62 protein-coding genes and 1 other annotated feature (2 of these 63 cut by a window edge) are annotated in these 57,671 nt (G+C 36.9%); of the genes, 42 read left to right on the top strand and 20 right to left on the bottom strand.

All coding sequences use genetic code 11. The features are described from left to right. The 4 genes in view from BLV40_RS05655 to acuA are tightly spaced (at most 53 nt apart) and all read right to left on the bottom strand, a layout consistent with a single transcriptional unit that may run on beyond the window. A protein-coding gene (locus BLV40_RS05655; RefSeq protein ID WP_026593698.1) for an alpha/beta fold hydrolase crosses the window boundary here: on the bottom strand, window positions 1–5 show its 5' end (the start). It extends 853 nt beyond the left edge of the window; only the first 5 of its 858 coding nucleotides appear in the window; the start codon lies at window positions 3–5; the stop codon falls past the left edge of the window. 53 nt (window positions 6–58) lie between these two features. Beyond that, the gene (locus tag BLV40_RS05650) at window positions 59–1,225 is read right to left on the bottom strand and encodes an acetoin utilization protein AcuC (protein WP_090687937.1); all 1,167 of its coding nucleotides are present in this window, start codon (window positions 1,223–1,225) and stop codon (window positions 59–61) included. Further along, complete coding sequence (locus BLV40_RS05645; RefSeq protein ID WP_026593696.1) at window positions 1,222–1,866, bottom strand: acetoin utilization AcuB family protein; 645 nt, start codon at window positions 1,864–1,866, stop codon at window positions 1,222–1,224. The genes BLV40_RS05650 and BLV40_RS05645 overlap by 4 nt, the downstream gene beginning before the upstream one ends. Before the next feature lie 17 nt (window positions 1,867–1,883). Then, window positions 1,884–2,516 carry an acetoin utilization protein acetyltransferase AcuA gene (acuA, locus tag BLV40_RS05640; protein WP_026593695.1) on the bottom strand — a complete coding sequence of 211 codons (633 nt, stop codon included), beginning with the start codon at window positions 2,514–2,516 and terminating at the stop codon, window positions 1,884–1,886. Window positions 2,517–2,693: 177 nt separating this feature from the next. Between acuA and acsA the strand changes: the two genes are divergently transcribed. The 4 genes from acsA (at window position 2,694) to BLV40_RS05615 (ending at window position 7,070) form a co-directional block, all read left to right on the top strand. Next, entirely contained in the window at window positions 2,694–4,412 is a 1,719-nt protein-coding gene (gene acsA, locus BLV40_RS05635) for an acetate--CoA ligase (RefSeq protein WP_090687934.1), read from the top strand. A gap of 97 nt (window positions 4,413–4,509) precedes the next feature. Then, window positions 4,510–5,067 (top strand): maltose acetyltransferase domain-containing protein, encoded by a 558-nt coding sequence (locus BLV40_RS05630; RefSeq protein WP_026593693.1) that lies wholly within the window; start codon window positions 4,510–4,512, stop codon window positions 5,065–5,067. A gap of 193 nt (window positions 5,068–5,260) precedes the next feature. After that, window positions 5,261–5,486, top strand: a binding site (T-box leader). Between the two features lie 67 nt (window positions 5,487–5,553). Continuing rightward, complete coding sequence (gene tyrS / locus BLV40_RS05620; RefSeq protein WP_090687932.1) at window positions 5,554–6,810, top strand: tyrosine--tRNA ligase; 1,257 nt, start codon at window positions 5,554–5,556, stop codon at window positions 6,808–6,810. 128 nt (window positions 6,811–6,938) lie between these two features. Then, window positions 6,939–7,070, top strand: coding sequence for a hypothetical protein (locus BLV40_RS05615; RefSeq protein WP_026593691.1), 132 nt, complete (start codon window positions 6,939–6,941; stop codon window positions 7,068–7,070). A 124-nt stretch (window positions 7,071–7,194) separates the two neighbouring features. Here BLV40_RS05615 and rpsD read toward each other — a convergent pair whose 3' ends face one another. Continuing rightward, a complete protein-coding gene (gene rpsD, locus BLV40_RS05610; protein ID WP_090687929.1) occupies window positions 7,195–7,797 on the bottom strand; it encodes a 30S ribosomal protein S4 in 603 nt (200 codons plus the stop codon). A 349-nt stretch (window positions 7,798–8,146) separates the two neighbouring features. Here rpsD and megL point away from each other — a divergent pair, with 349 nt between their 5' ends. Next, a complete protein-coding gene (gene megL / locus BLV40_RS05600; protein ID WP_090687926.1) occupies window positions 8,147–9,337 on the top strand; it encodes a methionine gamma-lyase in 1,191 nt (396 codons plus the stop codon). A 41-nt stretch (window positions 9,338–9,378) separates the two neighbouring features. Here megL and BLV40_RS05595 read toward each other — a convergent pair whose 3' ends face one another. Beyond that, window positions 9,379–9,858 carry a GAF domain-containing protein gene (locus BLV40_RS05595; RefSeq protein WP_090687923.1) on the bottom strand — a complete coding sequence of 160 codons (480 nt, stop codon included), beginning with the start codon at window positions 9,856–9,858 and terminating at the stop codon, window positions 9,379–9,381. A 149-nt stretch (window positions 9,859–10,007) separates the two neighbouring features. On the opposite strand from BLV40_RS05595, the gene refZ reads away from it, so the two are divergent. Then, the gene (gene refZ / locus BLV40_RS05590) at window positions 10,008–10,646 is read left to right on the top strand and encodes a forespore capture DNA-binding protein RefZ (protein WP_026593687.1); all 639 of its coding nucleotides are present in this window, start codon (window positions 10,008–10,010) and stop codon (window positions 10,644–10,646) included. Window positions 10,647–10,692: 46 nt separating this feature from the next. On the opposite strand, the gene BLV40_RS05585 is transcribed toward refZ, so the two are convergent. Beyond that, complete coding sequence (locus BLV40_RS05585) at window positions 10,693–11,637, bottom strand: DMT family transporter (RefSeq protein ID WP_090687920.1); 945 nt, start codon at window positions 11,635–11,637, stop codon at window positions 10,693–10,695. Window positions 11,638–11,775: 138 nt separating this feature from the next. Here BLV40_RS05585 and BLV40_RS05580 point away from each other — a divergent pair, with 138 nt between their 5' ends. The 8 genes from BLV40_RS05580 (at window position 11,776) to BLV40_RS05545 (ending at window position 21,480) form a co-directional block, all read left to right on the top strand. Then, window positions 11,776–12,603 (top strand): LysR family transcriptional regulator, encoded by an 828-nt coding sequence (locus tag BLV40_RS05580; protein ID WP_090687917.1) that lies wholly within the window; start codon window positions 11,776–11,778, stop codon window positions 12,601–12,603. 223 nt (window positions 12,604–12,826) lie between these two features. Continuing rightward, on the top strand, window positions 12,827–14,536 hold the full coding sequence (ezrA, locus tag BLV40_RS05575) for a septation ring formation regulator EzrA (RefSeq protein ID WP_090687914.1): 1,710 nt from the start codon (window positions 12,827–12,829) through the stop codon (window positions 14,534–14,536). A gap of 210 nt (window positions 14,537–14,746) precedes the next feature. After that, window positions 14,747–15,889, top strand: a complete 1,143-nt coding sequence (locus BLV40_RS05570) for a cysteine desulfurase family protein (RefSeq protein ID WP_090687912.1) — start codon at window positions 14,747–14,749, stop codon at window positions 15,887–15,889. A 6-nt stretch (window positions 15,890–15,895) separates the two neighbouring features. Then, window positions 15,896–17,107 carry a tRNA uracil 4-sulfurtransferase ThiI gene (gene thiI, locus BLV40_RS05565; protein ID WP_026593682.1) on the top strand — a complete coding sequence of 404 codons (1,212 nt, stop codon included), beginning with the start codon at window positions 15,896–15,898 and terminating at the stop codon, window positions 17,105–17,107. A gap of 238 nt (window positions 17,108–17,345) precedes the next feature. Beyond that, on the top strand, window positions 17,346–17,543 hold the full coding sequence (locus BLV40_RS05560; protein WP_017153881.1) for an alpha/beta-type small acid-soluble spore protein: 198 nt from the start codon (window positions 17,346–17,348) through the stop codon (window positions 17,541–17,543). 152 nt (window positions 17,544–17,695) lie between these two features. Continuing rightward, a complete protein-coding gene (locus BLV40_RS05555) occupies window positions 17,696–19,282 on the top strand; it encodes an acyl-CoA synthetase MbcS (protein ID WP_026593681.1) in 1,587 nt (528 codons plus the stop codon). A gap of 119 nt (window positions 19,283–19,401) precedes the next feature. Further along, window positions 19,402–19,827, top strand: coding sequence for a VOC family protein (locus BLV40_RS05550; protein ID WP_026593680.1), 426 nt, complete (start codon window positions 19,402–19,404; stop codon window positions 19,825–19,827). 90 nt (window positions 19,828–19,917) lie between these two features. After that, window positions 19,918–21,480 (top strand): amidohydrolase, encoded by a 1,563-nt coding sequence (locus BLV40_RS05545; protein ID WP_090687909.1) that lies wholly within the window; start codon window positions 19,918–19,920, stop codon window positions 21,478–21,480. Between the two features lie 69 nt (window positions 21,481–21,549). Here BLV40_RS05545 and BLV40_RS05540 read toward each other — a convergent pair whose 3' ends face one another. Next, the gene (locus BLV40_RS05540; RefSeq protein ID WP_026593678.1) at window positions 21,550–22,353 is read right to left on the bottom strand and encodes an NAD kinase; all 804 of its coding nucleotides are present in this window, start codon (window positions 22,351–22,353) and stop codon (window positions 21,550–21,552) included. 193 nt (window positions 22,354–22,546) lie between these two features. Here BLV40_RS05540 and BLV40_RS05535 point away from each other — a divergent pair, with 193 nt between their 5' ends. The 5 genes from BLV40_RS05535 to BLV40_RS05515 all read left to right on the top strand — a co-directional run bounded on the left by BLV40_RS05535 (window position 22,547) and on the right by BLV40_RS05515 (window position 26,965). Further along, window positions 22,547–23,185, top strand: a complete 639-nt coding sequence (locus BLV40_RS05535) for a DUF2953 domain-containing protein (protein ID WP_090687907.1) — start codon at window positions 22,547–22,549, stop codon at window positions 23,183–23,185. 9 nt (window positions 23,186–23,194) lie between these two features. Continuing rightward, window positions 23,195–23,590, top strand: coding sequence for a GerW family sporulation protein (gene ytfJ, locus BLV40_RS05530; RefSeq protein ID WP_090687904.1), 396 nt, complete (start codon window positions 23,195–23,197; stop codon window positions 23,588–23,590). Window positions 23,591–23,770: 180 nt separating this feature from the next. Next, window positions 23,771–24,271, top strand: coding sequence for a thiol peroxidase (tpx, locus tag BLV40_RS05525; protein ID WP_026593675.1), 501 nt, complete (start codon window positions 23,771–23,773; stop codon window positions 24,269–24,271). Window positions 24,272–24,488: 217 nt separating this feature from the next. Next, window positions 24,489–25,475 (top strand): class I SAM-dependent methyltransferase, encoded by a 987-nt coding sequence (locus tag BLV40_RS05520; RefSeq protein ID WP_139265469.1) that lies wholly within the window; start codon window positions 24,489–24,491, stop codon window positions 25,473–25,475. Between the two features lie 296 nt (window positions 25,476–25,771). Continuing rightward, window positions 25,772–26,965 (top strand): acetate kinase, encoded by a 1,194-nt coding sequence (locus BLV40_RS05515; RefSeq protein WP_090687899.1) that lies wholly within the window; start codon window positions 25,772–25,774, stop codon window positions 26,963–26,965. Window positions 26,966–26,987: 22 nt separating this feature from the next. On the opposite strand, the gene BLV40_RS05510 is transcribed toward BLV40_RS05515, so the two are convergent. Next, window positions 26,988–27,425, bottom strand: coding sequence for an NUDIX hydrolase (locus BLV40_RS05510; RefSeq protein WP_026593672.1), 438 nt, complete (start codon window positions 27,423–27,425; stop codon window positions 26,988–26,990). A 109-nt stretch (window positions 27,426–27,534) separates the two neighbouring features. On the opposite strand from BLV40_RS05510, the gene BLV40_RS05505 reads away from it, so the two are divergent. Continuing rightward, complete coding sequence (locus tag BLV40_RS05505) at window positions 27,535–28,368, top strand: EcsC family protein (protein ID WP_026593671.1); 834 nt, start codon at window positions 27,535–27,537, stop codon at window positions 28,366–28,368. A 29-nt stretch (window positions 28,369–28,397) separates the two neighbouring features. Here BLV40_RS05505 and BLV40_RS05500 read toward each other — a convergent pair whose 3' ends face one another. Then, entirely contained in the window at window positions 28,398–29,048 is a 651-nt protein-coding gene (locus BLV40_RS05500) for a YitT family protein (RefSeq protein WP_026593670.1), read from the bottom strand. An 867-nt stretch (window positions 29,049–29,915) separates the two neighbouring features. Between BLV40_RS05500 and BLV40_RS05490 the strand changes: the two genes are divergently transcribed. After that, window positions 29,916–30,122 carry a hypothetical protein gene (locus BLV40_RS05490; RefSeq protein ID WP_090687896.1) on the top strand — a complete coding sequence of 69 codons (207 nt, stop codon included), beginning with the start codon at window positions 29,916–29,918 and terminating at the stop codon, window positions 30,120–30,122. A 13-nt stretch (window positions 30,123–30,135) separates the two neighbouring features. Here the strand turns inward: BLV40_RS05490 and BLV40_RS05485 are convergent, their stop codons facing one another. Continuing rightward, window positions 30,136–30,453: a radical SAM protein gene (locus BLV40_RS05485; RefSeq protein WP_090687893.1), complete on the bottom strand. Its 318-nt coding sequence runs from the start codon at window positions 30,451–30,453 to the stop codon at window positions 30,136–30,138. A 166-nt stretch (window positions 30,454–30,619) separates the two neighbouring features. Between BLV40_RS05485 and BLV40_RS05480 the strand changes: the two genes are divergently transcribed. The 3 genes from BLV40_RS05480 to BLV40_RS05470 all read left to right on the top strand — a co-directional run bounded on the left by BLV40_RS05480 (window position 30,620) and on the right by BLV40_RS05470 (window position 35,009). Next, a complete protein-coding gene (locus BLV40_RS05480) occupies window positions 30,620–31,825 on the top strand; it encodes an argininosuccinate synthase (RefSeq protein WP_090687891.1) in 1,206 nt (401 codons plus the stop codon). Further along, window positions 31,822–33,210 (top strand): argininosuccinate lyase, encoded by a 1,389-nt coding sequence (gene argH / locus BLV40_RS05475; protein WP_090687889.1) that lies wholly within the window; start codon window positions 31,822–31,824, stop codon window positions 33,208–33,210. Before BLV40_RS05480 ends, argH begins: the two co-directional genes overlap by 4 nt. Before the next feature lie 215 nt (window positions 33,211–33,425). Next, the gene (locus BLV40_RS05470) at window positions 33,426–35,009 is read left to right on the top strand and encodes a serine hydrolase domain-containing protein (protein WP_090687886.1); all 1,584 of its coding nucleotides are present in this window, start codon (window positions 33,426–33,428) and stop codon (window positions 35,007–35,009) included. 44 nt (window positions 35,010–35,053) lie between these two features. Here the strand turns inward: BLV40_RS05470 and BLV40_RS05465 are convergent, their stop codons facing one another. Then, window positions 35,054–35,623 carry a DinB family protein gene (locus BLV40_RS05465; RefSeq protein WP_090687884.1) on the bottom strand — a complete coding sequence of 190 codons (570 nt, stop codon included), beginning with the start codon at window positions 35,621–35,623 and terminating at the stop codon, window positions 35,054–35,056. A gap of 346 nt (window positions 35,624–35,969) precedes the next feature. Here BLV40_RS05465 and BLV40_RS05460 point away from each other — a divergent pair, with 346 nt between their 5' ends. Continuing rightward, complete coding sequence (locus BLV40_RS05460) at window positions 35,970–36,311, top strand: zinc ribbon domain-containing protein YjdM (protein WP_026593663.1); 342 nt, start codon at window positions 35,970–35,972, stop codon at window positions 36,309–36,311. Between the two features lie 70 nt (window positions 36,312–36,381). On the opposite strand, the gene BLV40_RS05455 is transcribed toward BLV40_RS05460, so the two are convergent. After that, entirely contained in the window at window positions 36,382–36,561 is a 180-nt protein-coding gene (locus tag BLV40_RS05455) for a hypothetical protein (protein WP_026593662.1), read from the bottom strand. A 169-nt stretch (window positions 36,562–36,730) separates the two neighbouring features. After that, a complete protein-coding gene (locus tag BLV40_RS05450; RefSeq protein WP_026593661.1) occupies window positions 36,731–37,189 on the bottom strand; it encodes a universal stress protein in 459 nt (152 codons plus the stop codon). 149 nt (window positions 37,190–37,338) lie between these two features. Between BLV40_RS05450 and BLV40_RS05445 the strand changes: the two genes are divergently transcribed. The 8 genes from BLV40_RS05445 to BLV40_RS05410 all read left to right on the top strand — a co-directional run bounded on the left by BLV40_RS05445 (window position 37,339) and on the right by BLV40_RS05410 (window position 43,269). Continuing rightward, entirely contained in the window at window positions 37,339–38,130 is a 792-nt protein-coding gene (locus tag BLV40_RS05445) for an SDR family oxidoreductase (protein ID WP_090688319.1), read from the top strand. Window positions 38,131–38,265: 135 nt separating this feature from the next. Further along, entirely contained in the window at window positions 38,266–39,399 is a 1,134-nt protein-coding gene (gene ald / locus BLV40_RS05440) for an alanine dehydrogenase (RefSeq protein WP_090687881.1), read from the top strand. Between the two features lie 244 nt (window positions 39,400–39,643). Further along, window positions 39,644–40,078, top strand: a complete 435-nt coding sequence (locus BLV40_RS05435; RefSeq protein WP_090687878.1) for a hypothetical protein — start codon at window positions 39,644–39,646, stop codon at window positions 40,076–40,078. A gap of 373 nt (window positions 40,079–40,451) precedes the next feature. Then, window positions 40,452–40,886 (top strand): hypothetical protein, encoded by a 435-nt coding sequence (locus tag BLV40_RS05430; protein ID WP_090687876.1) that lies wholly within the window; start codon window positions 40,452–40,454, stop codon window positions 40,884–40,886. Window positions 40,887–41,209: 323 nt separating this feature from the next. Then, the gene (locus tag BLV40_RS05425) at window positions 41,210–41,542 is read left to right on the top strand and encodes a cupin domain-containing protein (protein WP_090688316.1); all 333 of its coding nucleotides are present in this window, start codon (window positions 41,210–41,212) and stop codon (window positions 41,540–41,542) included. Continuing rightward, entirely contained in the window at window positions 41,539–42,333 is a 795-nt protein-coding gene (locus tag BLV40_RS05420; RefSeq protein ID WP_090687874.1) for a GNAT family N-acetyltransferase, read from the top strand. The genes BLV40_RS05425 and BLV40_RS05420 overlap by 4 nt, the downstream gene beginning before the upstream one ends. A gap of 2 nt (window positions 42,334–42,335) precedes the next feature. After that, complete coding sequence (locus BLV40_RS05415; protein ID WP_090687872.1) at window positions 42,336–42,680, top strand: DUF6176 family protein; 345 nt, start codon at window positions 42,336–42,338, stop codon at window positions 42,678–42,680. Between the two features lie 382 nt (window positions 42,681–43,062). Beyond that, the gene (locus tag BLV40_RS05410; RefSeq protein ID WP_026593653.1) at window positions 43,063–43,269 is read left to right on the top strand and encodes a hypothetical protein; all 207 of its coding nucleotides are present in this window, start codon (window positions 43,063–43,065) and stop codon (window positions 43,267–43,269) included. A 12-nt stretch (window positions 43,270–43,281) separates the two neighbouring features. Here BLV40_RS05410 and BLV40_RS05405 read toward each other — a convergent pair whose 3' ends face one another. After that, the gene (locus tag BLV40_RS05405; RefSeq protein WP_090687870.1) at window positions 43,282–44,115 is read right to left on the bottom strand and encodes a DUF2785 domain-containing protein; all 834 of its coding nucleotides are present in this window, start codon (window positions 44,113–44,115) and stop codon (window positions 43,282–43,284) included. Between the two features lie 18 nt (window positions 44,116–44,133). Between BLV40_RS05405 and BLV40_RS28805 the strand changes: the two genes are divergently transcribed. Then, window positions 44,134–44,391, top strand: coding sequence for a hypothetical protein (locus BLV40_RS28805; RefSeq protein ID WP_211482102.1), 258 nt, complete (start codon window positions 44,134–44,136; stop codon window positions 44,389–44,391). A 155-nt stretch (window positions 44,392–44,546) separates the two neighbouring features. On the opposite strand, the gene pepQ is transcribed toward BLV40_RS28805, so the two are convergent. After that, window positions 44,547–45,644: a Xaa-Pro dipeptidase gene (gene pepQ / locus BLV40_RS05395; protein ID WP_026593651.1), complete on the bottom strand. Its 1,098-nt coding sequence runs from the start codon at window positions 45,642–45,644 to the stop codon at window positions 44,547–44,549. Between the two features lie 148 nt (window positions 45,645–45,792). Here pepQ and BLV40_RS05390 point away from each other — a divergent pair, with 148 nt between their 5' ends. After that, window positions 45,793–46,476: a metal-dependent hydrolase gene (locus tag BLV40_RS05390; protein ID WP_026593650.1), complete on the top strand. Its 684-nt coding sequence runs from the start codon at window positions 45,793–45,795 to the stop codon at window positions 46,474–46,476. A gap of 40 nt (window positions 46,477–46,516) precedes the next feature. Here BLV40_RS05390 and BLV40_RS28415 read toward each other — a convergent pair whose 3' ends face one another. After that, on the bottom strand, window positions 46,517–46,675 hold the full coding sequence (locus tag BLV40_RS28415; protein ID WP_090687867.1) for a hypothetical protein: 159 nt from the start codon (window positions 46,673–46,675) through the stop codon (window positions 46,517–46,519). 247 nt (window positions 46,676–46,922) lie between these two features. Here BLV40_RS28415 and BLV40_RS05380 point away from each other — a divergent pair, with 247 nt between their 5' ends. Next, window positions 46,923–48,236 (top strand): DRTGG domain-containing protein, encoded by a 1,314-nt coding sequence (locus tag BLV40_RS05380; RefSeq protein WP_026593649.1) that lies wholly within the window; start codon window positions 46,923–46,925, stop codon window positions 48,234–48,236. 406 nt (window positions 48,237–48,642) lie between these two features. Then, window positions 48,643–48,903 carry a DUF3949 domain-containing protein gene (locus BLV40_RS05375; RefSeq protein WP_026593648.1) on the top strand — a complete coding sequence of 87 codons (261 nt, stop codon included), beginning with the start codon at window positions 48,643–48,645 and terminating at the stop codon, window positions 48,901–48,903. Window positions 48,904–48,917: 14 nt separating this feature from the next. Here the strand turns inward: BLV40_RS05375 and BLV40_RS05370 are convergent, their stop codons facing one another. Further along, window positions 48,918–49,223: a YtpI family protein gene (locus BLV40_RS05370; protein ID WP_090687865.1), complete on the bottom strand. Its 306-nt coding sequence runs from the start codon at window positions 49,221–49,223 to the stop codon at window positions 48,918–48,920. Window positions 49,224–49,498: 275 nt separating this feature from the next. Here BLV40_RS05370 and BLV40_RS05365 point away from each other — a divergent pair, with 275 nt between their 5' ends. Then, window positions 49,499–50,431: a DHH family phosphoesterase gene (locus BLV40_RS05365; RefSeq protein ID WP_090687862.1), complete on the top strand. Its 933-nt coding sequence runs from the start codon at window positions 49,499–49,501 to the stop codon at window positions 50,429–50,431. 44 nt (window positions 50,432–50,475) lie between these two features. Here the strand turns inward: BLV40_RS05365 and ytrI are convergent, their stop codons facing one another. Next, on the bottom strand, window positions 50,476–50,979 hold the full coding sequence (gene ytrI, locus BLV40_RS05360) for a sporulation membrane protein YtrI (protein WP_026593645.1): 504 nt from the start codon (window positions 50,977–50,979) through the stop codon (window positions 50,476–50,478). Continuing rightward, window positions 50,976–51,314: a sporulation membrane protein YtrH gene (locus BLV40_RS05355; RefSeq protein ID WP_026593644.1), complete on the bottom strand. Its 339-nt coding sequence runs from the start codon at window positions 51,312–51,314 to the stop codon at window positions 50,976–50,978. Before BLV40_RS05355 ends, ytrI begins: the two co-directional genes overlap by 4 nt. A 117-nt stretch (window positions 51,315–51,431) precedes the next feature. Between BLV40_RS05355 and dnaE the strand changes: the two genes are divergently transcribed. The 4 genes from dnaE to accD all read left to right on the top strand — a co-directional run. Beyond that, window positions 51,432–54,761, top strand: coding sequence for a DNA polymerase III subunit alpha (gene dnaE / locus BLV40_RS05350; protein WP_090687859.1), 3,330 nt, complete (start codon window positions 51,432–51,434; stop codon window positions 54,759–54,761). A 133-nt stretch (window positions 54,762–54,894) separates the two neighbouring features. Then, on the top strand, window positions 54,895–56,103 hold the full coding sequence (locus BLV40_RS05345; protein ID WP_170833613.1) for an NADP-dependent malic enzyme: 1,209 nt from the start codon (window positions 54,895–54,897) through the stop codon (window positions 56,101–56,103). Between the two features lie 14 nt (window positions 56,104–56,117). Then, on the top strand, window positions 56,118–56,762 hold the full coding sequence (locus tag BLV40_RS05340; protein ID WP_026593641.1) for a FadR/GntR family transcriptional regulator: 645 nt from the start codon (window positions 56,118–56,120) through the stop codon (window positions 56,760–56,762). A gap of 239 nt (window positions 56,763–57,001) precedes the next feature. After that, a protein-coding gene (accD, locus tag BLV40_RS05335) for an acetyl-CoA carboxylase, carboxyltransferase subunit beta (protein ID WP_090687855.1) crosses the window boundary here: on the top strand, window positions 57,002–57,671 show its 5' portion. It continues 200 nt past the right edge of the window; 670 of the gene's 870 nt are visible here — the first part of the coding sequence; its start codon is at window positions 57,002–57,004; its stop codon lies beyond the right edge, outside the window.

Raw genomic sequence — 57,671 nt, 5'->3', positions numbered from 1 at the left:
CACATAAGATATCACCTTTCATGAAAAAGAATAGGAGAAAACCTCCTATTCTTGTAAATTAATATAAAGCCTTTTTCGTATTATTCCGAATAATCTCGAGGCATTTTGCCACTGTTAATGCATTTTTTTCTTCAATTTCTGGTTTTCGAGGGATGGGGTTATACATGTTGTTAGGGTCTTCCCATGTAAGCGGAAGTCGGGTAGGTGCTTGTCCTTTCCAAGCTTCAATCCATTCTGGAGGGAGATAACCTGAGATGTTTTGGATGTTGTTCATTTCGAGCCAAATGAGCGCCCATGCTCTTGGAACGACGCGCCATATGTCGTAGCCGCCACCGCCAACCGCAATCCAGCGTCCATCGCAGTACTCATTGGCGATTTCATGAGCAAGCTTTGGAATTTCATGATAAATTTGCATCGTTGCACAAAGGTGAGTAAGGGGATCATAATAATGTGCATCGGCTCCGTTTTGCGTTAAAATGATATCCGGTTTAAAGTAAGCTGCGACTTCTTTTACAACAGTGCGATAAGAATGTAAAAAAGATTCGTCTTCTGTAAAGGCATCGAGTGGAACGTTAAAAGAATAACCGTAGCCCATGCCTTGGCCGCGTTCATTTACAGCACCGGTTCCAGGAAATAAATAGCGCCCGGTTTCATGTAGTGAAATGGTGCAGACGTTAGGGTCATCATAAAAAGACCATTGTACACCATCACCGTGATGGGCATCTGTATCAATGTATAAAACGCGCAAGCCATATTTTTTCTGCATATATTTTATAGCGATAGAGCTATCGTTATAAATACAAAAACCGGATGCTTTACCTCGGAATCCGTGGTGCAGTCCACCGCCTAAATTTAATGCATGCTTTACTTGACCTGAAAGTACGGCATCTACAGCTGTTAATGTCCCACCAACAAGTAAGGCACTTGCTTCATGCATATTGGGAAACATGGGTGTATCTTCTGTCCCAAGACCATATGAAATTGCGACTGATTGTTCTAATTTTCCTTCTCCAGCACGTTTTACCGCATTTATGTATTCCTCTGTATGAATGAAAGCAATCTCCTCATCTGTTGCCATTCGCGGTGGAATGACTTGAGAAGGATGAATAAGCCCGCTTTTTTCTAATAAATCGTAAGTGAGTGTAACGCGGAGCTGATTAAAGGGATGTTCAGGGCTAAAGGAATAGCCCCGAAAATCATCTGAATAAATGAAGGCGCTCGTCATGCTTGCATCCCCATTATATTTGGCCATAAAACATGGTAGCCTTTTTTCTCCAACGCTTCAATCACTCTTAGCGGATTCATTGTTTGGATGCGGAAAACGAGTACTTTCTCATTCTCATCTTTTGCTGGATAGACGAGAACGCTCACAATATTAATGTGTAATTCACTAAAAATCGCAACGACTTTTCCAAGAATACCAGGTTCATTTTTTACTTGAATTTCAATTTGTGAACTTGGTTGATGAGCACCTGTTAGCTTGACGAGTGTATGCAATACTGTGGATTCCGATATGATTCCAACAAGTTTACCACCCTTTGTAACAGGAAGACAGCCGATTTTATTTTCAAAAAATAGCGTTGCAATTTCCTCAACAAAATCGAGAGGATGGCATGTCATAACAGGTTGTTTCATAATTAATTGAATCGGTTGCTTAAGCATATCCTTTGAAACTTCTTCATCGAGAATTGAGGGACTTGCATCACGTACGTCGCGGTCGGAAATAATGCCGACTACGTTGTTGTTATGACCAACAATTGGAATGTGACGAATGCCCTTTGTACGTATTGTTCGGATTGCGGTTTCAATTGTGTCATCTGGTTGCAGTGTAATTACATCATGATTCATAATTTCTTCTACAATCATTCCATATGCCCCCTTTCTTAGTACATAAACCGATTTTGAAAGCGTAAGCGGTCAAATGCTTGGATGGAGTTTGTATCAACACGGTTGCCAATGCGGACCATTAAGCAGTTAGCAGGGTGAGAACAAATTTCTGGGTCATCCGTTGCCATCCATTGTAAGCCACCAGCATTCATCATTTTCTCCATCACTTTTCGGTATTCCCAAACATTTAAACCAGTTTGTTTTAAATCCCAGTGCCAATAATATTCAGTCGTTAATATAATATAATCTTCCATATGATCATCCATCATAGAAACTTCTAATAGATTTTTTCCAACAGAGCATCCGCGAAATGCTGGAACGACCTCAATTGCTCCAAGTTCAATTAAATCGTCCATTTTTCCTTCTGACCATCGTTCTAATGGATCCGGATATAGGTATGTAACATAGCCAACAATCGTTTGATCATGTCTAGCAATAATGAGACGAGCTTCTGGTAATTTAGAAATTTCGACAATTGCTTTATATTGTTGTTCGGCAGGACGGAATGCAACTAAATCTGGATGAAATTCATACATTTCAAGATTATGGGTGGACACAGGACCTTCGATAATTAAGGTTCCTTTTGCTGTTTTTAAGTTTCTTGCATTATATATTTTTTTATGAATCAATGTTTTGCTCACCACCTTGAGGGTTTGTGAATCTACTTTATATCGTATCTTACAGTATATGCGATGTGAATCGAATTTTGTCAGTAAAAATTTGTCTAAAAATCAACAAAAATACTGAAAATTTTAAATAATGTTATTATAATAGATAATAGAATACATAGGAGGGGGATGTAAAGTATGAAAGTAGAAACACTTCCTGTTATTAAAGGAGAAAATAATTTGCTTGATTATAAAGAAGCATATGCAAATTTCAACTGGGAAGAGGTTAATAAAAACTTTTCTTGGTTTGAAACAGGCCGAGTAAACATGGCATATGAGGCAATTGATAGACATGCGAAATCTGATCGGAAAAATAAAGTGGCCCTTTATTATCAAGACGGATCGCGTAAAGAGAAATATACGTTTAAAGAAATGAAGGAGTTCTCCAACAAAGCGGGAAATGTCCTGAAAAACTATGGTGATGTAGAAAAAGGCGATCGCGTCTTTATTTTTATGCCGCGTTCACCAGAATTATATTTTGCACTTCTCGGTGCAGTGAAATTAGGAGCGATTGTTGGCCCGTTATTTGAAGCATTTATGGAAGGGGCAGTACGCGATCGCTTAGAAGATAGCGAAGCAAAAGTGCTAATTACAACACCTGAATTGTTAGAGCGTGTTCCGCTTAATGATTTACCAGCGTTAAAAACAGTCTTTCTTGTTGGAGAGAATGTAGAAGAAGGCGGAAAACTTGTTGCGTTTAATCCATTATTTGAACAAGCTTCTAATAAGTTGCAAATTGAATGGTTAGACCGCGAAGATGGATTAATTCTTCATTATACGTCCGGTTCTACAGGGAAGCCAAAGGGCGTTCTCCATGCGCAAAATGCGATGGTGCAGCATTATCAAACGGCAAAATGGGTGCTCGATTTAAAAGAAGACGATGTATACTGGTGCACAGCTGACCCAGGCTGGGTGACAGGAACTGCCTACGGCATTTTTGCACCGTGGTTAGTAGGTGGATCAAATGTCGTTTTAGGAGGACGCTTTAGCCCAGCGGCATGGTACGAAGCGTTGCAAGATTACGGTGTAACAGTTTGGTACAGTGCACCAACAGCATTCCGCATGTTAATGGGAGCTGGCGACGGAGAAATTAAGAAGTACGATTTATCAGCACTACGTCACGTACTAAGTGTTGGTGAACCATTAAACCCAGAAGTAATTCGCTGGGGAATGAACGCATTCGGCCTTCGAATTCATGATACATGGTGGATGACAGAAACAGGAGGACAAGTAATCTGTAACTATCCTTGTATGGAAATTCGCCCTGGTTCAATGGGGAAACCAATTCCAGGTGTGAAGGCAGCAATTGTTGATAATGAAGGAAATGAAGTGCCGCCATATACAATGGGGAACTTAGCGATTGCTAAGGGATGGCCATCAATGATGCGCGCTGTTTGGAACAATCCGCAAAAATATGAGTCTTACTTTATGCCAGGAGATTGGTATGTATCGGGTGACTCTGCTTATATGGATGAAGATGGCTACTTCTGGTTCCAAGGACGTATTGATGATGTAATCATGACGTCTGGTGAGCGTGTTGGCCCATTTGAAGTAGAAAGTAAATTAATTGAACACTCTGCAGTAGCAGAAGCGGGTGTAATTGGTATTCCAGACCCAGTGCGCGGTGAAATTATTAAAGCATTTATCGCGCTACGCGCAGGATATGAAGCATCTGATGAATTAAAAGAAGAGATTCGTCAATTTGTGAAAAAAGGCTTAGCAGCTCATGCAGCGCCGAGACAAATTGAATTCCGCGATAAATTACCGAAAACGAGAAGTGGTAAAATTATGCGACGCGTGTTAAAAGCGTGGGAGCTAAACTTACCAACAGGTGATTTATCAACAATGGAAGATTAAGAGAAAAAGGTCTGAATGGATATTTCATTTAGACCTTTCTTTTTTGTGTTATCATAAGGAAAATAACTTATATATACGTGTTTGGGGGAAGGGAATCATGAAACCGGAAAAAGAAAAGATGATCCAAGGTGAAATGTACGTACCAGCTGATCCAGTATTAGTACAAGACAGGGAACTGGCTCGTATATTAACAAGAAAATTAAATGAAACACCGGAAACAAAGTCTGAAGAACGTAGTTTGCTAGTAAAAGAATTGTTTGGATCCACAGGTGACAACATTCACATTGAATCTTCTTTCAAATGTGATTACGGCTATAACATTCATGTTGGTGAAAATTTTTACGCGAACTTTGATTGTGTCATTTTAGATGTATGTCCAGTTACTATTGGTGATAACTGTATGTTAGCTCCTGGTGTACATATTTATACGGCTACACATCCGCTTGATCCAATTGAGCGCATAAGCGGTGCTGAATTTGGTAAACCAGTTACAATAGGAAATAACGTATGGATTGGCGGACGAGCGATTATTAATCCTGGTGTCACAATTGGTGACAATGCCGTTATTGCTTCTGGTGCAGTTGTAACGAAGGATGTTCCTGAAAATGTTGTAGTTGGTGGGAATCCTGCGAAAATCATTAAAAAAATAAATTGAATTTTGAACCAGTTGTCTCCTTTGTTTGTATAAGTTTATGATTGTCTTTCATGTTTCACTATTAGCTGGTGTTCCAATTCTTTCTCTTATTACGATATTAATCGCGAGTTTGTAAAGGAATGGAAGACTAAGAAACTTCCACCTCTATTTGACACGCCTATACAAATAATGATATAAAGAAAAGTATATAAATAATTGAGCGTGGAAAGGGAGAAGTAGTGATCATTTCCCTGTTTTAGAGAGCTGATGGTCGGTGAAAATCAGCACATAGATGATCGCGAATTACGCCCCTAGAGCATCTTTTTTCGATTGAATTGTATTCAAAAGGGAAAAGACGGTGCTGAGCCGTTATGTGAATGAGGTGGTAGGCTTTTGCTTGCAACTAGGGTGGTAACGCGATAATCAAAATCGTCCCTTATTTGAGGGGCGATTTTTTTATGTTTTCAAATTTCGCGCTCGATTAATTTAAAGGAGAGTATGTAGGATATGGGTATTTTACAAGATCTTGAATTTCGCGGACTAATTAATCAGCAAACAGATGCTGAAGGTTTACAACAATTATTAGAAAAAGAAAGTGTAAAATTATACTGTGGCTTTGACCCAACAGCGGACAGCTTACACATCGGTCATATGCTACCAGTATTAATGTTACGTCGTTTCCAATTAGCTGGTCATCAACCAATCGCACTTGTTGGTGGCGGTACAGGAATGATCGGAGACCCAAGTGGTAAAAAAGCAGAACGTACATTAAATACGAAAGATACAGTTGCTTACTACACAGAAAGCATTAAAAATCAGCTTTCAAACTTCTTAGAGTTTGAAAATGTAGAAAACCCAGCAACAATGGCAAATAACTATGACTGGCTTGGGAATTTAGATGTAATTACATTTTTACGTGACATCGGTAAAAACTTCGGTTTAAACTACATGTTAGCAAAAGATACAGTTGCATCTCGTTTAGAAACAGGTATTTCATTTACTGAATTTAGTTATATGATTTTACAATCATACGACTTCTTAAATCTATATCAACAACAAGGTTGCCGTCTGCAAATTGGTGGTAGTGACCAATGGGGTAACATTACAGCGGGTCTTGAATTAATTCGTAAATCAGAAGAAGATGCGAAAGCATTCGGTTTAACAATTCCACTTGTTACAAAATCTGATGGTACGAAGTTTGGTAAAACAGAAGGCGGCGCGATTTGGTTAGACCCAGAAAAAACAACGCCTTACGAGTTCTACCAATTCTGGATTAACACAGATGATCGCGATGTTGTAAAATATTTAAAATACTTCACGTTCTTATCTCATGAAGAAATTCTTGAGCTAGAAAAACAAGTAGCTGAAGCACCAGAAAAACGTGCAGCGCAAAAAGCATTAGCTTCTGAAATGACAAAACTTGTTCACGGGGCGGAAGCGTTAGAGCAAGCTATTAAAATTTCTGCAGCTTTATTTAGCGGTTCTGTAGCTGAATTAACTGCAAGCGAAATCGAGCAAGGTTTCAAAGATGTACCATCTGTAGAGCGTAGTGCAGAAGATACAGTATTAATCGATTTGCTTGTTGAAAGCAAAATTTCACCATCAAAGCGTCAAGCACGTGAAGATGTGACAAATGGTGCAATTTACGTAAACGGTGAGCGTACACAAGCATTGGATTATGTTGTAACAGAAAAAGACCGCATCGAAGGTAGATTTACAATTATCCGCCGCGGTAAAAAGAAATATTTCTTAATTCGTTACTAATAAAAAGCTTTGAGGAGATTTATCCTCAAAGCTTTTTTTGTTTTAATCTCCTTTTCATGTTCATACGAAAATCACATGTAAGGAGTATCATAAGAGTATAAGTAAAAAGAAAGGAGTGGTAAAACAAAATGTCACTAGAAGCGCTCATCATCTTTTCTTTGCTAAATGCGGGGCAGCTTGCTGAGAATACAAAAGGTGATATACATACAAGTCCAAAGGATGCCTATGTGTATGTGGAGAAACAAGAAGAAAATAAATAATATTATTATATATATAAGGAAATTCAAAAAGGAGGATAAAGATAGCAAGCAGCTATCTTTATCCTCCTTTTTAAACAGCACTATAAGAACGAAAAAAGCCGATCCGAAGATCGGCTTTTTGTCATTAACGAGAGTAGTACTCTACGATTAATGCTTCGTTGATTTCAGCAGCTAATTCAGCACGCTCTGCATGGCGAGTGAAAGTAGCTTCTAATTTGTCAGCATCGAAAGTTAAGTACTCAGGTACGAAGTTGTTAACTTCGATTGCTTCTTTGATTACAGCTAGGCTGCGAGATTTTTCGCGAACGCTAATTGTTTGACCTGGTTTAACACGGAAAGATGGGATGTCTACGCGAGCGCCATCTACCATGATGTGACCGTGGTTTACTAATTGACGAGCAGCGCGACGAGTGCGAGCTAAGCCCATGCGGTAAACTAGGTTGTCAAGACGAGCTTCAAGAAGGATCATGAAGTTTTCACCGTGTTTACCTGACATTTTACCTGCTTGGTCAAATGTGCGACGGAATTGACGCTCAGTCATGCCGTACATGTGACGAAGTTTTTGTTTCTCTTGTAATTGTAAACCGTATTCAGAAAGTTTCTTACGTTGGTTAGGACCGTGAGGACCTGGTGCGTAAGGGCGTTTTTCTAATTCTTTACCTGTGCCGCTTAGAGAGATTCCAAGACGACGAGACAGTTTCCAAGCTGGACCTGTATAACGAGCCATAGTTGACTCCTCCTTTAGTGTTTTTATTTTCGTAAAATAAAAACAGGCGTAATTGATATTTACGGGTATTTTGTTTTCATGTACCTTCGCTCCAGCAGCTGGGAGTTACGAGATACACCTCACAACAGAGGAACAAAATACAAACGATAAACTCATATTACAAGGCTGCCTTTTTATTTTACACAAACGCTATTATATCTTTTTGCTGGAATTTCGTCAAGCGAGTTCTTTTTTGTTTTATTCATGGAAATTGTGGAAATTGCAAGAAGGAATTCGAAGCCGTATGAAAGAAAGGATAGCAACATAGAGAAAACGCTTACATAAAATAGAACATAAGGGGGATGTTTGTATGAAAAAGAAACATATAGAAACAGCGCTTATTCATCACGGGTATGATTCCAAGCTGCATAAAGGGAGTTTAACGCCACCACTATTTCAAACTTCAACGTATACATTTGAAACAGCGCAGCAAGGAGAAGCGAGTTTCGCTGGGCAGGATCCATCTTATATTTATTCGAGACTTGGAAATCCGACTGTGGAATTGTTCGAGGATCGCATGGCTGTTTTAGAAGGGGGAGAATCGGCGCTAGCGTTCGGTTCTGGAATGGCAGCGATTTCGGCGACACTTCTTGCGTTTTTACGTGCTGGAGATCATATCATTTGCTCGAATGGATTATATGGGTGTACGTACGGGTTTTTAGAAGTACTAGAAGAGAAATTTATGATTACCCATTCACTATGTGATATGGAAACAGAAGAAGAGATTGAGTCAAGCATACGTCCGAATACGAAAATAATATTTGTTGAAACACCAATTAATCCAACAATGAGACTGATCGATTTAGAGAAGGTTATTAAAGTGGCAAAACAAAATGAATTGCTTGTCATTGTCGATAATACATTTTGCTCACCTTATTTACAAACACCTCTTACACTTGGCTGTGATGTTGTTCTTCATAGTGCTACGAAATATATTGGTGGCCATGGGGATGTTGTTGCAGGTGTGACGGTTTGTAAAACGAGGGAACTAGCTGAACAAATTCGCCCGATTCGAAAAGATATTGGGGGGATTATGGCACCTTTTGATGCGTGGCTCTTGCTACGTGGGTTAAAGACGCTAGCTGTACGAATGGATCGACACTGTGAGAATGCAGAAAAAGTAGTAGAGTTTTTGCGGAATCACGAAAGTGTTGCATCAGTTTGGTATCCAGAAGGAGAACTAGCATCTCACCAAATGAAACGCGGGGGCGGTGTGATTTCATTTACGATTAAAGGTGGAAAAGAAGAAGCACAGGCGTTCATGAATGAGTTGCAATTCATTACAATTGCAGTGAGTCTCGGTGACACAGAGACGTTAGTGCAACATCCAGCAACGATGACGCACGCTGTTATTCCAGCGGCAGTACGACATGAAATGGGGATTTTTGATAATTTAATACGCTTGTCTGTCGGATTAGAATCATGGGAGGATATTGTTTCTGATTTAGCGTACGCGTTACAGAAGCTATCGAATACATTTTCTCATGTGAATGGAGAATGAAAAATGAGCCATCGATTTACGGAATCGATGGCTCTTCTCTTTTACATATGTTTTAGGAGCGTTTCCACAAATTTCTCTAAATAGTGTTGATCTACTTCATCGAAACGGTTTTTTTCGGGACTATCAATATCTAGTACGCCGATGACGTTGCCTTCTTGTATAATCGGTACAACAATTTCGGAATTAGAGGCGCTATCACATGCGATATGCCCTGGGAATTGATGAACATCTGCAACAAGCTGTGTTGTTTTTGTTTCAGCTGCTACGCCGCAAACACCGCGCCCAAATGGGATGCGAACGCATGCTGGCATTCCTTGAAATGGTCCAAGTACAAGCCCTGTTCCTTCTGTTACATAAAAGCCAACCCAGTTAATACGCTCTAAGAATTGATTTAAAAGAGCTGAAGCATTTGCTAAGTTAGCAACTACATTTGATTCACCAGTTAACAATGCATTAAGTTGCTTAATTACCGTTTCGTATTGCTCTTCACGTGAGCCTGTATAACTTTCTTTTGTAAACATGGAAACGTCACCCTTTCTATCGAGAAATGTAAAATCATAGCAAAATACGCTGTATTTCATATGACTTTGTCGATAGAAAATTAAAGGAATTTGTCTTAAAAGTCAAGAAATTTAAACTATAGCTGTTCAGAGTGAGAGGAAGTGAGCACGTGAAGCAGACGAAACAAAAAGTAATTGATGCGGCAATTTCGTTGTTTTACACGAAAGGGTATGATGGGACATCGGTGCGCGATATTGCAAAGCGGGCGAATGTGAATGTGGCTAATATTTCATATTATTTTGCTGGAAAGAAAGGTTTATTAGAACAGCTTATAACGGATTTTTTAGAAGGATATATCGGAGTAATTGAGAGGGCATTTGAACAAAGAGAGTACTTACCAGCTAAAGAAGTGTTGAATCAAATTGTACGAGGCATTTTGCGCTATCAGTTTGAACATAGGGAACTTACTCGATTCTTTTACCGTGAGCTTTCACTTGATACAACGTTAATCCGGGAAGTGATGACTGTTTATTTTTCTAAAGAAAGATATTATATAGAGCAAATCATTAAGCAGGGACAAATGCAGCAGGAGTTTCAGAAAGTGTCTTTTACAATGTTTATGACGCAATTAAAGGGTATGATAAACATGCCATATTTATATCCGCAATATATAACAGAAGTCTTGCATTCGTTTCCGTCAGAAACATTCTTTTTGGAAATGTATACGAAAGAAGTAGAGCAATGGATGGAACAAACATTATGTAGACTACATATGTATTATCCTCTGCCGCGAGCAGTTCATATGTAGAATACCCCCGCCATATTGTAGGTGGGGGTATTTTGTGGCGTGTGTTTCAAGGCTTAATTTCCTCTTGTATACGTTCTTGTTTTCGTTGCCATAAGTTGTTGCATAGTAAAGCGATAATTGTAATTATCGCTCCAATTATTTCAATTATTTCAATTTGATAGCCCCGAAAAATGGAACCTATAAGTGCGAGCACAGGGACTAAGTTCATAAATAAGATGCCGTTAATAGAAGAAATAAGGCGATTTCCCATGTTCCAGCAAAAGACGGCGACAACACCAGCGATAATGGACATATACAATAGTTCAAATCGAACTGTAGCGATTGTATAAAATGTAGGTATAGAAATGAATTTCATATATGTTAGTACAATGACAGTACAAACTAACGAAATGGATCCAAATAAACATGTGAGTGTTGTATAGCGAAGTGGCGACCAAGTTGGAAAATGAGAACCGCCGTTTGTGTAAATAACCCAACAAATAACGCCAGAGAGCATAAGTATATTTGTTGAAACATGTCCTGCTGCTCCAAATAACATATGAATATTACCTTTGGAAATAACAAGTAGCACACCTATCAGTGCACAAAACATACAAAGGAATGTATAGTTTTGTGGTTTTTTCTTCTTTAAGACCCATTGTAATAATAAAGCGAGTATTGGCATAAGAGACTGAATCATGGCTGCGTGAATAGCCCCAGAAGGTCCTGCCAATTGCTGTCCGTAGAAAACAAGAAATCCGTATCCAGCAAAACCGACTGTACCATAGAATAATAAATAGAAGGCTTGTTTTTCTAAGTGAAAGGCGCTTTTTCCTTCAATTATGAAGAGAAGAATAATAAAAATGATAGCTGCTGATCCGTAACGAAAAGTAGTAAAAAAGAATGGATCAATAAATTGTAGAGCGCTGGCCATAACTGGAAACATAAATCCCCAAGCTGTTACAGCGAGTAAGCATAAAAGAGAGCCAAATAGTATTTGTTTTTTATCCACGAGTATCTTTCTCCTTCTTATTTCGATATAGTGAGTTCATAAAAATAAGCATGAGATGAGTATAGCGCTCACTTTCTATGGACAGGAAATATTGATTTGTTATAGCGGTTATAACTTTTGGTTAGAGGTGTATATCAGATGGATTTTGAAGCAGTACAATCGTTTATTGAGGTGAAACATACGAGAAGTTTATCGAAAGCGAGTAAACGTCTGCATATTTCACAGCCAGCCCTTAGTAAACAAATTCAAAGATTAGAGGCGGATTTAGAAGTTAAATTATTAAAACGTTCTACACAAGGAGTGGAGTTAACAGATGCTGGAGAGCTATTTATAAAACGTATTGAGCCAATTATAGAACAAATAAATGAAGTGAAGGGAGAGCTGAAAGAGTATCAAGAAAAGAAAAAGATTTCAATTGGAGTATTGCCAAGTTTAGCTGCTCATTACATATCAAAATGTAAGAGTATATTAGAAACATACGAAGTAGAGTGGCAAATTGAACATACGAAAGTGTTAATGGAGTTATTCCGTGAGAGAAAGATTGATGCAATGTTAATTGATTCGGAAGTGGAAGGAGCCAAGTTTGTAAAAGAAGTAAAAAGAGAAAGTATTGTTTGCGTGGTTTCAAATGAACATGCTTATAAAGACGAACATACGATTCAAATAAAGAATTTACAGCATGAAAAACTTATTATTTATCCGGAAATTTGTGATATCAGAAAAATGATTATGACAACATTCAAAGGAATGGGTGTTAAACCTACTATTGCTGTAGAAACATCATACGCAGAGCCGATGCTTGCGATGGTTCGGGCTGGCCTTGGTATTACGTTATTACCAGAAATTGCAGTGAAGCAAGCTATGCAAGCTGGGATTCGTGTTATGCATGTGGAACCAACGTTAACGAGAGTAATTTATTTTATATCACATAGGGAAGAGATGTCCTTATTAAAGGCGTTACAGTAAATATTTGAAAAAGAGATACAGAAATTTTTAGGAAGTAATATTACAAACGGATCAAAAGAAACATGAAATTTTAAAAAAAACTAGGTCAAAAACACGTCATTACATGATATGATTAGTACATTGTTAGTTGTTAAATATAGGGGATTCCCCTTTTTGTACATAATGCCTTCCATTTCATAAACGGAACGGACAAAAAAAGAGATATAATAGGAGGCTAATTTACATGGATTCTATCCTGACGATCGTTATCATCGTAGTAAGCTCTATTCTAGTGCTGCTCATGATAGAGCTCGTGATAAGAAATCGTTTATATAAAGATATTGAAGCACTTGAGCAGTGGAAACAAGAAATAAAAGATAAACCTGTTGCAGATGAGTTGAAACGGGTTAAGGATTTAAATATGACTGGCCAAACAGAAGAATTGTTTGGGAAATGGCGTGAAGAATGGGATGAAATTGTTACAAACCTTCTACCAAAAGCTGATAAAACATTAGAAAGCGCCCAAAAGTCAGCCTCACAATTTTCCTTCCGAAAAGCAAAGCGTTTGATGAGTGAATCCATTCGTGATTTAGATGAAGCGGATAACCGCATTATGGAGATTTTAAATGAGCTGCAACAATTGTTAGAGAGCTATGAGAAAAATAGTTCGGAAATTGAAGAGTTACGTGATACATATCGTAGTATGAAAAAAAGTGTACTTGCTCATCGTCATATGTTTGGAAAATCTGAACAGAAAATTGAAGAGTTACTTGATATAGAACTGGCGAAATTTCAAGAATTTGATGAGACAACAGAAAACGGTGATTATTTAAAGGCGCGTGACATTGTAAAAAGTTTGGAAGATGGATTAGCGAGCTTAGAAGTTATCATTCATGAAGTTCCTGATCTATTAGTCGAGTGTCAAGCGACATTACCAGTACAATTAGATGATTTATTACAAGGTCATGATGATATGAAGCGTCAAGGATATGTATTAAATCATTTAGAAATCCCTAAAGAATTACGAGATATGAACAAACAACTACAAACATGTCTGATTGATTTGGAAGAACTTCATATAACAGAAGCTAATGAGAAAATAGAGGGATTAAAAAAGCGTCTGGATACGTTGTATGATCAATTAGAACAAGAAGTGCATGCGAAGCATTATGTAGAGAAAAAATCAGTTACAGTTTATGAAGATTTAGAGGAAATTCATGAAAAAGCAATTGAAACAAAATCCGAAACGCAATTTGTGAAACAAAGCTATCAGTTGCAAGATAAAGATATTGAGTCACAAAAATTGATTGAAAAACAAATGCATATTTTAATGAAGCGCTTTGAGGTATTGCAATTACGTATTGCTGAGCAAGATATTGCTTTCTCTGTCATTCGTGAAGAACTGGAAGAGATTTATGAGCAATGTGAAACATTAAAGGTCCTTCATGTAGAATATAAAGAGATGTTGCAAACGATGCGTAAAGAAGAATTTGAGGCGCGTGAAAAGTTACAAGAAATGCGTCATATGATTGTAGAAGCAAAACGCTTTATGCAAAAGTCTAACTTACCAGGTCTTCCAGAAAGCATTATGGAAGATTTACAAAGAGGGCAAGAGGCAATGCAAGGTGTTTATGGACAGTTAGAATTAAAGCCGCTGAATATGCAGGTTGTAAATAGCATGTTAGAAGAAGCATATGCAATCGTAAATGGTGTATATGAAAAAACGCAGGAGTTAATTGGACAGGCGTATTTAGTAGAAAAGCTAATCCAGTATGGTAATCGTTATCGTAGTCATGATACGGATTTATCCCAAAGCTTAGAGAATGCAGAGAGATTGTTCCGTGAATATGAATATGATGCTGCATTAGAACAAGCAGCTTCTGTTTTAGAACAACTTGAACCTGGTGTTGTTCAAAAGATTGCTGAATTTGTAGACAGCGAACAAACCCCTTGATGAAAAAGGGGTTTGTTTTTTTGTGCTGGATTTGTGTAAATTCTAGAGCGATATTGCTATAATGAATAGCGGAATACAGCAGTGTTTTTCGTTTCAAAATATAAAATTATGCTTGTATATTAAAAAATGAAACCTTTGAGTATGTTTAGCGTAATTACACGTGTTTGTGATATGATTATATGATGTGACAGCGCTGAAAGGAGAAGAACGATGATCTATTTTGATAATAGTGCGACAACGAAACCATATCCAGAAGTCCTTCAATCGTATGTAACGGTTGCAGGAAAATACTTTGGGAATCCTTCTTCTATTCATTCGCTCGGGGGAGAAGCAGAGCGTTTATTAACACAATCAAGAACGATTGCAGCGCAGCTTCTTCATGTTAAACCTTCCGAAATTATCTTCACATCGGGTGGAACGGAAGGAAATAACCTTGCGATTAAAGGAATAGCGATGAGGAATCGCTCTCGTGGTAAACATATTATTACAACAAATATTGAACACGCGTCTGTGTTTGAAGCATATAAACAATTAGAAGGGCTCGGTTTTGATGTAACATACTTACCTGTAAATGAACATGGTATTGTATCAGTAGAAAATGTAAAACGAGCGCTTCGTGAGGATACAATTCTTGTTTCAATGATTCATGTTAATAATGAAACAGGAGCGATTCAGCCTATTTCTGAAGTTGGTAAATTGCTAGCGAACTATCCGAAAATAAGATTCCATGTAGATCACGTGCAAGGGATCGGAAAAGTACCGCTTGATCTATATGCCTCGCATATTGATCTTTGTTCGATATCGGGACATAAATTTCATAGCGTAAAGGGAACTGGACTTTTATATGTACGCGATGGAGTAAGATTAGATCCGATTTTATCAGGTGGTCAGCAGGAGCTCCGTTATCGTTCTGGTACAGAGAATTTACCTGGTATTGTGGCAATGGTAAAAGCATTGCGTATGACAATGGAACATATGAAAGAAAAAAGTGACCGTTTACAGAAGTTACAAGCAGAGCTTGTCCGTTTCTTTGAGGGCATGGAAGATGTAACGATTAATACATCCCTTCAATATGCAGCACCGCATATTTTAAATGTATCATTCGTTGGTTTAAAACCAGAAGTAGTGGTTCATGCTCTAGAAGAACGAGACGTATATGTATCAACAAAATCAGCTTGTTCTTCAAAAGTAAATGAAGTAAGCCGCGTGTTAGAGTCAATGGGCGTGCCGCGTGCAGCAGCAGCAAGTGCAATTCGCATTAGTTTAGCATCTGAAAATACGATGGAAGAAGTAATGCAATTCGAAGAAATTATAAAAGAAACATTACCAAAATTATACGAAGTGATGAGGTAAAGAAACATGATGAAATATGAATATATTTTAGTGCGTTACGGTGAAATGACGACAAAAGGAAAAAACCGTTCTAAGTTTGTAAACACGTTAAAAGAGAACGTGAAATTTAAATTAAAGAAATTCCCAAATATCAAAATCGATGCAACACATGATCGCATGTACATTCAATTAAATGGTGAAGATCATGAGGCGATTGCAGAGAGATTACAAGACGTATTTGGTATTCATAAGTTTAATTTAGCGATGAAAGTACCATCAGAACTAGAAGAGATTAAAAAAGGTGCGCTAGCGGCTTTCTTACAAGTAAAAGGCGATGTGAAAACATTTAAAATTACAGTGCACCGTTCTTATAAACATTTCCCAATGCGAACGATGGAATTACTTCCTGAGATTGGCGGGTATATTTTAGATAATACAGAAGACATCACAGTGGACGTTCACAATCCAGATGTAAATGTTCGCGTAGAAATTCGCAGTGGTTATAGCTACATTATGTGTGATGAGCGCATGGGCGCAGGTGGATTACCAGTTGGTGTTGGAGGAAAAGTTATGGTGCTTCTTTCTGGCGGAATCGATAGTCCAGTAGCTGCGTTCTTAACAATGAAGCGCGGTGTATCAGTGGAGGCAGTTCACTTCCATAGTCCACCTTTTACAAGTGAGCGTGCGAAGCAAAAAGTAATTGATTTAGCCCAAGAGTTAACGAAATACTGCAAACGTTTGACGCTTCACCTTGTTCCGTTTACGGAAGTGCAAAAAACAATTAATAAAGAAATTCCATCTAGTTATTCTATGACAGTAATGCGCCGTATGATGATGCGTATTACAGAGCGCATTGCAGAAGAGCGTAATGCACTTGCAATTACAACGGGTGAAAGTCTTGGACAAGTAGCGAGCCAAACGTTAGATAGTATGCATACAATTAATGAAGTGACAAACTATCCAGTAATTCGTCCGCTTATTACGATGGACAAACTAGAAATTATTAAAATTGCAAATCAAATTGGAACATATGATATTTCGATTCGTCCGTATGAAGACTGCTGTACAGTATTCACACCAGCGAGCCCAGCGACAAAACCGAAGCGTGAAAAAGCAAATCGCTTTGAATCAAAATATGACTTTACACCACTTATTGAAGCTGCTGTTGCTAATACAGAAAAAATAGTACTACAAACAGTAGAAGTGGCTGAAGAAGAACAATTTGAAGATCTTTTCTAAAAGTGTTTGTTCAAAAGGAGGATAAAGAGAGCTTAGCAGTTCGAGACGCGGAGGTCAGGAGGATGCGGCGTGTAGAGTGAACTACATGAGTACTGGACTGGCGACGAAGGCGAAGAAATACGGCAGTTATCTTTACCGGACTTTTTGAATATCTTTTGAAACCATAAATTACCATATCTGAAAATGTATGAAGTCCTATGGTTTATCACACTCTATACTCACAAGGAGGTGATACCATATGGCACGAAGCACAAATAAATTAGCGGTTCCTGGTGCTGAATCAGCATTAGACCAAATGAAATACGAAATCGCTCAAGAGTTCGGTGTTCAACTTGGAGCTGATTCAACATCTCGCGCTAACGGATCTGTTGGTGGCGAAATTACAAAACGTCTAGTTTCACTAGCTGAGCAACAATTAGGCGGTTTCCACAAATAATCCCATATATGATGGCTTAGAAGGAGCGGATTTTCCCGCTCCTTCTTTTTTGTCGAAATACCATTAAAAAATTTGTCAAAAGAAGAGGGTTCAAAATTTACTGAAAATTCTTTATTATAGAAGGGAGATAGAGATTAAGGAGGATGATTGTTATGAAGAGAGAGGAATTATTAGCGCCGCCGTCTTACAATTTAGTTGCGGAGATAGAAAAATATACAAATGAAAAAGAGAAACTTGCTTTAATTTGGCAGGATGACAAGGGGAATAGACGAGAGGTTACATACTTTGAATTAATAAAAGGTGCGAATAAAATTGGAAACGCTTTTATAAAGAGTGGCTTACAAAAAGGGGACAAGCTTCTCATTATGATGCCACGGTTAATTGAAGCGTATATGACATACATTGCCGCAATTAAAGCCGGATTTGTAGTTATTCCAAGTTCAGAAATGCTTCGCAAAAAAGATATTGAATATCGCATTCAGCATGGAGAAGTAAAGGCAATTGTCAGTTATGGGCCGTATATCGAACAATTTGACGGTGTAGAGATGGTGGAGTCTCTACAAAAGTTTGCGCTGAGCGAGCAGTCAGTAGATGGCTGGATCAATTTAAAAGACGTATTAGAAATAGAAAGTGACGAATTAGAGATGGCTAAGACAGACCGAGAAGATATGGTCTTTTTATCTTACACATCAGGAACAACAGGAAATCCAAAGGGCGTCGTTCATACACATGCTTGGGGCTACGCGCATTTACGTACAAGCGCTCCAAATTGGCTCGGAATAGAAGAGAATGATGTTGTATGGGCAACGGCTAGTCCAGGTTGGCAAAAGTGGATTTGGAGCCCGTTTTTAGCAACGCTCGGTTCTGGAGCAACAGGATTTGTATATCACGGTAAATTTGAACCGAAGACATATCTACAGTTATTAGATGATAATAAAGTGAACGTGCTTTGTTGTACGCCGACAGAGTATCGCTTAATGGCAAAAGTAGAGAACCTGCAGCAATATAATCTATCAGCGTTACATAGTGCTGTATCGGCAGGAGAGCCGCTGAACCGAGAGGTAATAGAAACATTCCAAAATCATTTTCATGTTACCGTCAGGGATGGCTATGGCCAAACAGAAAATACATTACTTGTTGGCGTTATGAAAGGAATGGAGATTAAGCCAGGGTCGATGGGGAAACCGACGCCAGGTAATCATGTAGATATTGTAGATGAAGAAGGAAAACCTGTATCCATTGGAGAAGTAGGAGATATTGCTGTTCATATTGAAACGCCAGCACTTTTTAAGCAATATTATAAAGATGATGAGCGGACAGCGATGCAATTCCGTGGCGATTATTATATTACAGGTGATAAAGCGAAAAAAGACGAAGAAGGTTATTTTTGGTTTGAGGGGCGCGGTGATGATATTATCATTAGCTCTGGTTATACAATTGGGCCATTTGAAGTCGAAGATGCACTTGTGAAACACCCGTATGTAAGGGAGTGTGCTGTTGTGGCAAGTCCGGATGAAATCCGCGGAAGTGTCGTAAAGGCATTTATCGTTTTAAGAGAAAATGTACAAGAAAAAGAAGATACACTGATTCCTTTACTTCAAGAACACGTTAAAGAATTAACTGCACCATATAAATACCCTCGCAAAATTGAATTTGTAGACGAACTACCAAAAACAATTTCCGGAAAAATTAGACGCGTCGAACTTAGAAAACAAGAAATGGGATTAGGGCTAAAGTAAGAAAAAATGGATTTAGATTGTTGCAAGTGCATGTAAAGTTATGATATCATTTGATAGAACGTATGTTCTTGTTTGGGTTTAAAATGACTACTGAAAAATTGAAAAAAGAGGTGTTTTTTATGATTTTAGGTATTAATCCGTATTTAGTTTTGGATGGTAATGGACAAGAAGCAGTGAAGTTTTATGAACATGCATTGGATGCAAAAGTTGAAGTCATTCAAACTTTTGGAGAAATGCCTGAAACTCCAGGATTTACTGTTCCAGATGAGGTGAAGGAACGCGTTTTACATGCGCATTTAAAAGTAGGTAATACAGACCTTATGATTTCAGATACATTCCCAGGTAAACCACACGAAATTGGATCGCAAGTAACGATAGCGATTAGATTAAGCGATGCAGAAAAGGCAAAAGAAGTATTTGGAAAATTACAAGATGGCGGTCAAGTAATTATGCCAATTCAAGAAACTTTCTGGAGCCCGGCGTATGGACAAGTAAAAGATAAATTTAACGTAGAATGGCAAGTAACAACAATCCCGGCTAATTAAAATTCATTTTTGGAAAAGCACCATGTTTGTAAAGTGGTGCTTTTTTTCTACACTTAAATTTCGTAGACTAAAAGAAAAAGGGGAGAGAAGATGGGGGAGATTTGGTTCGGTGGACATATTTATACAATGAGTGAAGAGAACGAAATGGTTGAAGCTGTGTATGTAGAAGATGGGATGATTATAGATACGGGGAATAAAAAAGAGTTAGAAAGTCGTTATGAGCCTGAGCGGGTGCATAATCTAGAAGGAAGAACGATGATTCCAGGCCTTGTGGATAGTCATATGCACCTTATTGGGCATGGAGAAAGGTTACTTCGATTAGATTTATCTGCATGCACGTCGTATCAGGAAATGCTTTTGCTCGTTAGAGAGCGGGTTAACGAAGTGGCAGAGGATATTTGGGTTATTGGTGAGGGCTGGAACGAAAATAATTTCACAGATACTAAAAACGTCCATGTCCGTGATTTAGATGCGATTTCGAAAGAACATCCTATCTTATTAAAACGTGTTTGTCGACATGTTACATGGGTGAACTCTTACATACTTGACAAAGCAAATATAACGGTTGAGACGAAGGACCCAAAAGGCGGGAAAATTGGCCGGGATTCATCAAATGAATTAACAGGTCTTTTATATGAACAAGGCCAAGAATTAATTAAGCATCTTCAGCCTGAAATAGATGAAACATATTTACGAAGAGCACTAGAAACAGCTATTCGAGATTGTTGGAAGTACGGATTAGTGGGTGGACATACAGAGGATTTAAATTATTACGGCAGTTTTCGAAAAACGTACAATGCGTTTCCATACGTTATAAAAGAAACGCCTTTTAAAGCACATTTACTCGTTCATCATGAAGTGGCAGAAGAACGAAAAGAATATGAAAATGAGCATTATATTGAATTTGGAGCCATGAAGATTTTTTCTGATGGTTCTTTTGGCGGAAGAACGGCTTTATTAAGTGAACCGTATGAAGATGAGAAGGAAACAAATGGAGTAGCTATTTTTTCTCGTGAAGAGCTCGCGGAATTAGTGAAGAAAGCACGTAATCTACGGATGCCAGTTGCGATTCATACAATCGGTGATTTATCCCTTGAATATGTAATTGATGCACTGGAGTTATATCCTCCCGGAGAGGGGCTGCGTGATCGTATTATTCATTGTCAACTTGCTCGTGAAGATTTAATTGAACGTATGAAGAACTTACAAGCAATCATTGATATTCAGCCTGTATTCGTCTCGTCTGATTTCCCATCTGTTATTGAAAAACTAGGAGAGCATCGTCTTCGTTATGCGTATGCTTGGAAAACATTGCTCCGTGCAGGTTTGCATTGCGGCGGTGGATCAGATGCCCCAATCGAGCAAGTAAATCCGTTTTTAGGGATGTATAGTGCCGTAACGCGCCGAAGTTTTATGGATGGAACATGTTATATACCAGAAGAGCGTCTATCGGTATTTGAAGCTGTTTCACTCTTTACGACCGGAAGTGCATATACGATTGGAAAAGAAAACGAGCGTGGTAAAATCGCCCAAGGGTATGAAGCGGATTTCACCATAATGGATCGTAATGTATTTGAAATTGAAGTAGAAGATATAAAAAATATACAAGTTACGGCAACTGTAATAGATGGTCAGATTGTGTATCAAAAATAATAGCGACCGTTCGAAAATATGTGACGCAAAAATGAGTGCTAGGGAATCTCCTAGCACTCATTTTTCATCTTATAAAAACGTTCTCTGTACTTTTTCCCAGAACGAATTATTTTTTAGTTTTACTGTTTTAATTTGTTTATCACTTAAACGAACAACTGCTTTCTCGACTTGTTTAATGCTAAGCGCTTCATTATCCATTCCGATAACAGGATAATCATTACCGTCTGGAGCAAGCTTTAACGTTAATGTACGTTCATGATTTAAGATGAACGGTGATCCAAGTGTACGATATGTGTTGTTATTTAAAGAAGCAAGTTCGCTTATTTGGAAGCATGGAATTAATGGATCAACAACTGCGCCGTGCAATGATTTATTATAAGCTGTACTTCCTGTCGGTGTAGAGATGACTAAACCGTCTCCTCTAAATGTTTCGAAATATAAATCATCAACATGTACATCAACTACAAATGTTTTAATGATGCTAGAGCGTAAAGAAAACTCGTTTAAACAATGGAAAGATGTGTCATGATCAACATCTATTTGAATTGTTGGATATTTTCGCACTTCAATTTCATTTTGTGTAATTTCTTGAAGGGCTGTATCGACATGGTCAATATGGAAATCACAGTAGAAAGAAATTTCATCTTTCGTAGAAACCCCTGCATATAAGCAATCTTCTCTAAAACCTGTTTTACGAACGGCTTGTAAGAAGGTGCCGTCATCTCCAACACTGACGATAGCGTTTGCATTTTTTGGATGATCTAATATGGTAAATCCATTTTCCTCTAAAATACGACATATTGGCTTCATTTTTTCGACAAGCGTTGCTTTGTCATCACCATAAAAGAAAAATAAATTGCGGCGATCTGTCATTGTGTATCCCTCCATTGCAGTCAAATTTAACGTGGTGCTCCATTAGAAAAACTCTGATGGTATGCTCAAATAATATATTTCGATATAAAATGTCAAAATCCCTCTTTGTTTTTAGAAAAATTTTTATATTCAATTTTATAACTACTTGTTTAATCCTGTTTGAACCTGTCGATAATGGATGTGGAGTGAAAGGATGATACAAATGAAGTGGTTTGTGATTGGAATTGGAATTCTTCTCTTGCTCGTTTTACTTATACTATTGTCGAAACTATCGCTTAAAGTGACGTTTTTATATTCAGAAATGGAGAAACAATGTTTATTTCAAGTGAAAATATGGATGATTCGATATACATTTGATGTACTGGAAAGAATTGAAAAACAACAAAAAAAGACCGAACAAAAAATTGAAAAGGCAGAGAAAGATGGCGGTATAGAAAATAAAATTATGGCGCAACTTGATAGTGTCGGGGAACTGATAAAAAAGCTTCAAGAAATCCATACTATCATTAAAGGTTTTCTTAAAAAAGTGAAAATCAATAAGTGGAGATGGCATTCGCAAATTGGAACTGGGGATGCAGCTAGTACTGGAATTGTTACTGGATATGCATGGGGAATAAAAGGAATGACTGCGGGGGCCTTGGGACAATATACACATGTTATCGATGTACCGGAGTTTGAGATTACACCTGTGTTTCAAGGGAAGGGATTTGCATCGAAAGGTGAATTAACAGCATCCTTTCATATATATCGTGCCCTAGTAGCAGGGGTGAAGTTACTCTTGTTTATGAGAAAACAAAAATCTGGTATAACAGAAAAATCTGTACAAGCATAGGGGGATAAAATGGATCATCCAATTCAAGGTTTAATGACAACTGCAATGCAGCATTTAAAACAAATGACTGATGTAAATACAATTATCGGCGATCCAATTAAAGCGGCTGATGGGAGCATCATTTTAACGGTTTCTAAAGTGAGCTTTGGGTTTGCTGCTGGCGGGAGCGAGTTTGGAAAAGTAGAAAGCTCCGGTCGTCATCCATTTGGAGGAGGGAGTGGTGGTGGTGTCTCCATTAACCCAGTCGCTTTTCTCGTTATAAATGGACAAGGCGTAAAAGTATTACACTTAGATCAACAGACACATGTGATTGATAAAATCCTTGAGTTAGCACCGCAAGCTGTTGATAAAGTGAAGGAAATGATGGAGAAGCGAAAAGGCGACGAACCAGAATTTGAAATATAGAGGATGAATTTCTGAGAAGAAGGGCTAAATAAAGGCCCTTCTTTTTTTGTGCTGAATTATGAAAGTGGCATCTTTTTTGAAAAAATATATAAGTTGAGTTAGTTTCATTTGTATTTTAGAATCATTATGACTATTATTAACACTATACATACTTTGTTTTATTAAAAGGAGGATTTTCAAGTGACAAACGTAACTTTTAAAGGTAACCCAATCACTTTAGTTGGAACAGAAGTTAAAGTTGGCGATCAAGCGTCAAACTTCCAAGTGCTAGCAAACGACTTATCTCCAGTAAGTTTAGAAACATACAAAGGTCAAGTGAAATTAATTAGTGTTGTACCATCTATCGACACAGGTGTATGCGATGCGCAAACTCGTCGTTTTAACCAAGATGCAGCTGGTATTGAAAACACAAAAGTATTAACAATTAGTGTAGACCTACCATTCGCTCAAAAACGCTGGTGTGCAGCGAACGGCTTAGAAAATGTAGCAACACTTTCTGATCACCGTGACCTTTCATTCGGTGAAGCTTACGGTGTAGTAATGAAAGAACTTCGTTTACTTGCTCGTGCAGTATTCGTAGTAGACAGCAACGACAAAGTAGTTTACGTAGAATACGTAAGCGAAGGTACAAGCCATCCAAATTACGAAGCAGCATTAGAAGCAGCAAAAGCTGCTAAGTAATGTAAATGAAGGCGACCTCTATGTAAGAGGTCGTTTTTTCTCATATAGTGCCGAACGCCGATGTACTGAAAAAGCGCTGATATATAAGAAGAAACAGTCGATATAAAATTAAAATCTGAAAAGGGAGCTCTTAAAAAGGGGTCGCTTTTTCTTTTGGCAAAAAATTAGATTGTGGTATGATATAAGTTATGTGTAATTGACAGAAGGAGGAATGTACGTGAGTCAGGCAGTAGAAACATTATTTTCTATTTTTGATTCTTCTACCGTAATTTTACGTAAAGAATTGGATGTAACCTATTTAGAAGCGCTTGTGGAAACAGGGGATAATCTGTTTGAAGGAGCGGTTCTACAAGAAGAATTATCTGAATCAACAATTGAACGGTTGAATCGTGAATATAGTAAGTTTAATGAAGAAAAATATAAAAGCGAGGAAATTCGCAAATCATTTCAACTTGCGATTCTAAAGGGAATGAAAGAAGGCGTGCAAGCCAATCACGAAATGACGCCTGATGCAGTTGGAATGTTTATGAGCTACTTATTCCATAAATTTATGAAAGATCAAAAAGAAATCGTTGTTTTAGATCCTGCGATTGGGACAGGGAACTTAATGACGACAATTTTTAATGGTGCTCAAGAAGGTGCAACGATAAGTGGATTTGGTGTAGATGTGGATGATTTACTTGTTAGACTTGCTTTAGCGAATGCGAATTTACAAAAGCAAGCAATCGAGTTCTTCAATCAAGATGGACTAGCACCGCTTTATATTGACCCAGTAGATGCAGTTGTTTGTGATTTACCAGTTGGATTTTATCCAAACGAAATTGGCGCAAGTGAATATACTCTTAAAGCAGATGAAGGAATGTCTTATGCACATCACTTATTTATTGAACAAAGTGTGAAATATACAAAAGAAGGTGGCTATTTATTCTTCTTAGTACCAAACTTTATCTTTGAAAGTGATCAAGCGCCAAAATTACATGCATTTATTAAAGAAACAAGCTTTATTCAAGGACTATTACAGCTTCCTGTTTCCATGTTTAAAAACGAGAAAAATGCAAAAAGTATATTTGTTCTCCAAAAGAAAGGTCCAAATGTAACAATGCCGAAACAAGCTTTGTTAGTGGAGTTGCCTAAATTTTCCAACATGAAGGCGATGGAGAATATTATGGATCAATTAAATACTTGGTTTGCAACGTATAAATAGTAATATATGTAACAGGAGTACTCTTAGATATAGTACAGTTTTGTATTGTATGTAATAATTTTTAATATATACAAGATAAAACTGAATTTTTTTGAAATCTGTAATATATATTTTTTCTTGGTGTTACAATTTTTTCACTTGAAATATATGTCGTACGATGTTTAAATTAAATTCGTGAGTATAAAATTTACTGGGGATGAAACGTTTTCATCTTTGGTATATTTAAACAGATAAAATCGAGCGGTTTGTGGTCTCATCCACACAACTACCAAGAGAAAAAAGGGGCGAAAGACTAGATGTCAAAAATCATCGCGATTAATGCAGGAAGCTCTTCCTTGAAATTCCAATTATTTGAAATGCCAAGTGAAACAGTATTAACAAAAGGTTTAGTAGAACGTATCGGTTTAGAAGATAGTATCTTCACAATTACTGTGAACGGTGAAAAACAAACAGAAGTAACAAGTATACCAGACCATGGAGTAGCAGTTAATATGTTACTTAACAAATTAACTGAAAACGGAATCGTGAAATCTCTTGATGAGATTAGCGGTATCGGTCACCGCGTTGTACACGGCGGCGAAAAGTTTGATGATTCTGCTTTAATTACTGACGAAGTATTAGCGGAAATCGAAAATTTAAGCGAATTAGCACCACTTCATAATCCAGCACACGTTGTTGGTATTAAAGCATTCCAAGCGGTACTTCCAAACGTACCAGCAGTTGCAGTATTCGATACAGCATTCCATCAAACAATGCCGGAAGAATCTTTCTTATACAGCTTACCATATGAATACTATGAGAAATATGGTGTTCGTAAATACGGTTTCCACGGAACGTCTCATAAATATGTAACACAGCGTGCAGCTGAATTATTAGGTCGTCCACTTGAAAGCTTACGTTTACTTTCTTGCCACTTAGGTAACGGTGCAAGTATCGCAGCTGTAGAAGGCGGAAAGTCTATCGATACTTCTATGGGCTTCACTCCACTTGCTGGTGTAACAATGGGTACACGTTCTGGTAACCTTGATCCTGCGTTAATTCCATACCTAATGGAAAAAACAGGACAATCTGTAGAAGAAGTTCTAAACGTATTAAACAAGAAAAGTGGTATGCTAGGTCTTTCTGGATTCTCTAGTGACTTACGTGACATCGAACAAGCGGAAAAAGAAGGAAATCACCGTGCAGAGGTAGCGTTAGATATATTCGTAGAGCGTATTCATAAATATATCGGTTCTTATGCAGCTCGTATGAAAGGTGTAGACGCAATCATCTTTACAGCTGGTATTGGAGAAAACAGTTCTCTAATTCGTGAGCGTGTATTAGAAGGCCTTGAGTTTATGGGAGTATACTTCGATCCGAAACGTAACAATGTTCGTGGCGAAGAAGCATTCATCAGCTTCCCTCACTCTCCAGTGAAAATTATTATAATTCCAACTGACGAAGAAGTTATGATTGCTCGTGACGTATTACGTCTTGGAAATATTGGTTAATATATGAATAAAAGACGGGATCCTATAGGATTCCGTCTTTTATTTTTGTTGCGAGAAAATGCATGATTCCATTTGGATACAAAGTTTTTTCTTGCCCGAGAAATGCTGTAATGGGAATCCACTTTGCATATGCACTTCGTTCGTTATCTTGCATAGGTATCATTTCACTTCCATATAATGATGTATCTGTAAAATGAAGCGAGTACAATTGAATAATCTCATGTCCGGCTTCCTCATCTACATAAAAGATATTTTCAAGACATCCTAAGTAAGTTGTAATTTCTACTTGTGCATTAATTTCTTCCTTAAATTCACGAATCACTGTTTGATCTGATTTCTCTCCAAATTCAATAGAACCGCCGAGTGGCCTGTAATATGTTTGAATTTCTGTTTGATATTCTTGAACAAGAATACGCTTGTTATGGAGTAGGATTCCAAATGCCTTTGCGCGTGGGTACATATTATAACCTCCTATATATTGGATAAATATATGTTTAGCCTATCAGATTTGTAAAGAAAAATCTGAAATATGTTACAATAGAACAAAATTGAGCGAGGTGGTTGTTACGATGCAATCGAAGCGAGAACAAGCCATTTTACAAGAGGTTAAAAATTGGGAAGGACAGCTATTGGAACAGGAGTCAACCGATTTTCAAAAGATGTTTGATAAGTGGTTGCATACTTCAGTCGCAAAGGTTCCGGAGAAAAAGCGAAAAGAATTTTTTGCGAAAGCAGACGGATGGTTATTTCATCTTCATGCATTGATTCAGAGTTCACAATCGCAGCTTGATGCACGAAATCGTATTTTAGGAACAGCGCGGTTGTTTGATGAATCGATTGAACAGCTGGGAGAATTGAAAGCATTATCCATTGATCAACTAACATACATAGCAGAGCAACAGACCGCGCGTCATCGTTTATATTCTTTTGTACAGGGAGGAGCAACTGGAGTCGGTGGTTTATTATTGTTGACAGCTGATTTTCCGGTCATGATTGCGTTAAATGTAAAGGCAGTTCAACTTATTGCAACATCATTTGGTCATGATGTGAACAAGCCATATGAAATGATGCTCGCTTTAAAAGTATTCCATGCTGCCTTACTGCCAGCAAGGCTTCAGCAATATGCTTGGTATAACTTGCTTCAGGAGCTAGAACAAGAGGATTCGTTCTTTTATGAAGGGGAAGAAGAAGTATTAAAACCAGCTTCTACAGAAATTTTGTTAAAACAAATTTTGAAGACTTTTTCTATTTATGCGCTTCGACGTAAACTATTTCAAGGTATTCCTGTATTAGGGATGGCGATTGGTTCTACGGTGAATTACCGTCTAACAAGGAATGTAACAGAATTTGCAACCAGGTTCTACCAAGTGCGTTACATAGTAGAAAAAGAAAAAAGAGCATAAAAAAAGCGAGAGGCCAAGGCCTTTCGCTTTTAGTTTGTTGCATGTTGTTTTGATATTGGAATAGATACTGTTTTCTTTTCTTCTGCTGGATAATAAATTAAATCAAGCGTCTTTGCCTGCACAGCAATTGAAAGAATAGTAAAAGCAATTTCTGTCCAAGTTAAATAATATAATGAAAGTGTAAGTACAATCGCATCAAAGACGAAGAAAATCTGACCAATTGTAAATCGAGTTTTTTTACTTAGTACAATTGTTAAAATATCGTCTCCACCGGTTGAACCACCAAATCGCAATATAAAACCGAGTCCAATCCCAGCCAGCGCACCACCTAGTACTGCAGCTATCCATAAATGATTTGATAAATCTACTGTAAATGGAGAATAGTTTTCCATTAAAGAATAAAATACTCCAAATGAAATCGATCCTATAAATGAATAACCAACCATCTTTTTACCTAAAAATGTAGCACATAGCAAAATAATCGGGATATCCATTATTACAGTTGAAATTGACGGTGAAATATCAAAAAAGTTTTGGATAAATAGTGCAATTCCTACAAAGCCACCTTCAGTTAAGTGGTTTTGAAAATGAATGTGATATAGTGCTGCTGATAAAATAAATGAACCGATTAAAAGCATAAAAATTTCTTTAATAATTTGTCGACTTTGGATGTTCCTCATCGTTATTCCTTCTTTCCGTAGTTAGTAGTTCTTTTCATCTTGTAAACTAACTACGAGCTCATATAGCCTTCAGTTAGTTTACATCAAACTAACTACGCTATATATCGCTGAAGAAATAACGAATAATCCTCTCGTCCATCAATTCTCCCTACTTTCGTTTTAGTTTAAGTCTAAAAACGACTAAACAAAACTTTGAGTAGGATTGGTTATTTAGCAATCCTGCCTTCTTCTTCGTTTTGTTTAGTAATTATCAATAAAGGCCTAAACAAAACGCTATGTGTAAGAAGAGTCTTTTCGTTGCCAAATTATCCTTCGGGCAATCATAATTTCCCCACTCTCGTATTTTTTTCGCTAGACTAAAGTATCTGAGCAAAAAAATACGCTACGTGTAAGATTCGTCAATTCGATGCCACATGCTCCTTCGAGCGATCATGATATCAAAATCCTTTCTGTAAAAGATTTTATATTATTATATCATACTTTCAAAAAATGTATGCGGATGGAAACCGACAATAACCGGAGAAAAACTACAGAATTTGTAATTTTATAGGAAGTATGCTGCTATTTTTAAATATTTTTGCAAAATAGTCCTATTTGTTTAGGAGTTGGGAGAGGATGTCCAATAAGTAATAAGAAAGAAGTACTGAAATTTACTCACTTGTTTCCTGTTTGTCACTTTTTTCTTTGAAAAAAGCATCCCAGTTAATGGGGGATAAAAATTAAACTTCCTGTAGAGTCATGTTTCTGTACAAATTCTTTTCGTTAGTATATGACGCGGGGAATGTATATTGTGTTATTTTTTTACAAAAATAAGTTTGTATGAGAGTATATTTGTATAGATGGATGAATGGTAAGGGAGGGGATAGTATGTTCAAAGATATGTTCAAAAGAAAAGAATTAGTATGTTCTCTTTGTCAAAAAAAAATTCAATATGAAGAAGAATTGGTTGCCTTTGTAAAGTTACCAAAAGAAAGGAATCTGTTAGTAGGTCCTTTTGATGTATGCTTAGCGAAATCAGCGAAAAATATATATTGCAAGCCTTGTTATGAAAAAAGCATGACCCACAGTAAATGAGGGCATGCTTCTTTTATTGATGCGCTTTTCCCTCAGACACATGTTGAGTAAGACGATACCATAGCCATAAATCGTTAATGATAGAGGCAAAATCGGCAATCTCAGAATTGAGTTTACAAGAAATCTCAAAATTTTCCTCGTTATTTAAACGCTGTTGTTTTTGGTTAATATGATATTCCAGTTCTTTTATACGATCAGGTATTTTTCCACGAATTTGTTCCCATTTTAATAAAATTGCATGCTGCATGTTTTCAGGGATATCTTCCCATTCTTCTTGTAGTTCAGGTACTTCTATTCCTAGGTGTTCATCGTATATAAAATATTGTTCCATATAGACACCCCCATTTTCTGTTTCCATTGTACCGAAAAAAAGAAAGAAGTTCGATGAAATTGTTAGAATTTTTTTTGTTAATATCCCTTGATTCATTTTATAAAAGGTGTTAAAGTTTGAATTATTATTAATGATAATGAATATTTATTCTTTAGGGGGATATAAAATGGAGAAGAAAAAAGTTGTGTTAGCATATTCCGGAGGTCTTGATACTTCCGTTGCAATTAAATGGTTACAAGATAAAAATTATGATGTTATTGCGCTTTGCTTAGATTTAGGGGAAGGTAAAGATTTGGATTTTGTAAAAGAAAAAGCACTTTCAGTAGGCGCAGTTAAATCTTACATGATTGATGTTCAAGAAGAATTTGCGAATGAATATGCATTGATGGCTCTACAAGGTCATACGTTATACGAAGGGAAATATCCACTTGTTTCTGCATTATCTCGTCCGTTAATTGCAAAAAAACTTGTAGAAATTGCGGAGCAGGAAGGAGCAAGTGCTGTCGCACATGGATGTACAGGAAAAGGGAATGACCAAGTTCGTTTTGAAGTTTCTATTCAAGCATTAAATCCGTATTTAGAAGTAATTGCGCCAGTACGTGAATGGAAATGGTCACGTGAAGAAGAAATTGCGTACGCGAAAGAAAATGATGTCCCAATCCCAATCAATTTAGATAGCCCGTTCTCAATTGACCAAAACTTATGGGGACGCAGTAATGAATGTGGAATTTTAGAAGATCCGTGGGCAGCGCCTCCAGAAGATGCATATGAAATGACATTAGCATTAGAAGATACACCGAATAAACCAGAGTTTGTGGAAATTGGATTTGAAGCAGGGGTACCAACAACATTAAATGGCATTTCTTATTCACTTTCAGAACTAATCAAAACGTTAAACACTCTTGCTGGAAAACATGGGGTTGGGCGTATTGATCATGTGGAAAACCGCCTTGTTGGGATTAAATCACGTGAAGTATATGAATGCCCAGCAGCAATGACGTTACTTACAGCACATAAAGAGTTAGAAGATTTAACGCTTGTAAAAGAAGTAGCTCATTTTAAACCAATGATTGAGCAAAAATTAACGGAATTAATTTATAACGGTTTATGGTTCTCGCCTTTAAAACAAGCGCTTGTTGCTTTCTTACAAGAAACACAAAAAACAGTAACAGGTACAGTACGTGTGAAATTATTTAAAGGTCATGCAATTGTAGAAGGACGTAAATCAGAATACTCTCTATATGATGAAAAATTAGCAACATATACAGTAGATGATGAATTTAACCATGATGCTGCAGTTGGCTTTATTTCTTTATTTGGTCTTCCAACAAAAGTATACAGCCAAGTAAATCAGAAGAAGGTGGAAGCGTGAGCAAACTTTGGGGAGGCCGTTTTACAGCAGAAGCAGAAGAGTGGGTCGAGGAGTTTGGAGCTTCCATCCCCTTTGACCAAAAATTAGTGGTAGAAGATATAGAAGGAAGTAACGCTCACGTTACGATGCTTGCGAAGCAGGGGATTGTGACAAAAGAAGAAGCAGAGAAAATTAAAGAAGGCCTTCAACATTTATTAGAAAAAGCGAAAGTAAATGAGTTAACTTTTTCAGTAGATGCTGAGGATATTCATTTAAACATTGAAAAAATGTTAATTGAACAAATTGGTGACGTTGGTGGAAAGCTTCATACAGGAAGAAGTCGTAATGATCAAGTTGCGACAGATATGCATTTATATTTACGTAATAAAGTGAAAGATATTATAAAGGCAACGAAACAACTGCAATCGGTTCTTGTTCATCAAGCAGAGAAGAATATTGAAACGATTATGCCGGGGTATACACATTTGCAACGTGCACAGCCAATTTCGTTTGCTCATCATGTACTTGCATATTTTTGGATGTTAGAGCGCGATGTAAATCGTTATGAGGATTCACTGGGGCGCATTAATATTTCTCCGCTTGGTGCGGGTGCTCTTGCGGGAACTACATTTCCGATTGACCGTTCGTATAGCGCAGAGTTGCTCGGTTTTGAAGGAATCTATGAAAATAGTTTAGATGCAGTGAGTGATCGTGATTTCATACTAGAATTTCTTAGCAATTCGTCCATACTAATGATGCATTTATCACGCTTTTGTGAAGAACTCATTTTATGGAGCAGTCAGGAATTTCAATTTATTGAAATGAGCGACCAGTACGCAACGGGAAGCAGCATTATGCCGCAAAAGAAAAACCCTGATATGGCTGAACTCATTCGTGGTAAAACAGGGAGAGTATACGGCAATCTATTTAGCTTGTTAACGGTAATGAAAGGATTGCCGCTTGCTTATAATAAAGACTTGCAAGAAGACAAAGAAGGTATGTTTGATACGGTGAAAACAGTAGAAGGCTGCCTGCACATTATGGCTGGCATGCTAGAAACGATGACTGTAAACAAAGAAAAAATGGGGCAAGCCGTAACACAAGACTTCTCCAATGCAACAGAAATTGCTGATTACTTAGCAAACAAAGGACTTCCATTCCGTCAGGCGCATGAAATTGTTGGAAAGCTCGTTCTTCATTGTACGCAAAAAGGAACCTATTTATTAGATGTACCGCTAGAAACATATCAAGAAATGAGTTCGTTATTTGAAGAAGATTTATATGAAGTTCTTTCGCCATATGCAGCGGTAAAACGTCGTAATAGTGCAGGTGGAACAGGATTCGAACAAATTCAAAATGCACTGGAAAAAGCGAAGGTGTTAGTGGGAGAGACTGTAAATTTATAAGGATGAGAGGATACCCCGCTCCATATAGGAGCGGGGTATCCTCTTTTTTTTACTAGAAAAAATAATAAGTGTGTTAAAGGAGAAAGGAGTTTCGCAATCTTAAGTTGAAATTTGGGTAGGTGGAAGATTTAGTAATGTAAGGAGCGTCTATTATGCCAACTTATTAAAGAGTTTACTTCAAATGAAATTCAAAAAGAATAGGGAGGTAATGCCCTGTGTTATCTATAAAAGATATTGAATTGCATATAGAACAACAAGTACAGAACAAAACAGTACCGGGGTTTGCACTATCAATCATAAATGAAACAGAAATTTTGTATGAAAAGGCATTCGGTCTCATGAACTGGGAAGAATCGAATCAGAAGGTTACGACCGATACATTGTTCCGCGTTGGATCAGTTAGTAAAAGTTTAACAGGGACTTTAATAATGAAGCTCGTAGAAGAGGGGATTTTAGATTTAGATGTTCCAATTTGTACGTATATAGAAGAGTTTACCCTGCAGAATCAAGAATACGCTCGCACCATAACTCTTCGTATGTTGCTAAGTCATACCGCGGGTTTACCTGATGGAGGAGATATAGAGGGACCTCGTGATCAGGCAGGATGGGTATCTTATATAGAGGAAATAGTTCCTAATTTGAAACTAGTAACTCCACCTGGCATCCTATATTCATACGGAAATCATGCTTATAATCTTGCAGGATATGTAGCTCAATCTGTATGTAAAAAGCCGTTTGCAGAGCTCATGAAGGAATATGTATTAGATCCACTTGGAATGACTAGAACAATGTATGATCCGCTTGAAGCGATGACATATCCTCTTGCTTTAGCCCATGAAAAAACAGAACAAGGCGATTGGAAGGTACAACATAAATTTGCAGAAAATGTAACGAATTATCCTTCCTTTTTTGGAATGTCGACCATAACAGATTTATCTCGCTTTGCGATGATGCATTTAAATAAAGGGATTTTAGATGGTAAGACCTTTTTAAGGTCAGAAATAATTGAGGAAATGCATAAGAAGCAAGTTGATAACTACACTTTAAACGAGTTTGGTAGCTGTTTAGGTTTGATAATAGAGAAAGAGCGAGGCTGCGAAATGCTATGGCATAGCGGAGCGATAAGCACATATAAATGTTTTTTAGTATTGTTCCCAGAGAAAAAGCTAGGATTTGTGACGATGGCGACGCAGGATTATGGGTGGGAAATTATAGAGATGTTAATGAACCAATTCATAGGACAAACTGTTAAACCTAAAATCACTCCTGTTCAGGTTGATTCGGATTGTTGGAGAAACTATGAAGGGACGTATTTAGGTGCAAAAAGAGGATTTGTCAGTATAACAATTGAAGATACTGCTCTTATGATGGAGTGGAATGGAGAAAAAATGCAATTAGAACCTGTTCGAAAGGATTTCTATATAGCGCGTCATAATGGTGAGGTAGTATCGATAGGGTTTCGAGTAATGGATTTAAGAACAAAGTATATCGTTATTAATGGAAGCCCTTGTAAGTATACAGATTTACAAAGAAAGCATGTTCAGGCAGTAGAATGGAAGGGCTATGAGGGAACATATTCAGCAGGCGTATTTGAGTTTAGCTTCTTAACAAAAGAAGGTAAACCAGTATTTGTAGATGAAGACCCGCACTATCCTTGTTTTCCGATCAACGCTTCTATATTTTACGCAGGAGAATATGGACTTCTTCGATTTGCAAAGAATACAAGCGGATCTCCAGTATTATCTATTCAAGATGCATGGCATTTGGAATATGTAGGAGAAGAAGTGAAGATAAAGTGAAACTTAAATCAGTGAGGGATTTAGCTCTCACTGATTTAGTGTTTTTATGCTTCTAGACTACGTGCATGCATCGTTTTATAGATATTTTCAATGATTAAAAAATGATGTTTCTCATGTATCGCTAAAAGTTGAATGGCTTGAATTAGGTTGGGATACTTAGCGAGTGGATCCAAAAATACAATGTGCCCCGCGATATTTTCTTCTATATTTTGAACGCATATTTTGATTGCATTTGTTTCGTTAACTAGCAATCGTTCCAGTTCTTTACCATCCATAGAATAATAGATTTTTTTGGATGGTACTAAAATCCAAGGAGCTTTCATTCCTTTCCCATTTTTTTCTTTGTATACTGCATAGATGTCATGTATTTCAGTTGCAAACGGAGCATTTCTTCTTATTTTGGCATAGGGAAGAAGTGTGAAAGAAAACTTAATTGCAACTTTTAGCATTTTTGCAATTAAGTACAGGTGGTAGAGATGTTCCCCAATTGACCATTTTCCATTTTTATTTCGATGCCATAGTTCTTCTTGCGGAAGTGATTGTAGTTTAGGGAGAAATTGAGATCTTTGTTGATTTAATGTGTGAAAATGTTTTGATATACTTTCAGATTTCATGTACCAGAACCCCCTAGTTCATTTTCCTAATTATACCATCATTATAATTGTTTTGTATTTTGGAAGGGGAATCCATGCTAAAACAACTCTTCATCTGGAATAGTATGTTTAGCAATCTAAGTTTACCGCATTGCCATCAACGTAAAGAAGGAGAGCACACTATATGATGTGCTTTCTTTTTTAGAAAACGTGTTCACATAAAGTTGGCTTGTCAATCTGAAAATACTATGGCAGTATATAAGGAACATCCCTATTTTTCGTGAGTTTCCAGTTCGTAATTGTTAAGTTTACGTAAGTATGAAAAAGGGAATTAAGAGTAATTTTTATAATGGAGGAAATAAAAAATATGCAAAACTTACCGAACTGTCCGAAATGTAATTCAGAATATACGTATGAAGATGGAAGTCTATTTGTTTGCCCAGAGTGTGCGCATGAGTGGGCTCTAGGGTCAGAAACTGAAAATAGTGAAGACAAAAAGGTTGTTAAAGATGCAAATGGAAATATCTTAAACGATGGTGATGCTGTAACAGTAATCAAAGATCTTAAAGTAAAAGGAACTTCATCCGTTATAAAAATAGGTACAAAAGTAAAGAGTATCCGTTTAGTTGATGGAGATCATGATATTGATTGCAAAATTGACGGATTTGGAGCTATGAAATTAAAATCTGAATTTGTTAAAAAGGCATAAAAAGAATCGTATATAAATGATTAAAAAGACGTTCAGTAAGGTGGTTTTGCCAATTACTGAACGTCTTTTCTTATTCGTATTTATGCCGATTTTCTGTAATACGAATATATTCAATATCCATTAAATCACGGAGGAGTGCACCATGACTCAGCTCAACACCATGCTTTTCTTTAAAATGAGAGCAGATTGTGTCGAGCATTTCAATTTCTTCATCATTTACATCTAAAATAATTCGTTCGGAATCGCCCATGTAGCATCCCTCGATTCTTTTTTTCTTAGCGTAACCGAACAGATATATTCTATCCTTCGATTTTTAAGTTAATCGAATGGGAGCAAAGGTATATTTTGTTATTTGATATTTGAATACACAAAAAAGCATCAAGCCTACATGAGCTTGATGCTTTTATATTTTTGATAAATTATAGTTCACCTTGCTCTTCTTCACCACGGACAACAAGGACATCGCATTTCGCATAGCGAATAATATGTTCAGAGACGCTACCGATTAAGAAGCGTTCTACAGCGTTTAAACCAGTTGCACCACACATAATTAAATCTACTTTATGTTTTGGAGCAATTTCTTTTGAAATTTTAGATTTTGGATTACCGAATTCTAATACAGTTTCTACTTTTTCAAGACCAGCTTCAGTTGCAGTCTTTTTGTAGTCTTCTAATAAATCTTCTGCAAAGAGATTTGCACGCTCAGCAATTGCTCGGCTATATGCTTCTACAGCAGAGTATGCTTTTACATCAACGATATGAGCGATTGTTAATGTTGCGTTGTTGCGCTTTGCAACTTGAATTGCTTTTTTAAAGGCTTTTTCTGCTTCTTTGGAACCGTCCACTGCAATTAAAATATTTGTATATGTATTATTCATAGTAGATTCCTCCCAATTCTTTTGTATAACCTTTTTACAACTTAATTATAAAGCAAAATATGGTAATGTGCTTGTCGAAAACGTTACAGAATTTTGAAAAATTAATTTCGATTCTTTTTAGTTGTAATTGATGGGATAACTTGTTACATATTGAGTATAGGAATAAAAAGGAGGCTATTTTTGTGAGACACGCGCTCATTACAGCCGGTACGAAGGGTTTAGGAAAGCAAGTAACAGAAAAATTATTGACTGAAGGATATTCAGTAACCGTAACATATCGCAGCGATATAAGAGCTGCCAAAGCAATGAGGGAAAAATATGAACATATAGCAGAACGTCTGCAGTTTGTGCAAGCAGATGTCACGAAAAAAGAAGATTTACATAAAATGGTAGAAGAGGCAATTGACCGTTTTGGCAAAATTGATTTTTTAATCAATAATGCAGGTCCTTACGTATTTGAACGTAAAAATTTAATTGATTATGGAGAAGATGAATGGAATGAAATGATACAAGGGAATTTAACAGCAGTGTTTCGTTTATTAAAACTTGTCGTTCCGATCATGAGAAAAGAGCGTTTTGGCCGTATTATCAATTATGGGTTTCAAGGAGCGGATAGTGCACCTGGTTGGATGAACCGTTCCGCATTTGCTGCGGCAAAGGTAGGACTGGTCTCATTAACAAAGACAATTGCTTATGAGGAAGCAGAATACGGAATTACATCAAATATGATTTGTCCAGGAGATATTATTGGTGAAATGAAAGAGGCAACGATTCAAGAGGCACGTATGATGAAAGATGCCAAGACACCAATTGGTAGATCTGGAACAGGTGAAGATATCGCTCGCACAATTGCATTTCTATGCGAGGAAGATTCTGATATGATTACGGGCACAATCATTGAAGTAACAGGGGCGGTTGATGTTATTCACAGACATCGATAAAAATAGATAAAATCTATCGGAAAACTCGAGATATTTTTTGTCAAATATTGAGATATTATGTTAAAATATAAGAGCGTAGAAAGCGCTTTAAAAAATGATTCAGGGGTCATTTCATAACTCAAGGGGGAATTAAGAATGCGTATCGGTATTCCAACAGAAATTAAAAACAATGAAAACCGCGTGGCAATGACGCCAGCTGGTGCTGTGCATTTAGTACACAATGGTCATGATGTTTTTGTTCAAAAGGGTGCAGGTTTAGGATCTGGCTTTACAGATGAAGAATACGTACAAGCTGGGGCAAAACTTGTTGAAACTGCTGAAGAAGCATGGAATCAAGAGATGGTTATGAAGGTAAAAGAGCCAATTGAAAGTGAGTATGGTTATTTCCGTGAAGGTTTAATTTTATTCACATACTTACACTTAGCTCCAGAACCAGAATTAACAAAAGCTTTAATCGATAATAAAGTAGTAGCAATTGCTTATGAAACAGTACAATTAGACAACCGTTCTTTACCACTACTTGCACCTATGAGTGAAGTAGCTGGTCGTATGTCTGCACAAATTGGTGCACAATTCCTTGAGAAAAACAAGGGCGGTAAAGGCATTTTACTTGCAGGCGTTCCGGGAGTAAAACGTGGTAAAGTAACAGTTATCGGCGGTGGTCAAGCTGGTACAAACGCGGCGAAAATTGCGGTAGGTTTAGGTGCTGATGTAACGATTATCGACTTAAGTGCAGAACGTCTTCGTCAATTAGATGATATTTTCGGTAACCAAGTAAAAACTTTAATGTCTAACCCTTATAACATTGCAGAAGCTGTAAAAGAATCTGATCTTGTAATCGGTGCAGTATTAATTCCAGGTGCAAAAGCGCCAAAACTTGTAACAGAAGAAATGATTAAATCAATGGAACCAGGTTCTGTTGTAGTAGATATCGCAATTGACCAAGGTGGTATTTTCGAAACAACTGATCGTATTACAACTCATGACAACCCAACTTATGAAAAACACGGCGTTGTTCACTATGCAGTTGCAAACATGCCTGGTGCGGTTCCGCGTACATCAACTCTTGCGTTAACAAACGTAACAGTACCATATGCAGTACAAATTGCAAACAAAGGTTACAAAGAAGCTTGCTTAAGTAACTCTGCATTATTAAAAGGTATTAACACGTTAGACGGCTATGTAACATTTGAAGCAGTTGCAGAAGCACACAGCTTACAATACGCTGATGCGAAAGAGCTTCTTGAAAAAGCTCCTGCTTTATCATAATAAAAAAATTGTGAGACCTTCCTTAGATAAGGAGGGTCTTTTTGTATATAGTAACTCAAGTGTCTTCTACAAAAAGTTAGACCTTGATTTGACAAAATATTCAATATGTTTTTATAACGTATGATAGACAAAAAAATTTTAAGAATGATACGATAGGATTTGGGGAATTATGTTTATTTCATATGTGATTTATAATAAGTAACGAGAATTATAGAATAAAGTAAATTGGTCTAGGGGGGATCCAATGGGGAGGAAAAGTAGTAAGAAAAAACAGAAGAGACAACCTAAACAACAGCATGTATTGCAACAAAAGGAAGTAGTTATAGAGCAACATGAGAAACCAATTGCCATTATACTTAAAGTACTTAGAATCATTACTATTTTTCTGTATTTAGGATTCTGTGTTTACATCTATTTTAAAATGAGTCAGTTACATCTAACTAAGGGGTTTTTTGGGGAGTTATTAAAGATATTTGTAGGAATAGTAGAAATGGTGTTGTATGGCTTTTTATTTCTATATATATGGACACCAAGTGATAAAGGTGAACAGGATAAGAGCAAGGCGAGAAGGAGAAAAGGTTCATCAAATTCATCAAGTGGATTTGTAAACTATAGCGATAACGATTGTAGTAGTTCAGGTGATAGTGGAGGAGGAGATTGCGGAGGCGGTGGAGATTAAAAAAGTAGTCCGCCTTAAAATGTTTCATTATTTGGAATGGTACGAGGCGATTTTGAAAGAAGTTGCCAATAAAATGAAACATTCAGCGGTGGAGCTTTCTCCATCCACCGCTGAATATTAGCCTTCACCAACTGGACTTTGACGAGCAGTCCATCTCTTACTAATTTTTTCTGTCAGGGAGCTTTGAGACGAGGGTATTACTGCTCGTAAATAGTAGGATAAAAGGGATGCTCTTTAATTTTTACTCGTAATACGAGATAGAGAGCATCTTTTTGTTTTGAAAATCTAAAAATTGGAATTTTTTCTTGTTAATGAGATTCCTCTTATGGTAGTTTGGGATTATATGAATAAGTAGATTTAAAGAGGGGATGTTATGGGGAGAAAGAGTAGGAAGAAAAAACAGATAAAACGGCAGAAATATATAAAGAAAAAGCAGGAACAGAATATACCATTTCAACAGAAGCTGGCTCTTCGTATAGAGGAAATTGCTAGGTATATTAGTATGGTTTTATATGTGATTTTGTGTATGTATTTGTTAGGTGTATTTTATCAAATCGAGATAAGACCTGAATTTTTGGAAGACATCTTTCAGGGGATTGTTTTTTTGGCACCATTCGGTATGTTTTTTGTATTGTTTGACAAAGTATGGCCAAGCCGTGAAAGTAAAAATGATAAGAAAAGGCAGCAGAAAAGAAAACGATCTTCCTATGCTTCAAACTCGTCAAGTGGATTTGTAAACTACAGCGATAATGATTGTAGTAGTTCAAGTGATAGTGGTGGTGGAGATTGCGGGGGCGGTGGAGATTAAAAAAATAATCTATCTTAAAATGTTTCATTATTCAGAATGAAACGTTAGAACTTGAAAGAGATTACTAGGATGGAATAGTGTATCGCAGAAAGGAAGCGCAGTAATAAATTTAAAAAAAGAGCCAGAAGAAAGAATACAAAAGAGAAGTGATTTGAACGAGAGGAGAAGCTATCGTTAGTTTAGAGCAAACTGTACGAGAATTAAAAGAAGAAGTGAAAAAAGTAAGGAAACAGAAATAGAAATGTTTTTTGATCTTTGCAATTGTAATTGTACTTGGCTGGTTTTTGCGGAAATAATAAATAACTTAGGGGATGGGAAGAATGATGGAGAAAGTAAATCTTTTAGAACTCACAAAAGAGATTACAGAGCAGCACAAAAATTTTGTTGTCTCGAATATAAATAATCATTGTTTGCGGATTGCTGTGTTTATGGGAGAATATGATTGGCACTTTCACTCGAATTCGGATGAATTATTTATAGTACTCGAGGGAGAATTGCTGATCGATTTTCAGGATAAGGATACAGCTGTTCTAAAACCGAATGATTCTATTTTAATTCCAGCAGGTACTATCCACCGCACAAGAGCACTACAGCGAACCGTTAACCTCTGTTTTGAAAATTTAGAAGCGGATACTGTTATTGTGGAGAATGTATGAGAAAGTTAGTGTTATCAGAGTATCATAAGATTCTTCCGGTTTTAGAAGAGAACAAACAGACAGCTACTTTTGCCTATGCAGTATGTGATCAAACGATAGATGGTGAAATCTTTGTAAATGATAGATTAACAGCAGGAATGATTGCGACTGCTAATGGTATTTACTATTTGTTTGGAGATACATATGATCAGGAATTTCAATGTACTTTGTTTTCTCACATTGAAAGTAATGTTTTAACAACAGAGAAACGATTCACATTATTTGTGTCTAGCTTAGATTGGGAAAACATTATTGAAAATCATTTCAAGGATGTATTTCGGAAAATCCCTCGAAAGAAATTTCTATTTCAAAGAGAGTGCTTTGAAGATGGAAAAAGAGAAGTAGATGATTTTACGTACCAGGTCATACGTGTCGATAAAAATGTAATAGAAAAAAGTACGGAATTTACGGAGCAGTATTATAAAGAGTATTGGGGATCAAAAGAAACGTTTTTGAAGCGTGGTTTTGGTTTTTGTATTGTACAAGGTCAAAAGGTAGTGGCGGAGTGTATTTCAATTTTTAGAGGTGATGATTTTGCGGAAATTGATATTGCAACACATCCAGACCATCAACGGAAAGGGCTTGCTGGATTAGTCGCAACTTCTTTCATAGAACATTGCATACAAAATGGAATTACACCGTGTTGGGATTGTAATAGCGATAACATTTCTTCACAAAATTTAGCTGGTAAATTAGGTTTTTGTCATCCGATAGAATATGTTTTATATGTACGAAAAAAGATGAAGGAATAAACATGAAGGTCGAATTAACAAGATTTAAAGTGAAACCAGGAAAAAGTCATCGTGTGGATGAGTGGATGAAACTTCTCAATAATCATATGAAAGAAGTACTTTTGACATTAAACGACGAAAAAATGTATGTAGAGACAATTTTCCAGGAAATAAGGGATGAGAAAGAGTATTTGTATTGGTATTCGGTACAAGGAGAAGGCGGAATAGATGTCGAAAGTTCTCAGCATGAAATTGATAAAAAGCATTTAGAGTTTTGGTATGGATGTATCGATGAAGAATCGCCTGTTTCCCATATGAAAACAGAAGTTGTTATGATTCAAGATGTTGTTAAAGAAGCGATGAAATAATATTTTTGTAAGTAATAGGAAAAGTTCATCAGAGGAGATGGGCTTTTTTGCTTGTAGAAAATTACATATTTCAAGCCTTTCTACTCATATAAGAAATACTGTTAGAGCGCTCAACATTGTGATTCCAACTACATGAATTTGAAGGAATAAAAAGCCCCTCTATTAATTTTCTGCTATAATAAACACTTATTATTATAATTCTTAATATAGAGAATTATAAATGAAATTGCAAATGATTATTCAAGTAGAATTAAAGAATAATTGAAATTAGTTGTGGGGAGTACCATATATAAGAGGGGGAACAGTTGAGAAATATCTATTTCGAAACATTAGTGAGAATAGTTAGAAAATTTATGTTATAATATGGAAAAAGGGGGCCTATATGAAGCAAATACATGGAGCAATTTATATCTACATAACAATGTTTTTTGTTGGAGCGTCTTATGGTTTAGGACATTCATACTCGCACCCAATTTTAACTTTTTTGAGCGGGACATGTATGGCCATCGCGATTTGTGTACACTTTTTCTCAGTTTGGATTGTTAAATTTCAATTAAATATTAGTGAAATGGAAGAAGGCACCTTTTGAGAGGCCTTCTTTTTAATTGTATTGACGAAATCTTTTTAATAAGTTTTCAATCTCGATTTCTGTTTCTTTACATATGGAATTTGTTCGTAATCGGAAGAATAAGCTTCGCAAAAATGATTTTATATTTCTGTATAACGCTTCATAAGGTGCGGTAGATAATTTTGTTTTTTGAACTTCCATTTGATTTACTAAGGAATGTAAGGATGAGATGAGTTCTTTTTTATTTAAACCGTTTTTAAGCATAGCGATGATAGGAGTGACAATTCTTTCATCTTCTTCATAGTTGTAATGAGTTGTATGTACACTTACTTTTTTTAATAGAGTTTGCATTATTTCTGGGTAATATGTGGTTTCAAGCTTTGGATTGTTGACAAGTTCATCGAATGTATCTGAAACATGAGCGATGCTATGAGCCCAACCTTGTTCACTAACATATCCGCGAAAATCATGTTCTTGGTTCATATATATAATTAATTTGTCTTTCACATCTAATATGTCAGACGGTGATAAGAAGTTATGTTTTGTATCGGCGTATATGATTAAAGCAATTAATAGTGTTGTAAATGATCGAGTGAATACTGCATCCTTATCATCTGTAGTGATTTTATAAAATAAATATTGTTCGTTTATACTTTGTGACAATAATTGCGATAATTGTGTGTGTGTAATATGATCATTTGTAATAAGATGGAAAAACGTTGTGTAGATTAATGTATCTCGTAAATAACTATCTGGGGTGCCGATATGCTGAAGCATTTTTGAAATTAGTTTATCGATATCTATCGTGGAATCTATGGTGTAATGATTAGCCTTTATTTCTTCTAATTGTTTTTGAAGTTGTTTCATGCAATCTCTCCTTTTTTTATGTGTTTAGAAAATTCTGTATTTAAATATTATAATAGAAATAGAGAATATACAAGAAATACATACTACAGTAAAAAGAAAGTTATTGGACTTTTCACGATAGTAACAGCATGTATACGTAATGAGAAAGTTGAGAATGAGCATGTGAATGTGCAACAACAAACAGAAAAAGGTGCTATGGAAGGATACGTTATGATGAGAAATGAGACTGTATATTTCATCATGAATAAAAAATCCGAAATGATAGAAGTTATATAAATCAACACCTACATATGGGAATCCAAACAGACGTAATTTTAAATTTTGACGATGAAGGTGTATATAAAAAGTTGAAATCAGGATAACTGTTAATAGGTTTGAGATAGTAGAGACATAGGATATAAAAAAAGGTAGCGCAGTCGCTACCTTTTTTCTTATTTAACAAACTGTAATTCTTTTGGGAATTTCGTTAAAATTTCTGATCCGTCTTTCGTGATGTAGAGATCATCTTCAATACGAACGCCGCCTACGTTTGGTATGTAAATACCTGGTTCAATTGTGAAGACCATTCCTTCTTTTAATGGAGATGGATTTCCTTCTTTTACATCTGGATACTCGTGTACGCTAATTCCAAGTCCGTGGCCAAGGCGGTGCGGGAAGAAATCTCCATAACCTGCATCTGCGATAACAGAGCGAGCAGCACGGTCAATTTCGCCAAGTGTAACACCTGGTTTACAAGCTTCAACCGCTTGTAATTGGCCAGCTAGTACAGTGTTATAAATGCGTGTTTGTTCTTCTGAAATATCGCCAAATGCTACTGTACGTGTAATGTCAGAGCAGTAACCGTCAATGATGACACCTAGGTCAAATAGTACGAAGTCACCGCGCTTCATTTTGTTTGCTCCTGGAATGCCGTGTGGCAATGCGGAGTTTGCTCCTGTTAGTACCATTGTGTCAAAGGACATTTTATGAATGCCTTTTTTCTTCATTTCATGTTCGATGATTGCTAACACTTCTAATTCGCTACGATTTTCTTGAATCGCATTTACACCGATTTCAACAGCGTAGTCAGCCATGGAAGCTGCTTGGCGTAAAATAGAAAGTTCTTTTTCGTCTTTAATTAAACGAAGTTCGCGTACTTTTTCTTCGGCAGATTGGAAAGATGCTTTCGGGAATAATTTTCTTACTTCTTCATAGCGTTCTACATTTAAATGTTCTTTTTCAATTGCCACTTTATTTACATCGATGCCACGGTCTTGAATTGCTTTTGTAATCATATCCCACGGTTTGTCTGTATCAGTGAATCCGATAATTTCATGCGCCCAACCAGCGTTTCTAGCCTGACCTTCTTCCATTTTAGGACAGATTAAAATTGGTTCTTTTTCTTGGAATACAAATAGACCGAGTAGTCTTTCGTGTGGTTCGCAATGGAAGTTTGTCATATAGAAGATGTTTGGTGTAGAAGTTAAAAATGCAGCTTCTACGTTCTGTTCTTGTAGCCATTGCATTAAGTTTTCTAATCTAGTATTCATAAATTCGCACCCCCGAGATTTTAATTACATATATAACTTTACATCGGATGGAAGCGTTATGACAAGCAAATCGATGTTTGAAAAGACAGGGAATTGTGAAATCATGTAGAATACAAGGTGTGAATGTAAACAAGGGAGGAATATAATCATGAAAGTATCTTATCATGGCCATTCAGTTGTAAAGATTGAAACGAATGGGAAGGTTATCTTAATTGATCCATTTTTAACAGGTAATCCGAAAACAGATTTAAAGGCCGAAGATGTTAAGGTAGACGCAATTATTTTATCGCATGGTCATGGTGATCATGTCGGCGATACAGTAGCGCTTGCGAAGAAAAATAATGCGGTTGTTGTGGCACCATTTGAACTCGCAACATTTTTAGGATGGCAAGGTGTGAATACGCACCCAATGCATATCGGTGGCTCGCATGTATTTGATTTTGGGAAAGTGAAATTTACACAAGCATTCCATGGTTCTAGTTATATCGATGAAGAAAATAAGACGATTACATATACGGGAATGCCGGCTGGAATTTTATTTACGGCAGAAGAGAAAACGATTTATCATGCAGGGGATACTGCATTATTTTCTGATATGAAGTTAATTGGGTCTCTGAACAAAATTGATATCGCATTTTTACCAATTGGTGATAATTTTACAATGGGACCAGAGGATGCAGTATTAGCTGCGGAATGGATTGGAGCAAAAACGGTTGTACCAATGCATTATAATACGTTCCCAGTTATTGAACAGGATCCGCATCTTTTTGTGCAAAAATTAACAAGTAGTACAGGTAAGGTATTAGAAGCTGGGGAAAGTATTACAATATAAAAAGAAGACCCTTCATTTGAAAAGACAAGTGAAGGGTTTTTTATGTGTGCAAAATAGGTTTGAAAGCCGATGCTTGTTTTGGTGTTTCTTTTACTTCTGGTGATGTTTGTTCTGGTGCTTCATTTAATTCCATTGCAACTTTTTTGCCATCAACGAAAGCTAAAAATATAGCACCTACAACTTCTAAAAATTTTTTCATTTTCATTCGCTCCTTCGTTTGACTTCTTGTCTTTATTGTATCTTGGAACGAGAAGACAAACTATCGAATGAGGTGACAGTAGCATTACACTGTTGTAAGAATGTGACTGATAGAATATAAGGGTCATTTTTGTTATAAAAAAAATAGTACAGATACATAAAAGTACAGTGTAACAGTTTCGGAAATATAGTATACTAAAAATACAACACATGAAGAATTTAGGGAAAAGAAAGTATGGTGAAACCATTTGGCTACCAAGCATAATCAAATTTTAGAACATATTAATAGCCTGCCGGTAGGGCATAAAATTTCTGTACGTCAAATTGCAAAAGATTTGAGTGTAAGTGAAGGAACAGCCTATCGTGCGATTAAAGATGCAGAGAATAAAGGATATGTCAGTACAATTGAACGTGTCGGAACGATCCGAATTGAACAAAAGAAAAAGGAAAATATTGAAAAACTAACATATGCCGAAGTGGTCAATATTGTCGATGGCCAAGTACTTGGTGGAAGAGAAGGATTACATAAAACATTAAATAAATTCGTGATTGGGGCCATGAAATTAGAGGCGATGATGCGCTATACAGAAGCTGGGAACTTGCTGATTATCGGTAACCGTACGAATGCCCATCAACTAGCGTTAGAAGCAGGCGCTGCAGTCTTAATTACAGGTGGATTTGATACAGAAGACCGTGTGAAAAAATTAGCGGATGAATTAAAGCTACCGATTATTTCAAGTAGCTATGATACGTTCACTGTGGCAACGTTAATTAACCGCGCCATTTATGATCAGCTTATCAAAAAGGAAATTGTACTTGTTGAAGATATTTTAACACCAATTGAAGAGACGCTATATTTAAAACCTAGTGATAGAGTAGAACAATGGCATGCGTATAATGAAGAAACGATGCATGGGCGTTATCCAATTGTGGATGAAAATAAAAAGGTATTAGGGATTGTTACTTCAAAAGATATGATTGGTATCGCGAAAGAAACACCAATTGAAAAAGTAATGACAAAGCAGCCGATTACAGTAAATGGGAAAATGTCTGTTGCAGCGGCAGCCCGCATGATGGTATGGGAAGGAATTGAACTTCTTCCTGTTGTTGATGAAAACAATCGCTTGCAAGGAATTATTAGTCGTCAAGACGTACTACAAGCGCTGCAAATGATTCAACGTCAACCGCAAGTTGGGGAGACGATTGAAGATATCGTTACAAATCAATTTGTGACACCGAAAGAAGCAAAGCACGAACACAGTTATCAATTTTCTGTGACGCCACAAATGACGAGTTCATTTGGAACATTATCATATGGAGTATTTACAACTGTTGTCACAGAAGCAACGAATCGTGCCATTCGTGCGCAGAAAAAAAGCGATTCGATTGTTGAGAATTTAACAATCTACTTTGTAAAGCCTGTTCAAATCGACAATGTTGTTTCTGTACATCCGCAGGTGTTAGAAATTGGGCGTAAATTTGGAAAGGTAGATGTAGAAGTGCGGCACGGAGGAGAAGTTGTTGGAAAAGCACTATTAATGGTGCAGCTCATTGATCGATAAACATGAAAAAGAGCTGAATGGAGAATCCCTTTTATGACAGGGATATTCATTCAGCTCTTTTTTGTAAAAGGGTATGAATACAGCTAATAGTAACGAAATAGTGGGAAGATTATATTCCATGAAGTAAAGGTGATAGGAGAATCGGGATAGTAATGTTTCGTATACCCAATTTCGTATAGAGCGTTTAGAATGAGTGTGATGATAGGAACTAAGAACATTTTCTTCATGATTACGGAAACACATAAACCTAAATCAATGACGATAAAAAGAACAATGAACAATTACATAAGAACCGGGTCAATTTGGTCAATCAATGAGATTGCGGCTCCTTTTGTTTGGCAGTTTATGGTATAATTGAATTATCAGATAATTAATATATATAAAGAAAAAAAGGATGGTGCTTGATATGTCATCAGAGTTACTCTTTTTTGGTGGTGTTGCATTGTTTTATTTTCTTATGATGATACCGATTCAGTATCTTTACATTAAAGGATTAAACGAGCAAAGGCAACTAACAAAACTTTCACAACAAGAACTGTATAAAAATATGTCTTTTGAAGAAGAACAATTACATTTTCATGTGCAAGGCAATCCTTTTAATATTCCACCTGCTTTTGTTGCCTATCTAATTTTGAAAATAAAGAATCACAAAAAAGCATCAGCATGAATAGCTGATGCTTTTTACATTTTTTCATATGCTTCTGCTTCTTCGATTGCAAGAGGCGAGAAGTGTTTATACTGGCGGAATCCATTGAAAACGCTTGCACTGCCAAATAAGATAAATAAGACACCGACGATGATACGTGCAGTCGAGATGTCTAAGAAAAATTGATTTGCACCGAATAATGCAACGAATACACCAAGTGCCATCGCAGATTTTCCAGCAAGCCACCCTTTTTCCATCTGACGATTTGTACGAAAATATTTTGTTTTATAGAAGAGATACAACATAAATGAAATGATAATACAAAAGACTAATACTGGCATAATGTAATCCTCCATTATTTTGTATGTAGATAAATTAAAAACATGAAATATAAAGTCCCTCTTTTTTAGGTGGAAGAGAGGATCCGCTCAAGCATAGAAGCGATTAGTGCCCATTTCATATTCATGCCAAAAGAAAACAAAAGACATTATCTAAACTTTCTAACTATTATTATAAAGCAATTGTCCACATGAATAAATTATTTTCAGTTATAATGAAGGATAAAGTAAGAAAATTGATGACAGAGGTAGAAATCAATAAAAAGGAGATTATACATATGCATGAACAAATTTTAGCGATGATTAAAGAGTTTGATACGATTATCATTCACCGTCATGTGCGTCCAGACCCAGATGCATTAGGTTCTCAGTGTGGTCTTGGGACAATTCTTCAAGAATCGTTTCCAGAGAAAAAGGTTTATATGGTCGGATACAATGAACCAACCTTATCTTATTTACGAGTAATGGATGAAATTGATGATGAGACTTATGTGAATGCACTTGTTATCGTTTGTGATACTGCGAATCAAGAACGCGTTTGTGATCAGCGTTATACAAAAGGAAAGATGCTCATTAAAATCGATCATCATCCAAATGAAGATCCATACGGAGACATTACGTGGGTGGACACGACATCAAGTTCTACAAGCGAGCTTATTTATGAATTGTATTCTTATGGAAAAGATAAAGGTCTAAAACTATCGAAAGAATCTGCACGTCTTATTCTAGCTGGTATTGTTGGAGATACAGGGCGTTTCTTATTCCCAAATACATCGGCAAGAACACTTCGCTATGCAGGTGAGCTTGTTGAAATGGGTGTAGATTTTCCAGAGTTATATAACGAAATGTATAAAACGAAAGAGAAAATCGCTCGTTTAAATGGATTCATTTTACAAAACTTTACGATGACAGAAGAGGGAGCGGCTTATATTAAGCTGACAAAAGAAGTGCTAGAAGAGTTCGATGTCCTTCCTTCTGAAGCATCTGGCGTTGTTGGAGCACTTGGTAATGTTGACGGACTAAAAGCTTGGGTTTTATTTTTAGAGGAAGAAGATGTAATTCGCGTTCGCCTTCGTTCAAAAGGACCGGTTATTAATAAGCTAGCGATGAAGTATAATGGCGGAGGTCATCCGATGGCTTCGGGTGCAAAAGCGTCTTCTTGGGAAGAAGCAGATCGTCTTTTTGCAGACTTGCGTGAGATTTGTAAATAAGAATACTCTTATATAAAACAAGAAAAAGTAGGGACGCTGCGTTCCTACTTTTCTTGTTTTATATTGATGTCAATTTCGAGCACGGTATCAAAAGAGAGTGAGGAAACTTTGAAGCGATAGGTTCGATCATAGTGTTTATATACTTTATTTTCAATTACTTTTTTTAGGAGTTCTTTATTTTTCGCAATGCTTTGTATATTTTTCGTTAAGAGATGTTGTAGGTCATTGTGAATGGATGTTGTCATGTTTTCGAGAGTAAGGTTGTCTAAGTCGTATTTATCATGGTTTGAAATTTTAATTTTAATTTCTTGAATAGTTAAGAGTTGCTTGTTTTCTTCATTTAGTTTATCGTGATCTTCAAGAAGAACATGAAGCTTTTCTTCTTGTTTCTTAATGATTTGTTTTTGTTTTTCAATTGTACTGGCTTGTTCTTGTTGAAAAACACCATATATGTACAAAAAAATAAACCAGCTAAAAATACCACCAACCGCAGCGCCACCCAAAAATAAATACCATCGTTTAGCGGTAGAATCGCTTGGTACTCTCATACATGATCCTGCGTAATCCATTTAATAATAATAAGACCGGTTTGCATGCCGCCTGTTGCGAAAAAGATAAGTAAAATTTGTTTCACAATGTCTCTCATATCTCCTTCGAAAAAACTTCTTTCAAAGCTATAAAATGTGTCAAAAGTCCCGCCGATTGCTGCGACGAGTGCCCAAATTCGTAAATTTTGTGCGAATTGATTAATGGAAGTAAGGGCAGGCTGTCCAATCAGAAATGCCCCAACTCCTCCAATTAAAGAACCACCAAGTATAACCCCAAAGGCAATAAAATAACTAATAATAAGAAGAGAGAAAAAAGTATATTGTCTTACATCCATCGTCATTCTCCTTTCTCTTTCATATATATGGACAAAGTATAAGAAGTATGTTTTGATTTCCGCTTTCCGCATCACCTATAATGAGAGTAGTCAAATAGGTAAAGAGAGGGTACAACAGTGAAGTTTGCGCATTTACAATGTCAAACCGTTTATAGTTTGTTAAAAAGTGCTTGTAAAATTGATGAACTCATCGTTCGGGCGAAAGAGCTTGGCTTTTCATCGCTTGCGATTACAGATGAAAATGTGATGTATGGAGTCATTCCGTTTTATAAAGCATGTAAGAAGAATGGTATACAGCCGATTATCGGATTAACAGCTTCTGTGTTTAGTGAGGAGGAGGAGCGAGCTTATCCGCTTGTATTACTTGCAGAAAATGAAATAGGTTATCAAAACTTATTAAAAATTTCTAGTACGATCATGACTAAGTCTAAAGATGGGATCCCAAAAAAGTGGCTTTCTCATTATGCAAAAGGGTTGATTGCAATTTCACCAGGAAAAGACGGGGAAATTGAACAGCTATTGTTAGAAGGAAGAGACGAGATCGCTGAAGAAGTAGCTCGTTCGTATCAAAATATGTTTGGAAGCTTTTACATGAGTTTGCAGCATCATGCGATTCAAGATGAACTGTTTTTACAAGAGAAAATACCACAATTTATAAACGAGATGAATATTCCAGTCGTTGCGACAAATGATGTCCGTTATGTGAATCAAAGCGATGCACTTGTGCAGGAGTGCTTGCTATCAGTTCAGAGCGGAACAAAGATGACTGATCCAGATAGACCAAGACTCAAAACAGATCAGTATTATTTAAAATCAGCAGTTGAAATGCAGGCTTTATTTTCTCATGAAGAAGAAGCCGTTCAGAATACAGTTCATATAGCTGAGCGTTGCCGCGTAGAAATTCCTTTCCACGTTAATCAATTGCCGAAGTTTTCTGTTCCATCTAATGAAACATCAGATGCTTATTTGCGCCGTATTTGTAATGAGGGTCTAAAACAGCGATATAGAACGGTTCAAGATGTACATAGGAAACGTTTAGAACATGAACTTGAAGTTATCTCTCGCATGGGATTTAGTGATTATTTCCTCATTGTTTGGGATTTTATGAAATACGCACATGAACATGACATTTTAACAGGGCCGGGTCGTGGTTCAGCAGCAGGTTCACTTGTTTCTTATGTGTTAGAAATCACAGACATCGATCCAATTGAGTACGACTTGCTGTTTGAACGATTTCTAAATCCTGAACGTGTTACGCTGCCAGATATTGATATTGATTTTCCGGATATTAGACGTGATGAGATGATTCGTTATGTAAAAGATAAATATGGTCAGCTTCGTGTTGCTCAAATAGTTACGTTCGGAACGCTTGCTGCAAAAGCAGCGATTCGAGATATCGCCCGCGTAATGGGGCTTCCACCAAGGGATATCGATATATTTTCAAAACTTATTCCGTCAAAGCTTGGAATCACATTAAAAGAAGCGTATGAAGAATCTAGGTCTCTTCGTGAATTTGTACAAGGAAATCTCTTGCATGAGCGTGTTTTTGAAATTGCGAAGCGCGTCGAAGGTTTACCACGTCATACGTCTATTCATGCGGCGGGAGTCATAATGAGTCAGGAGCCGTTAACGGGGAGTGTTGCGATTCAAGAAGGGCATAACGATGTATATGTAACGCAATATCCAGCAGAAGTGCTAGAAGAACTGGGCCTGTTAAAAATGGACTTTTTAGGTTTACGTAATTTAACGTTACTCGAAAACATTCTTAATTTTATTGTGACTAAAACTGGTAAACAAATTGATATACGGAATTTACCACTTGAGGATGAAAAGACATTCCAGTTACTTGGAAAAGGAGATACAACAGGCGTGTTCCAGCTTGAATCCGGAGGAATGCGGAATGTATTACGTAGCTTAAAACCAAATGAGTTTGAAGATATTGTTGCTGTTAACGCATTATATCGCCCAGGACCAATGGAGCAAATTCCAACCTTTATTGAATCAAAGCACGGAAAGCGTCAAATTCATTATTTACATGCGGATTTAAAGCCGATTTTAAAAAGCACATATGGTGTCATTGTATACCAAGAACAAATTATGCAAATCGCCTCGCAGTTAGCAGGGTTTTCACTCGGGGAAGCTGATTTGCTTCGCCGTGCAGTGAGTAAGAAAAACCGTGAGATTTTAGATCAAGAAAGAATGCATTTTGTACAAGGGTGTTTACGAAATGGATACGATAAGACATCAGCAGAACAAATTTATGATTTAATTGTGAGATTTGCGAATTACGGTTTTAACCGAAGTCATGCTGTAGCCTACAGTATGATTGGATATCAGCTTGCTTATTTAAAAGCGAACTATCCTTTAGAGTTTATGACTGCGCTGTTATCTAGTGCGATAGGTAATGAAGATAAGATTGTGCAATATATACGCGAAACGAAGCGCAAAGGTTTTCGTGTTTTATCGCCGTCTCTTCATAGAAGTAGTTACAATTTCCAAATAGAAGGGAACGCAATCCGTTATAGCTTGCTGTCAATTCGAAATATAGGGATGGCTACAGTGAATGCGGTGATAGAGGAAAGAGAAAGAAATCCATTCCAAGATTTATTTGAATTTTGTCTTCGTATGCCAGCAAAGTTTGTTACGGAGCGTAATTTAGAGGCTTTTGTTTGGGCAGGCTGTTTCGATGATTTTCAAGTTTCGCGAACAACGTTGTTTAACAGTATTAAGGGAGCTCTAGAGTACGCAAGCCTTGCTCGTGAATTAGGGGAAGAAAGTGTCCCAAAATCAGTATATGTACAAGGAGAAGAGCTATCTTTTATTGAACAATTAAATAATGAAAAAGAAGCGCTTGGCTTTTATTTATCCAGTTATCCAACGGCGCAGTACGCAAAGCTCGTAAAAGAACTAGAAATTCCATCGCTTGCGCAAGCGATGAGGCAAAAGCGAAAAGTACAACGTGCAATTGTTTATGTAACAGGTGTAAAAGTCATTCGGACGAAAAAATTGCAAAAAATGGCGTTCGTCACTTTTTGTGATCAAAATGATGAAATGGAAGCAGTTGTTTTTCCTGAGACGTATATTCATTTTGCGGAGAGGTTACAAGAAGGTACAATTGTTTTAGTGGAGGGGACGATTGAACAGCGAAATCATAAATTGCAATGGATTGTGAACGGTCTTTATCCATTGGAACAAATGGATGTTTACAATGAAATGAAAGAAGCGTCGATTTATGTAAAACTACCCTCGCAGTATGAAAAGAGGCTGTTAAATCAAGTTACAAAAATATTGTTTCACTATTCAGGTTTTGTGAAAGTACTAATTTATTATGAAAAGGAACATAAAATGGTACAATTATCTCGTAGTTTATCAATTCATCCAAGTGAAGAATGTTTAGGAGCACTTCGTGAAATAGTCGGTGAGGAAAATGTCGTAGTGAAAATATAATGGACAATTTCCCTATAGTTCGATTATTATAGTAATTGTGTTCGTGGTCAGACCACTTGGAGAGAATAATATCAGCAAGAATAATTTGAGGAGAGTGGATAGTTTGTCAACACTTCGTGAAGAAGCACTTCACATGCATAAAGTGCATCAAGGAAAATTAGAAACTGTATCAAAAGTAAAAGTAGAAAATGCTAAAGATTTAAGTCTTGCGTATTCTCCAGGGGTTGCAGAACCTTGTAAAGAAATTTATGACGATAAAAGTAAGGTATATGAATATACGATGAAGGGAAACATGGTAGCAGTTGTGACGGATGGAACAGCTGTACTTGGCCTTGGTAATATCGGACCAGAAGCATCTCTTCCAGTAATGGAAGGTAAAGCAGTATTATTCAAGAGTTTTGCTGGCGTAGATGCATTCCCAATTGCTTTAAATACAAACGATGTAGATAAGATTATTGAAACTGTAAAATTAATGGAGCCAACATTTGGCGGTGTAAACTTAGAGGATATTGCAGCACCAAACTGCTTTATCATTGAAGAACGTCTGAAAAAAGAAACAAATATTCCTGTATTCCATGATGATCAACACGGTACAGCTATCGTAACAGTAGCGGGTCTTGTAAATGCACTTAAGCTAGTTGGAAAGAAAATGTCTGACATTAAAGTTGTAGCAAATGGTGCAGGTGCAGCAGGGATTGCAATCATTAAACTTTTATATCGCTATGGTGTACGCGACATTATTATGTGTGACCGAAAAGGCGCAATTTATGAAGGTCGCCCTGTTGGGATGAACCCAGTGAAAGATGAAGTTGCAAAATATACAAATAAAAATCGTGTAGAAGGTTCATTAGCAGATGTCCTGCAAGGTGCGGATGTATTTATCGGTGTATCTGTAGCGGGTGCGTTAACTGAGGAAATGGTTCGTACAATGAATGACGATGCAATTATTTTTGCAATGGCAAATCCGGTTCCAGAAATTATGCCGGAAATTGCAAAAGCAGCAGGCGCAGCTGTTGTTGGGACTGGTCGCTCTGACTTCCCGAACCAAGTAAATAATGTACTAGCATTCCCTGGTATTTTCCGTGGTGCACTTGATGTACATGCTACGCAAATTAATGAAGAAATGAAAATGGCAGCTGTACAAGCCATTGCAGAGCTTGTAACGGCAGATGAGTTAAATGAGGATTATATCATTCCGGCACCGTTTGACGCGCGTGTAGCGCCTCAGGTAGCGGCTTACGTTGCGAAAGCGGCGATGGAGACAGGAGTAGCTCGCCGTCAAGTAGATCCAAATGAAGTTGCTGAGAAAACAAAAAAATTAGCGCTGATTGGTAAAGAGTAAGCGAGGAATTTCCATTGACATCATCAAATACAAAAGTATATCTCGAAATTGTAAAGAAAATCCGTTCCATTATGGAAGAGGATGGTTTAGTAGCAGGTGATCGATTACCATCTGAGCGTGAGTTAAGTGCACGTTTAAATGCCGGGCGTTCATCTGTACGGGAAGCATTGCGAGCTTTAGAACTCGTAGGATTAATTGAAACAAGACGCGGAGAAGGGACGTTTATTCGAAACTTTTATGATAACGGTCTTGTTCAACTAATCGCACCATTTTTATTACAAGATGAGAAAACAATTCGTGATTTGTTACAGATGAAACGATTACTTGAAAAAGATATTCTTCGAATCGTATGTGATTTACCGAAAGAAACGTTTTCTAATGTATTAGGTATGTTGCGACAAGTTCTGAAAAAGGACGAAAGTTCAATCCAGGAGTTCCATCAAACGTTTTTTAAAACACTTATTGAACAAGTTGACAATTATTTACTGTATCGTGTTTGGAGAATTGTAAATGATTACGTTGCGACTCTTTCTTATGAAATTTCATTAGAATCTATAGAAACTTATAGAAAGCTTTATGAAGCGCTATACGAGAAAAAAGAAGAAGAGGCGCTAAAAATATATGATGAATTAATGGGAAACATGCAGTTTCACTCGTAATGTATAAAATTTGTCGAAATGACCATGACACGTTATGACAAACAATCTATCGCATAGCGGTTAAAGTTAAACGTAAAGAGAGAGGTTATGAGTGCGTGTTCAAAAAGGAGCGATCTTTACCGGACTTTTTGAACATCCTCTATTAGACAGATTGAGAAGACAAGGCTAACATCGAATTTTGGTGTTAGCCCAGTTTTCTTCTTACCCTAACCTTAGCTCTCAACAAAGGGGGTCAAATTGTGCTAAGAGATTTATTCGTAAAAAAGAAAAAGTATGCTGCAATTCCTTCAGAACAAGTACGAAGAGATGTGCCGGACGGTGTTATGACAAAATGTCCGAAATGTAAGAAAATCATGTATACAAAAGAGCTTCTGAAAAATTTAAAAGTATGTGTGAACTGTGGTTATCATCATCCGATGAATGCGTGGGAGCGCCTTGACAGTGTATTGGACGAAGGTTCATTTTGTGAGTACGACAAAGAGATGGTTTCGGTAAATCCACTTGGGTTCCCAAATTATGAAGAGAAGCTAGAGAGTGATCGCAAGAAAACAGAATTAAACGAAGCGGTTGTGACAGGTGAAGGAACAATTGATGAAATGCTTGTTGTGATTGCAGTAATGGATTCTCGTTTTCGAATGGGCAGCATGGGCTCTGTTGTAGGCGAAAAAATTGCACGTGCAGTTGAAAAAGCATACGAGTTACAAGTTCCATTTATTATCTTTACTGCATCGGGCGGCGCGCGCATGCAAGAAGGTATTTTAAGTTTAATGCAAATGGCAAAAACGAGCGTAGCTTTGAAAAAACATAGCAATGCTGGAGGATTATTTATTTCTGTTATGACTCATCCGACAACAGGCGGTGTTTCGGCAAGTTTTGCTTCACTTGGTGATTATAATCTTGCAGAGCCAG

It is taken from the genome of Bacillus sp. 166amftsu, assembly GCF_900107445.1.
In the GTDB taxonomy this organism is placed as follows: Bacteria; Bacillota; Bacilli; order Bacillales; family Bacillaceae_G; genus Bacillus_A; species Bacillus_A arachidis.
The sequence above is the reverse complement of the archived record's forward strand: the minus strand, read 5'-3'. Positions and strand labels throughout refer to the sequence as shown.

Bases quoted from the DNA above. Each gene is read 5' to 3' on its own strand.
- BLV40_RS05650 (WP_090687937.1), bottom strand. From the start codon at position 1,225: ATGACGAGCGCCTTCATTTATTCAGATGATTTTCGGGGCTATTCCTTT.
- BLV40_RS05645 (WP_026593696.1), bottom strand. From the start codon at position 1,866: ATGATTGTAGAAGAAATTATGAATCATGATGTAATTACACTGCAACCA.
- acsA (WP_090687934.1), top strand. From the start codon at position 2,694: ATGAAAGTAGAAACACTTCCTGTTATTAAAGGAGAAAATAATTTGCTT.
- BLV40_RS05630 (WP_026593693.1), top strand. From the start codon at position 4,510: ATGAAACCGGAAAAAGAAAAGATGATCCAAGGTGAAATGTACGTACCA.
- tyrS (WP_090687932.1), top strand. From the start codon at position 5,554: ATGGGTATTTTACAAGATCTTGAATTTCGCGGACTAATTAATCAGCAA.
- BLV40_RS05615 (WP_026593691.1), top strand. From the start codon at position 6,939: ATGTCACTAGAAGCGCTCATCATCTTTTCTTTGCTAAATGCGGGGCAG.
- rpsD (WP_090687929.1), bottom strand. From the start codon at position 7,797: ATGGCTCGTTATACAGGTCCAGCTTGGAAACTGTCTCGTCGTCTTGGA.
- megL (WP_090687926.1), top strand. From the start codon at position 8,147: ATGAAAAAGAAACATATAGAAACAGCGCTTATTCATCACGGGTATGAT.
- BLV40_RS05595 (WP_090687923.1), bottom strand. From the start codon at position 9,858: ATGTTTACAAAAGAAAGTTATACAGGCTCACGTGAAGAGCAATACGAA.
- BLV40_RS05580 (WP_090687917.1), top strand. From the start codon at position 11,776: ATGGATTTTGAAGCAGTACAATCGTTTATTGAGGTGAAACATACGAGA.
- ezrA (WP_090687914.1), top strand. From the start codon at position 12,827: ATGGATTCTATCCTGACGATCGTTATCATCGTAGTAAGCTCTATTCTA.
- BLV40_RS05570 (WP_090687912.1), top strand. From the start codon at position 14,747: ATGATCTATTTTGATAATAGTGCGACAACGAAACCATATCCAGAAGTC.
- thiI (WP_026593682.1), top strand. From the start codon at position 15,896: ATGATGAAATATGAATATATTTTAGTGCGTTACGGTGAAATGACGACA.
- BLV40_RS05560 (WP_017153881.1), top strand. From the start codon at position 17,346: ATGGCACGAAGCACAAATAAATTAGCGGTTCCTGGTGCTGAATCAGCA.
- BLV40_RS05555 (WP_026593681.1), top strand. From the start codon at position 17,696: ATGAAGAGAGAGGAATTATTAGCGCCGCCGTCTTACAATTTAGTTGCG.
- BLV40_RS05550 (WP_026593680.1), top strand. From the start codon at position 19,402: ATGATTTTAGGTATTAATCCGTATTTAGTTTTGGATGGTAATGGACAA.
- BLV40_RS05545 (WP_090687909.1), top strand. From the start codon at position 19,918: ATGGGGGAGATTTGGTTCGGTGGACATATTTATACAATGAGTGAAGAG.
- BLV40_RS05540 (WP_026593678.1), bottom strand. From the start codon at position 22,353: ATGACAGATCGCCGCAATTTATTTTTCTTTTATGGTGATGACAAAGCA.
- BLV40_RS05535 (WP_090687907.1), top strand. From the start codon at position 22,547: ATGATACAAATGAAGTGGTTTGTGATTGGAATTGGAATTCTTCTCTTG.
- ytfJ (WP_090687904.1), top strand. From the start codon at position 23,195: ATGGATCATCCAATTCAAGGTTTAATGACAACTGCAATGCAGCATTTA.
- BLV40_RS05515 (WP_090687899.1), top strand. From the start codon at position 25,772: ATGTCAAAAATCATCGCGATTAATGCAGGAAGCTCTTCCTTGAAATTC.
- BLV40_RS05510 (WP_026593672.1), bottom strand. From the start codon at position 27,425: ATGTACCCACGCGCAAAGGCATTTGGAATCCTACTCCATAACAAGCGT.
- BLV40_RS05505 (WP_026593671.1), top strand. From the start codon at position 27,535: ATGCAATCGAAGCGAGAACAAGCCATTTTACAAGAGGTTAAAAATTGG.
- BLV40_RS05500 (WP_026593670.1), bottom strand. From the start codon at position 29,048: ATGAGGAACATCCAAAGTCGACAAATTATTAAAGAAATTTTTATGCTT.
- BLV40_RS05490 (WP_090687896.1), top strand. From the start codon at position 29,916: ATGTTCAAAGATATGTTCAAAAGAAAAGAATTAGTATGTTCTCTTTGT.
- BLV40_RS05485 (WP_090687893.1), bottom strand. From the start codon at position 30,453: ATGGAACAATATTTTATATACGATGAACACCTAGGAATAGAAGTACCT.
- BLV40_RS05480 (WP_090687891.1), top strand. From the start codon at position 30,620: ATGGAGAAGAAAAAAGTTGTGTTAGCATATTCCGGAGGTCTTGATACT.
- BLV40_RS05465 (WP_090687884.1), bottom strand. From the start codon at position 35,623: ATGAAATCTGAAAGTATATCAAAACATTTTCACACATTAAATCAACAA.
- BLV40_RS05460 (WP_026593663.1), top strand. From the start codon at position 35,970: ATGCAAAACTTACCGAACTGTCCGAAATGTAATTCAGAATATACGTAT.
- BLV40_RS05455 (WP_026593662.1), bottom strand. From the start codon at position 36,561: ATGGGCGATTCCGAACGAATTATTTTAGATGTAAATGATGAAGAAATT.
- BLV40_RS05450 (WP_026593661.1), bottom strand. From the start codon at position 37,189: ATGAATAATACATATACAAATATTTTAATTGCAGTGGACGGTTCCAAA.
- ald (WP_090687881.1), top strand. From the start codon at position 38,266: ATGCGTATCGGTATTCCAACAGAAATTAAAAACAATGAAAACCGCGTG.
- BLV40_RS05435 (WP_090687878.1), top strand. From the start codon at position 39,644: ATGGGGAGGAAAAGTAGTAAGAAAAAACAGAAGAGACAACCTAAACAA.
- BLV40_RS05430 (WP_090687876.1), top strand. From the start codon at position 40,452: ATGGGGAGAAAGAGTAGGAAGAAAAAACAGATAAAACGGCAGAAATAT.
- BLV40_RS05425 (WP_090688316.1), top strand. From the start codon at position 41,210: ATGGAGAAAGTAAATCTTTTAGAACTCACAAAAGAGATTACAGAGCAG.
- BLV40_RS05420 (WP_090687874.1), top strand. From the start codon at position 41,539: ATGAGAAAGTTAGTGTTATCAGAGTATCATAAGATTCTTCCGGTTTTA.
- BLV40_RS05415 (WP_090687872.1), top strand. From the start codon at position 42,336: ATGAAGGTCGAATTAACAAGATTTAAAGTGAAACCAGGAAAAAGTCAT.
- BLV40_RS05410 (WP_026593653.1), top strand. From the start codon at position 43,063: ATGAAGCAAATACATGGAGCAATTTATATCTACATAACAATGTTTTTT.
- BLV40_RS05405 (WP_090687870.1), bottom strand. From the start codon at position 44,115: ATGAAACAACTTCAAAAACAATTAGAAGAAATAAAGGCTAATCATTAC.
- BLV40_RS28805 (WP_211482102.1), top strand. From the start codon at position 44,134: ATGTGTTTAGAAAATTCTGTATTTAAATATTATAATAGAAATAGAGAA.
- pepQ (WP_026593651.1), bottom strand. From the start codon at position 45,644: ATGAATACTAGATTAGAAAACTTAATGCAATGGCTACAAGAACAGAAC.
- BLV40_RS05390 (WP_026593650.1), top strand. From the start codon at position 45,793: ATGAAAGTATCTTATCATGGCCATTCAGTTGTAAAGATTGAAACGAAT.
- BLV40_RS28415 (WP_090687867.1), bottom strand. From the start codon at position 46,675: ATGAAAAAATTTTTAGAAGTTGTAGGTGCTATATTTTTAGCTTTCGTT.
- BLV40_RS05375 (WP_026593648.1), top strand. From the start codon at position 48,643: ATGTCATCAGAGTTACTCTTTTTTGGTGGTGTTGCATTGTTTTATTTT.
- BLV40_RS05370 (WP_090687865.1), bottom strand. From the start codon at position 49,223: ATGCCAGTATTAGTCTTTTGTATTATCATTTCATTTATGTTGTATCTC.
- BLV40_RS05365 (WP_090687862.1), top strand. From the start codon at position 49,499: ATGCATGAACAAATTTTAGCGATGATTAAAGAGTTTGATACGATTATC.
- ytrI (WP_026593645.1), bottom strand. From the start codon at position 50,979: ATGAGAGTACCAAGCGATTCTACCGCTAAACGATGGTATTTATTTTTG.
- BLV40_RS05355 (WP_026593644.1), bottom strand. From the start codon at position 51,314: ATGGATGTAAGACAATATACTTTTTTCTCTCTTCTTATTATTAGTTAT.
- BLV40_RS05345 (WP_170833613.1), top strand. From the start codon at position 54,895: ATGCATAAAGTGCATCAAGGAAAATTAGAAACTGTATCAAAAGTAAAA.